Origin of the sequence: Flavobacterium sp. LHD-80 (genome assembly GCF_030929605.1) — a bacterium.
Taxonomy (GTDB): domain Bacteria; phylum Bacteroidota; class Bacteroidia; order Flavobacteriales; family Flavobacteriaceae; genus Flavobacterium.
In genome coordinates this window covers 115,343-173,013 of sequence record NZ_JAVFVS010000004.1, presented here as the reverse complement: position 1 = coordinate 173,013, position 57,671 = coordinate 115,343, and the positions used below count along the sequence as shown (strand labels likewise).

At 34.6% G+C, this 57,671-nt stretch carries 51 protein-coding genes (2 of these 51 running past the window's edge); 34 read left to right on the top strand and 17 right to left on the bottom strand.

Annotated elements, in window-relative coordinates; translation table 11 throughout:
- The 14 genes from RB619_RS05325 to RB619_RS05260 form a co-directional block, all read right to left on the bottom strand.
- A protein-coding gene (locus tag RB619_RS05325) for a tyrosine-type recombinase/integrase (RefSeq protein ID WP_308095070.1) crosses the window boundary here: on the bottom strand, positions 1–788 show its 5' portion. The gene continues 538 nt to the left of window position 1, outside the view; the window shows 788 of its 1,326 coding nt (coding positions 1–788); the start codon lies at positions 786–788; the stop codon falls past the left edge of the window.
- A 370-nt stretch (positions 789–1,158) separates the two neighbouring features.
- Positions 1,159–1,614 carry an OsmC family protein gene (locus tag RB619_RS05320; protein WP_308095068.1) on the bottom strand — a complete coding sequence of 152 codons (456 nt, stop codon included), beginning with the start codon at positions 1,612–1,614 and terminating at the stop codon, positions 1,159–1,161.
- Between the two features lie 223 nt (positions 1,615–1,837).
- Positions 1,838–3,022, bottom strand: a complete 1,185-nt coding sequence (locus RB619_RS05315; protein WP_308095066.1) for an aldose epimerase family protein — start codon at positions 3,020–3,022, stop codon at positions 1,838–1,840.
- Positions 3,023–3,129: 107 nt separating this feature from the next.
- The gene (gene araA, locus RB619_RS05310; RefSeq protein WP_308095064.1) at positions 3,130–4,638 is read right to left on the bottom strand and encodes an L-arabinose isomerase; all 1,509 of its coding nucleotides are present in this window, start codon (positions 4,636–4,638) and stop codon (positions 3,130–3,132) included.
- Positions 4,639–4,833: 195 nt separating this feature from the next.
- Complete coding sequence (locus RB619_RS05305; protein ID WP_308095063.1) at positions 4,834–5,535, bottom strand: L-ribulose-5-phosphate 4-epimerase; 702 nt, start codon at positions 5,533–5,535, stop codon at positions 4,834–4,836.
- Entirely contained in the window at positions 5,519–7,210 is a 1,692-nt protein-coding gene (locus RB619_RS05300; protein WP_308095061.1) for a ribulokinase, read from the bottom strand. The genes RB619_RS05305 and RB619_RS05300 overlap by 17 nt, the downstream gene beginning before the upstream one ends.
- A 167-nt stretch (positions 7,211–7,377) precedes the next feature.
- Positions 7,378–9,363: an alpha-L-arabinofuranosidase C-terminal domain-containing protein gene (locus RB619_RS05295; protein WP_308095059.1), complete on the bottom strand. Its 1,986-nt coding sequence runs from the start codon at positions 9,361–9,363 to the stop codon at positions 7,378–7,380.
- Positions 9,364–9,525: 162 nt separating this feature from the next.
- A complete protein-coding gene (locus tag RB619_RS05290) occupies positions 9,526–11,511 on the bottom strand; it encodes a glycoside hydrolase family 127 protein (protein ID WP_308095057.1) in 1,986 nt (661 codons plus the stop codon).
- Between the two features lie 14 nt (positions 11,512–11,525).
- Positions 11,526–12,506, bottom strand: a complete 981-nt coding sequence (locus tag RB619_RS05285) for an arabinan endo-1,5-alpha-L-arabinosidase (RefSeq protein WP_308095055.1) — start codon at positions 12,504–12,506, stop codon at positions 11,526–11,528.
- A gap of 130 nt (positions 12,507–12,636) precedes the next feature.
- On the bottom strand, positions 12,637–13,581 hold the full coding sequence (locus tag RB619_RS05280) for a glycoside hydrolase family 43 protein (RefSeq protein ID WP_308095053.1): 945 nt from the start codon (positions 13,579–13,581) through the stop codon (positions 12,637–12,639).
- 175 nt (positions 13,582–13,756) lie between these two features.
- Complete coding sequence (locus RB619_RS05275) at positions 13,757–15,382, bottom strand: arabinan endo-1,5-alpha-L-arabinosidase (protein ID WP_308095051.1); 1,626 nt, start codon at positions 15,380–15,382, stop codon at positions 13,757–13,759.
- Between the two features lie 12 nt (positions 15,383–15,394).
- Entirely contained in the window at positions 15,395–16,942 is a 1,548-nt protein-coding gene (locus RB619_RS05270; RefSeq protein WP_308095049.1) for an alpha-L-arabinofuranosidase C-terminal domain-containing protein, read from the bottom strand.
- A gap of 145 nt (positions 16,943–17,087) precedes the next feature.
- The gene (locus RB619_RS05265) at positions 17,088–18,650 is read right to left on the bottom strand and encodes a RagB/SusD family nutrient uptake outer membrane protein (protein WP_308095048.1); all 1,563 of its coding nucleotides are present in this window, start codon (positions 18,648–18,650) and stop codon (positions 17,088–17,090) included.
- A gap of 30 nt (positions 18,651–18,680) precedes the next feature.
- Entirely contained in the window at positions 18,681–21,725 is a 3,045-nt protein-coding gene (locus RB619_RS05260) for a TonB-dependent receptor (protein ID WP_308095046.1), read from the bottom strand.
- A gap of 546 nt (positions 21,726–22,271) precedes the next feature.
- Between RB619_RS05260 and RB619_RS05255 the strand changes: the two genes are divergently transcribed.
- The gene (locus tag RB619_RS05255) at positions 22,272–22,961 is read left to right on the top strand and encodes an NUDIX domain-containing protein (protein ID WP_133523625.1); all 690 of its coding nucleotides are present in this window, start codon (positions 22,272–22,274) and stop codon (positions 22,959–22,961) included.
- Between the two features lie 271 nt (positions 22,962–23,232).
- Here RB619_RS05255 and fsa read toward each other — a convergent pair whose 3' ends face one another.
- Together fsa and RB619_RS05245 are read right to left on the bottom strand one after the other, a co-directional pair.
- Entirely contained in the window at positions 23,233–23,889 is a 657-nt protein-coding gene (gene fsa, locus RB619_RS05250) for a fructose-6-phosphate aldolase (RefSeq protein WP_308095043.1), read from the bottom strand.
- A 438-nt stretch (positions 23,890–24,327) separates the two neighbouring features.
- Positions 24,328–25,326 (bottom strand): GntR family transcriptional regulator, encoded by a 999-nt coding sequence (locus RB619_RS05245; RefSeq protein ID WP_308095041.1) that lies wholly within the window; start codon positions 25,324–25,326, stop codon positions 24,328–24,330.
- Between the two features lie 101 nt (positions 25,327–25,427).
- Between RB619_RS05245 and RB619_RS05240 the strand changes: the two genes are divergently transcribed.
- The 6 genes from RB619_RS05240 to RB619_RS05215 all read left to right on the top strand — a co-directional run bounded on the left by RB619_RS05240 (position 25,428) and on the right by RB619_RS05215 (position 34,237).
- Positions 25,428–26,480 (top strand): aldose epimerase family protein, encoded by a 1,053-nt coding sequence (locus RB619_RS05240; RefSeq protein WP_308095039.1) that lies wholly within the window; start codon positions 25,428–25,430, stop codon positions 26,478–26,480.
- 5 nt (positions 26,481–26,485) lie between these two features.
- Positions 26,486–27,523 (top strand): glycosyl hydrolase 53 family protein, encoded by a 1,038-nt coding sequence (locus RB619_RS05235; RefSeq protein ID WP_308095037.1) that lies wholly within the window; start codon positions 26,486–26,488, stop codon positions 27,521–27,523.
- A gap of 173 nt (positions 27,524–27,696) precedes the next feature.
- A complete protein-coding gene (locus RB619_RS05230; RefSeq protein ID WP_308095035.1) occupies positions 27,697–30,039 on the top strand; it encodes a glycoside hydrolase family 2 TIM barrel-domain containing protein in 2,343 nt (780 codons plus the stop codon).
- Positions 30,039–31,199, top strand: a complete 1,161-nt coding sequence (gene galK / locus RB619_RS05225; protein ID WP_308095032.1) for a galactokinase — start codon at positions 30,039–30,041, stop codon at positions 31,197–31,199. The genes RB619_RS05230 and galK overlap by 1 nt, the downstream gene beginning before the upstream one ends.
- Before the next feature lie 16 nt (positions 31,200–31,215).
- Positions 31,216–32,265 (top strand): UDP-glucose--hexose-1-phosphate uridylyltransferase, encoded by a 1,050-nt coding sequence (locus tag RB619_RS05220; protein ID WP_308095030.1) that lies wholly within the window; start codon positions 31,216–31,218, stop codon positions 32,263–32,265.
- Positions 32,266–32,551: 286 nt separating this feature from the next.
- On the top strand, positions 32,552–34,237 hold the full coding sequence (locus RB619_RS05215; RefSeq protein WP_308095027.1) for a sodium/sugar symporter: 1,686 nt from the start codon (positions 32,552–32,554) through the stop codon (positions 34,235–34,237).
- Between the two features lie 115 nt (positions 34,238–34,352).
- Here the strand turns inward: RB619_RS05215 and RB619_RS05210 are convergent, their stop codons facing one another.
- Positions 34,353–35,606: a tryptophan 7-halogenase gene (locus tag RB619_RS05210; RefSeq protein ID WP_308095024.1), complete on the bottom strand. Its 1,254-nt coding sequence runs from the start codon at positions 35,604–35,606 to the stop codon at positions 34,353–34,355.
- 101 nt (positions 35,607–35,707) lie between these two features.
- On the opposite strand from RB619_RS05210, the gene RB619_RS05205 reads away from it, so the two are divergent.
- From RB619_RS05205 to RB619_RS05075, 27 genes are all read left to right on the top strand, one after another.
- Positions 35,708–37,228: an aromatic amino acid ammonia-lyase gene (locus tag RB619_RS05205; protein ID WP_308095017.1), complete on the top strand. Its 1,521-nt coding sequence runs from the start codon at positions 35,708–35,710 to the stop codon at positions 37,226–37,228.
- 39 nt (positions 37,229–37,267) lie between these two features.
- Entirely contained in the window at positions 37,268–38,491 is a 1,224-nt protein-coding gene (locus RB619_RS05200) for a WG repeat-containing protein (protein WP_308095016.1), read from the top strand.
- Positions 38,492–38,525: 34 nt separating this feature from the next.
- A complete protein-coding gene (gene fabG, locus RB619_RS05195) occupies positions 38,526–39,257 on the top strand; it encodes a 3-oxoacyl-ACP reductase FabG (protein WP_308095013.1) in 732 nt (243 codons plus the stop codon).
- Positions 39,258–39,406: 149 nt separating this feature from the next.
- Positions 39,407–40,642: a beta-ketoacyl-[acyl-carrier-protein] synthase family protein gene (locus tag RB619_RS05190; RefSeq protein WP_308095010.1), complete on the top strand. Its 1,236-nt coding sequence runs from the start codon at positions 39,407–39,409 to the stop codon at positions 40,640–40,642.
- Positions 40,635–40,889 carry a phosphopantetheine-binding protein gene (locus tag RB619_RS05185; RefSeq protein ID WP_308095008.1) on the top strand — a complete coding sequence of 85 codons (255 nt, stop codon included), beginning with the start codon at positions 40,635–40,637 and terminating at the stop codon, positions 40,887–40,889. Before RB619_RS05190 ends, RB619_RS05185 begins: the two co-directional genes overlap by 8 nt.
- Positions 40,889–41,767: a lipid A biosynthesis acyltransferase gene (locus tag RB619_RS05180; RefSeq protein WP_308095006.1), complete on the top strand. Its 879-nt coding sequence runs from the start codon at positions 40,889–40,891 to the stop codon at positions 41,765–41,767. Before RB619_RS05185 ends, RB619_RS05180 begins: the two co-directional genes overlap by 1 nt.
- A gap of 320 nt (positions 41,768–42,087) precedes the next feature.
- Positions 42,088–42,990, top strand: coding sequence for a dialkylrecorsinol condensing enzyme DarA (locus RB619_RS05175; RefSeq protein ID WP_308095003.1), 903 nt, complete (start codon positions 42,088–42,090; stop codon positions 42,988–42,990).
- A 19-nt stretch (positions 42,991–43,009) separates the two neighbouring features.
- Positions 43,010–44,143, top strand: a complete 1,134-nt coding sequence (locus tag RB619_RS05170) for a beta-ketoacyl-ACP synthase III (RefSeq protein WP_308095002.1) — start codon at positions 43,010–43,012, stop codon at positions 44,141–44,143.
- The gene (locus tag RB619_RS05165) at positions 44,144–44,575 is read left to right on the top strand and encodes a hypothetical protein (protein ID WP_308094999.1); all 432 of its coding nucleotides are present in this window, start codon (positions 44,144–44,146) and stop codon (positions 44,573–44,575) included.
- 7 nt (positions 44,576–44,582) lie between these two features.
- Positions 44,583–45,047, top strand: a complete 465-nt coding sequence (locus tag RB619_RS05160; protein WP_308096166.1) for an ABC transporter permease — start codon at positions 44,583–44,585, stop codon at positions 45,045–45,047.
- Positions 45,048–45,070: 23 nt separating this feature from the next.
- Positions 45,071–45,475 (top strand): hypothetical protein, encoded by a 405-nt coding sequence (locus RB619_RS05155; RefSeq protein WP_308094996.1) that lies wholly within the window; start codon positions 45,071–45,073, stop codon positions 45,473–45,475.
- Positions 45,475–46,473, top strand: coding sequence for a BtrH N-terminal domain-containing protein (locus RB619_RS05150; RefSeq protein WP_308094993.1), 999 nt, complete (start codon positions 45,475–45,477; stop codon positions 46,471–46,473). Before RB619_RS05155 ends, RB619_RS05150 begins: the two co-directional genes overlap by 1 nt.
- Before the next feature lie 7 nt (positions 46,474–46,480).
- Complete coding sequence (locus tag RB619_RS05145) at positions 46,481–47,233, top strand: ABC transporter ATP-binding protein (protein ID WP_308094990.1); 753 nt, start codon at positions 46,481–46,483, stop codon at positions 47,231–47,233.
- Positions 47,223–48,506, top strand: a complete 1,284-nt coding sequence (locus RB619_RS05140) for an ABC transporter permease (protein WP_308094984.1) — start codon at positions 47,223–47,225, stop codon at positions 48,504–48,506. The genes RB619_RS05145 and RB619_RS05140 overlap by 11 nt, the downstream gene beginning before the upstream one ends.
- Positions 48,481–48,930, top strand: coding sequence for an acyl-CoA thioesterase (locus RB619_RS05135; protein WP_308094981.1), 450 nt, complete (start codon positions 48,481–48,483; stop codon positions 48,928–48,930). The genes RB619_RS05140 and RB619_RS05135 overlap by 26 nt, the downstream gene beginning before the upstream one ends.
- A 106-nt stretch (positions 48,931–49,036) precedes the next feature.
- A complete protein-coding gene (locus RB619_RS05130) occupies positions 49,037–50,176 on the top strand; it encodes a beta-ketoacyl synthase N-terminal-like domain-containing protein (protein ID WP_308094979.1) in 1,140 nt (379 codons plus the stop codon).
- Between the two features lie 97 nt (positions 50,177–50,273).
- A complete protein-coding gene (locus tag RB619_RS05125; RefSeq protein ID WP_308094977.1) occupies positions 50,274–50,891 on the top strand; it encodes a 3-oxoacyl-ACP synthase in 618 nt (205 codons plus the stop codon).
- Positions 50,892–50,893: 2 nt separating this feature from the next.
- Positions 50,894–51,151, top strand: coding sequence for a phosphopantetheine-binding protein (locus tag RB619_RS05120; RefSeq protein WP_308094975.1), 258 nt, complete (start codon positions 50,894–50,896; stop codon positions 51,149–51,151).
- A gap of 168 nt (positions 51,152–51,319) precedes the next feature.
- On the top strand, positions 51,320–52,519 hold the full coding sequence (locus RB619_RS05115) for a beta-ketoacyl-[acyl-carrier-protein] synthase family protein (RefSeq protein WP_308094973.1): 1,200 nt from the start codon (positions 51,320–51,322) through the stop codon (positions 52,517–52,519).
- Positions 52,519–53,580: a beta-ketoacyl synthase N-terminal-like domain-containing protein gene (locus RB619_RS05110; protein ID WP_308094970.1), complete on the top strand. Its 1,062-nt coding sequence runs from the start codon at positions 52,519–52,521 to the stop codon at positions 53,578–53,580. The genes RB619_RS05115 and RB619_RS05110 overlap by 1 nt, the downstream gene beginning before the upstream one ends.
- Before the next feature lie 38 nt (positions 53,581–53,618).
- Positions 53,619–54,362 carry a polysaccharide deacetylase family protein gene (locus tag RB619_RS05105; protein WP_308094968.1) on the top strand — a complete coding sequence of 248 codons (744 nt, stop codon included), beginning with the start codon at positions 53,619–53,621 and terminating at the stop codon, positions 54,360–54,362.
- A 122-nt stretch (positions 54,363–54,484) separates the two neighbouring features.
- Entirely contained in the window at positions 54,485–55,111 is a 627-nt protein-coding gene (locus RB619_RS05100) for an outer membrane lipoprotein carrier protein LolA (protein ID WP_308094966.1), read from the top strand.
- On the top strand, positions 55,077–55,712 hold the full coding sequence (locus RB619_RS05095) for a hypothetical protein (protein ID WP_308094964.1): 636 nt from the start codon (positions 55,077–55,079) through the stop codon (positions 55,710–55,712). The genes RB619_RS05100 and RB619_RS05095 overlap by 35 nt, the downstream gene beginning before the upstream one ends.
- Before the next feature lie 19 nt (positions 55,713–55,731).
- Positions 55,732–56,334: a porin family protein gene (locus RB619_RS05090; RefSeq protein WP_308094962.1), complete on the top strand. Its 603-nt coding sequence runs from the start codon at positions 55,732–55,734 to the stop codon at positions 56,332–56,334.
- Between the two features lie 2 nt (positions 56,335–56,336).
- The gene (locus RB619_RS05085) at positions 56,337–56,708 is read left to right on the top strand and encodes a 3-hydroxyacyl-ACP dehydratase (RefSeq protein WP_308094960.1); all 372 of its coding nucleotides are present in this window, start codon (positions 56,337–56,339) and stop codon (positions 56,706–56,708) included.
- A 2-nt stretch (positions 56,709–56,710) separates the two neighbouring features.
- The gene (locus RB619_RS05080) at positions 56,711–57,196 is read left to right on the top strand and encodes a hypothetical protein (RefSeq protein WP_308094958.1); all 486 of its coding nucleotides are present in this window, start codon (positions 56,711–56,713) and stop codon (positions 57,194–57,196) included.
- Positions 57,197–57,214: 18 nt separating this feature from the next.
- On the top strand, positions 57,215–57,671 hold the beginning of the coding sequence (locus RB619_RS05075) for a DUF2062 domain-containing protein (protein ID WP_308094956.1). The gene runs 722 nt beyond the window's last position; 457 of the gene's 1,179 nt are visible here — the first part of the coding sequence; it begins with the start codon at positions 57,215–57,217; the stop codon falls past the right edge of the window.

Sequence of the window (57,671 nt, the reverse complement as noted above, 5' to 3'; positions counted from 1 at the left end):
TCTGTTCCTATCAACAAAAATTTTCTTGCGTTTTGAAGTGCCTCACTAATGATATGAGCATTACGTATTTGTTCCAGTTCTTCAAAAGATAATGTCTGAATATATCGATCATCTTCTCTTTCTGATGCAATTGTAATTTGTTTTGCATACGAATTAACCTTTAAACCTTTATTTTCTGCTTCGATACATACCGTTTTAATATTTGCAATATGCTTTGAAGCCGTATTTACAGCATACTTTTTGGTTTTAAGCAACCAATGCTCAAACTTTTCAATTAAGCCCTGATTTATGTCCGTAAAGTGAATTTGCTTTTTAATCTTAGTTTGATATTCCAAAAGCATATTTTTTGTTGCTATAAAACTGTTTTTTCTACTTAATGAAATTCCATGCTTGTAGCCTCCTTTAACTTTCACTTTTCGAAAGTCAGAAGTATCAATTATATTTTGAATGTAGTTTGTAATTAATCCCTCATCTGTTTTTTCTATTCGGTTGAAACAATCACTAATTTTTGACTGTAGCCAAAACGAATCAATAACAACGCTTTCGCCCATATCACCATTAAGGCTTTTAAATAGGAAAGACTCTAACTTCTTAAGATTGCTGAAAATGATTTTATTTTCAGTATTGTTTTGTTTGGGAAAACCTGTTGTCTCACTCCAATCCTTCGGATTTATAGAGAAACCTGTGTTTAATTCTAGATCGCTTTTTTTAAATCCTAAAATTAGCCTGACTTTAATTGAGACATTTTTATTTGCGTTACTACGCAATCTAAATTTAATCGATGCCATATTTATACGTTAAACGGTTGAACAACGCAAATATAATTAATTATAGGCTAGGTTTAAAAACTTGCCCGATAATTGCCCGATATTTTTACATGCATATTAATTTTCATTAGTTTTTATTAATCAACATACACAATACTGATAAACAAGTAATTAGTTTAAAAATAGCGATTTAATCGTTTTTATACGACATTTAAAGATGTTTTAAAAAACACCGTATCAACTAGTTTCGACTCCGGCTCCGGGTACGTAAAACCTCTTCTTAACAGAAGAGGTTTTTTTATGGCTTTTTTTAAACCATATAAGTCATATAAGAAAACATAACGATGCGATTAGTCCCGCTTTATTAAATGTACTTATATAATTTATATGTTCAAACTTCACAACTCGCCTCATGCAAAACAGGAAAATTGCACGAGTTGGCAATAAAACACAATTGATTTGCTTTAAAATGTAAATCCAAAGCCAATTCAATTTGGTTTTGATTTGAGATTTTTACTTTCGGAAATAATTTTACCTCAACAAAACGCCCGCTTCCATCTGGAGAAACTTCGAGTGTTGCCTCAGCGTTGTCTGAATATTCTAGAACTTCTATTCCGTTTTGAGAACAGACATATAAATAAGACATCATATGGCACGAAACTAAACTACTCAACAATAAATCTTCTGGATTATATAATGTTGGATCGCCTTTGAAAGCTTTTGCGGCTGAAACGTCTAAAACTGATTTTCCTTCAATTTTTATTTGATGGGTTTTACTGGAAATTCTTGAAACTAATTCTTCTTTTTTTGAAGTCCAATTTAGCGCTGCTTTGAATAGATGTTTCATTTTGCCTTTTTATTGCTAAGTTAAGTTTTTTATGTTGCAGATCAATTAATCTCGCAAAGTCGCAGAGTCGCAAAAAAAATAAAAACTTTGCGTCTTCGCGACTTTGCGAGATTCAAAAAAACTTGCTTTATTAAACTGCAGATTACAAATAAAAAAAAACTCGAAAGCTTAATACTTTCGAGGTTTTTCAGAGAATTAGAACTAACTAAACAAATTCTAAAGATTATTTTTGAACAGAAAACTTAAAAGTAGTTTTAGTTTTATAATTTTCTCCCGGGTTTAAAACCGTTGTTGGGAAATTTTTCTGGTTTGGAGAATCTGGATAATGTTCAGTTTCTAAACAAAGTCCGGTTCTGTGAGCGTATGTTTTTCCGTCGCGCGTTGGCAAAGTTCCATCAAGGAAATTTCCAGAGTAGAACTGAATTCCAGGTTCGTCTGTTGTCATTTCCATAACTCTTCCGCTCGCTGCGTGATATACTTTTGCAATGATTGTTTTTCCTTTTACAGGATTGTTCAATACCCAGCAGTGATCGTAACCTTTTCCTCTTTCTAATTGCTCGTTTTTAACATTGATGTCTTTTCCAATTAATTTTGGAGTTCTGAAATCAAAAGGCGTTCCAGCAACATCATCTAATTTTCCTGTCGGAATTAAAGTCGCATCTACCGGAACTAATTTATCTGCATTTAAAGTCAATTCATGATCTAAGATTGTTTTTGTAAAATCTCCAGATAAATTGAAATAGGAATGTTGCGTCAAATTAACAACTGTTTTTTTGTCTGTAGTTGCTTCATATAAAACCTCTAACTGATTGTCATTTGTTAAAGTATAAGTCACGAAAACTTTCAAAGTTCCTGGATAACCTTCTTCCATATCTTTACTTACATAAGATAATTTCAGAGAAGCGTTTTCACCAGATTTAACCTCATCTGCTTTCCAAACAACGTTGAAATATCCTTGTGGCCCGCCGTGCAAAGCATTTGGCGCGTTGTTTATTGCCAATTGATAGTCTTTTCCATCTAATGAAAATTTACCTTTTGCAATTCGGTTTCCGTATCTTCCAATCAAAGCTCCGAAGAAAGGATTTTCTTTTTCATATTGTGCCAAAGAATTAAATCCAATAACAACATTTTCAGAAACTCCTTCTTTATTTGGTACTTTCAAATCTGTAATTCTTCCACCAAAAGTAATGATGTCAACTTCCATCCCATTTTGGTTTTTCAGTTTATAACTTTCGACTTTTTCGCCTTTTGCAGTAGTTCCGTATTCTGATTTTTCGATTGTAACTAAAGCTTTTTCATCGGCAGCAACTTTTTCTGTATCTGCTTTTTTATCGCTTTTACATTGAACTGAAACTGCAGCCAAACTCAAAAGGCTTAATCCGAAAACACAACGTTTTAATACATTCATAAATGGTTATTTTTTAGTTAGTAAAGTCTTAAAGTCAAAAGTCATAAAGTCTTTTCTTCAAAGTAACTAAAACTTTCGGACTTTATGACTTTCGACTTTTGACTATTTTAAAGTCCGTGTTGAAACAAATGATAATACGCTTCGTTGGCATTGATTTTATCTTTGAAATCTCTTACTGTCGTTTTCTCGTCGATTACTAATAACTCAATTCCAGCGATATCAGCGAAATCTTCCATATATTCTGTTGTAAGCGACTGGCTGTAAACCGTGTGATGCGCTCCTCCAGCAAGAATCCAAGCTGTTGCTGCGATATCAAGGTTTGGTTTACAATCCCATAAAACTCTTGCAACTGGTAATTTTGGTAATTCTGCCATTGGTTTAACTGCCTCAACTTCGTTTACAATTAAACGGAAACGAGTTCCCATATCAACCAAAGAAACATTGATTGCATCTCCAGCTGGCGAATTAAATACCAAACGAGCTGGATCTTCTTTTCCACCAATTCCTAAGGGATGCACTTCGCAAGAAGGTTTTCCATCTGCAATTGATGGACAAATTTCTAACATGTGAGATCCTAAAACATAAGATTTTTGCGGCGTGAAATGGTACGTATAATCTTCCATGAAAGAAGTTCCACCTTCCAAACCAATGTTCATTACTTTTAAAGCTCTTACCATTGCAGCGGTTTTCCAGTCTCCTTCTCCACCAAAACCATAACCATCAGCCATTAATCTTTGTGTTGCGATTCCTGGTAATTGTTTCCAAACTCCAAGGTTTTCAAATGTATCTGTAAAAGCGCCGAAACCTCCTTCTTCAAGGAAAGCTCTTAAACCTAATTCAATTTTTGCCGCTTCCGCTAAAGAACTTCTTTGCGCGCCACCTTCTTTTAAAGAATCAGTTAAAGTATAAGAAGACTCGTAAACCGCTAATAAATCAGCTAATTGTTTATCGGTTACTTTCTCAATATGTTTTGTAACATCTGAAGAATCGAATCCGTTTACTGAAACTCCAAAACGAATTTGAGCCTCAACTTTATCGCCTTCTGTAACAGCAACTTCACGCATATTGTCTCCAATACGAGCTACTTTTAAATTTTGAAGTTCATCCCATCCAAGAACAACTCTTGACCAGATTCCTAATTTTTTCTGAACTCTTTCGTCTTCCCAATGTCCCACAACAACTTTACGTTTTTTACGCATTCTTGACATAATGAAACCAAATTCACGATCTCCGTGAGCCGATTGATTCAAGTTCATGAAATCCATGTCGATAGATCCCCACGGAATTTCAGCATTGTATTGTGTATGTAAATGACATAATGGTTTTTTCAAAATACTCAAACCGCCAATCCACATTTTTGCTGGTGAAAAAGTGTGCATCCAAGCAATAATTCCGATACAGTTTTTCTCTGAATTCGCAGCCAAACAAACATCTAAAATTTGCGAAGGCGATTTTACCACATCTTTATAAACCACTTTTACGGGTATTGAAGATGAAGCATCTAATCCCTTTGCAATTATCTGAGAATGTTCTGCTACTTTTCTAAGTGTTTCTTCACCGTATAATTCTTGGCTTCCTACTACAAACCATACTTCTTTTTGAGATATATCAATCATGTTTTTTATTTTGTTTCAAGTTTTCTTTGTTTCAAGTTTGCTTCGCCTGTTCGAGCAGAGCTCTCGAGTCAAGTTGTTGAAATGCTGAAAATCTTTGTTATCTATCTTTTTGTTATTTTAGTTTCAGGCTTCAAGTTTCAGGTTTTACGCTCCAACAACTTGAAACAAAAAAACCTGAAACTTGAAACAAAATTTCTATTGTCCGTAATACGAATCTTTTCCGTGTTTACGGTTGTAATGTTTCTTTATTAATGAATCTTTTAATCTTGGAGCATGTGGATTTATTTGTAAAGTCAGGTACGCCATTTCTGCCACAACTTCCAAAACTTTACTGTTGTAAACCGCTTTTGCAGCATTTTTTCCCCAAGCAAATGGACCGTGATTTCCAATTAAAACCATTTCTACTTCTTCATATGAAAGATTTTTTTCCTTGAAACAATCCAAAATCTGGATTCCGGTATTGTGTTCGTAGTTTCCTTCAATTAAATGATCTGCCATCGGGGGTGCACACGGAATATCGGCTGTTAAATGATCTGCATGTGTTGTTCCGAAAATTGGAATATCTCTTTGCGATTGTGCCCATGCAACTGAATATGTTGCGTGAGTGTGCGCAACACCACCAATATTTGGCCAGTTTTTATATAGATAAGCATGCGTTTTTGTGTCAGATGATGGACGCATAGTTCCTTCAATAACATTATTATCAAAATCGACAATAACGATATCTTCCGGTTTTAAATCTTCGTAAGGAACACCGCTTGGTTTAATGGCAAAAACACCATTTTTTCTATCAACGGCACTCACATTTCCGAATGTATAAACAACCAAATTCAATGCATTTAATTGCATATTGGCTTCATAACATTCTTGTTTTAAATCTTTATACTGAGAACTCATTTTGAGATATTTTAATGGTTGGATCTGCAAAAACACTTAATTGTTCGTAAGCGATAAGCAGTTTGTTATACGCCGCAACTTTATCTAATTGAGGGAAATATTCTCCGTCGAAATCACTTCCAATTTTTTGACTTGCTTCGATTACGTTTGGATAAATTCCTGCTGCAACGGCTGCATAAATTGCTGCTCCTAAAGCTGGTGTTTGGTCTGAAGCTGCAATTTTTATTGGCTTGTTTAAAACATTCGCCAATGTCTGCATGATAAAAGGAGATTTACGAGCAACACCGCCAATTCCGATAACGCTGTCAATTTTTACACCTTCTTCTTCAAAACGATCTACAATTTTCTTCGCTCCAAAACAGATTGCGTTTACCAAAGCTTTGAAAATATGAGGTGCTTTTGTTCCTAATGAAAGATTCGAAATAGCACTTTTTACTTCTTGGTTTGCATCTGGAGTTCTACGTCCGTTGATCCAGTCTAAAGCAATTGGAAGACTTTCTGAAACTGGAATTTTCTCTGCTTCTTTTGTCAATTCCACAATTAATTTATCACTGAATTCTTCTCTTAATTGTTCTTTTTGAGCATCATTTAAAACAGATGAAGAACCTAATAAATGTTCCGTCGGCCACATTAATAATTCTTTGTACCAAGCCAATAAATCTCCAAAAGCAGATTGTCCTGCTTCTAAACCAATAAAACCTGGTATTACAGAACCATCAACTTGTCCGCAGATTCCTCGAACGGTTTTTGTTCCCACTTCATCATACGAACCCACTAGAATATCACAAGTTGAAGTTCCCATAACACGAACTAAAGTGTTTTCTCCAATTTTTGCTCCTACAGCACCAGAATGTGCGTCAAAAGTTCCAACAGCTACAACTGTATCTGTAGAAAGTCCTAAACGGTCTGCCCATTCTTTGCTTAAATTTCCTGCTGCTAAATCGGAGGTATAGGTTTCATCATATAAATTACCGCGAAGCTGCGCTAAATACGGATGTAATTTTTCTAAGAATTCAACTGGAGGAAGTCCGTTCCAGTCTGTGTGCCACATCGCTTTATGACCAGCAGCGCAACGGCTTCTTTTAAATGTTTTTAAGTCTTTGTCTTCAATTAACAAATACGTCATTAAATCGCAGTGTTCCATCCACGTATGTGCAGCATTTCGAACCGCTTCGTCTTGTCTTGCAATGTGAAGAATTTTTGCCCAAAACCATTCTGATGAATAAATACCTCCAACATATTTTGTAACGTCTTCTCCGCCCCAGCTTACTGCCAGTTCGTTGATTTGGTTTGCTTCATTAATAGAAGTATGATCTTTCCATAAAACCATCATCGCATTTGGGTTTTCTTCAAAACCTTTTGTCAATGCTAATGGTGTTCCTTCTTTTGTAACCGGAACTGGAGAAGATCCAGTAGTGTCAATACAAATTCCGCGAACTAATTGTGGATCAACTTTGCTTTCTTTTATAACAGTTTGAATCGTAATTTCCAGACCTTCAATATGATCCAAAGGATGCTGACGAAATTGATTTATAGATGCGTCACAATATTGTTTGTTTTTCCATCTTTTGTAATGAGAAACATTCGATGCTAATTCCTGCCCATTTTCAGTATCGATAAGCACCGCTCGAACAGAATCTGTTCCGTAGTCCAATCCTATAACGTAATTTTTCATTCGAAATTCATTTTTAATAATGACAAATATAATTATAATTCATTTATAAGTGTACAATAAACACTTAATAAAAACTGAGCTTTGAATTTTTACAAATAATGCATCAAAACAAGCAATTATGACGAAAACAGAAAATAAATGTTGGTTTAACATTTATTCTGTTGCGATTATTTCATCTTAATTTTCAAAACTGTAACTGAATAAGCAGGGAAATCATATTGAACTTTACTTCCGCTTACTTTAAATTCGCTTTCTTTCGGACTAATTTTAGTTGGAGCTTCAAAAGAATTTTCGTCGTTTATTCCGTCTCCTTTTAAAACTATTGCCGTTCCTTTTGAATCTAATTTTGCACCTTTTAAATCAATTGAAACATTTTGAGAAGCAGCATTTGCGTTAACAATTTTCAAAATCACTTCTTTAGAATTCACATCTTTTACTGCCGATGCAAACAAATCATTTTGGCCTGTAACTGCTTTTCCATCTTTTGTAATGTTGATTAAATCGGTTCCTTTATTATTAGAAAATAATTTCTGAACATAATAATTTGGCGTTCCGTATGACTGTAAATTATTGAACCAAATCATGTCTGGTGTCCATTGCCAGCCTTCAACGTGAGCCAATAATGGCGCATAAGAAGTCAATTGAACAACCTCAGCATTTCTTTCCATTCCGGTCATGAAAGCCGCTTCAGAGAACGCACATTCCCAGTTGTTTTTGTTTTCTGGACTTGCAATGGCAACACTTTGCGCTGCATATTCTCCTGCAAAAATCTTTGGTCCCTTACGGTCATAATTGTCGTAACGCGTTACATTTTTACGAAACCAAGCTGGATCTTTATAATAATGTTCGTCAACAATTTCAGCGTTTAATTTTTTAAGTTCTTTCATGCCGTAATCGTAAAAATCGCCGTCAGGGAAAGGTCCTGTTCCAGATACGATTGTGATGTTTGGATATTTAGCTTTAATGGCTTTTTGAAACACTTTGAAACGCTCAATATAATCTGGTCCCCATTGCTCATTTCCAACTCCGATGAATTTTAAGTTGAATGGTTTTGGATGTCCCATATCGGTTCTAAGTTTTCCCCAAACGGTTTCTGATCCGCCATTTGCGAATTCAATTAAATCTAACGCATCTTGAACATAAGGATCGATTTGGTCCATTGGAACTAATTCTCCTGTGTTGAATTGGCAAGCCATTCCACAGCTTAAAATTGGAAGCGGAGAAGCGCCAATATCTTCTGAAAGCTGAAAATATTCAAAGAAACCTAGACCAAAACTCTGGAAATAATCTGGAGCTGGGCGGTGTGAAAATTCCATGTTCCAACGGTTTACTGCTGTTTCTCTGTCTTCAACATTTCCTACCGATTTTTTCCATTGGTAACGCTCTGCCAAAGTTCTTCCTTCAACAATACACCCCCCAGGAAAACGCAAAAATCCTGGTTTCAAATCGTATAATAATTGTACTAAATCTTTACGAAGTCCGTTTTTTCTTCCTGCCCAAGTATCTTCTGGAAACAATGAAATATTGTCTAAATCAATTACACCATTTCCTTCAAAAGTGATTTTTAATTTTGCTTTGGCTTCTGTTGCTGAAGATGTTAATTGAGCCGAATAATTGGACCAATCATTTGATGTCGGAACAACCGAAGTTTCCCCTAAAACTTTATTATTTTTGTCAATAAATTGGAATTTAATTTTAGAAATATTCCCTGAAATTTTTGAAGCTTTTAAAGTCAGATTGTATTTCAAATCTTTCTTGATTCCCATCCCTCTGAATCCTTCATTAATTAATTGATAACCATTTGCATCATTAATTGTAACACGGCAATAATTATGATTTGTTCCTTTTTGAGAATACTGAATCACATTTGCAATTCCTGATTCAGTGTTTAATTTATGACGGTCGCTTTTTGGCTGATTCCATCCCATTAAAGGAAACTGGAATTCGAAAGATCTGTTTTTGATCATTTCAGCATACAAACCGCCATCTGCAGCAAAATTGATATCTTCAAAAAACACTCCGTACATTGTAGGTTGAATTTTAGTTACTGTTTTTGCAACATCAACTTGAAGATTATTTTTTTGTGCCGATGCATAAACGCCGCTCAGCAATAAACCGCAAAGGGTAATTTTTGTAATTAAATTGGACTTCATTTTTTATTTATTTAAATGTGTTTTATGGCGCGCGGATGACGCGGATAAAACGGGTTTTTATTTTTTCTCCTGCAAGGTTTCCAAAACCTTGTAGGTCTATTTTTTAAACTTTATGAACTTTTAATACCTACAAGGTTTTGGAAACCTTGCAGGAATAGGGTCCTAATTCTTATAATCCAACCAAACTTTCATTTTTCCTACGCCACGATTTGACCATGAATAATATGGAATAGCTTTGAATTTTGAATTCTCAATCACGTTCACGCCATTCAATAAATTCGCTTCTTTTTTTACTTTGAAATTATCTCCAGAAGCAACATTGATTTGATCAAAATTGTTTTTGTTGTCGATTTCTTCAACTGCATAAACTATCGGACCGTATTCTAAAGAAACTTTGTTTTTGTTGGTTTCCACTTTTGAATTGGTTTGAACTTCCTGAACTTCCATTGGAAAATTAAGCGCGATTTTATCTCCTTTTTTCCAAGTTCTTGTCACATTGTAATAACCATTTTCTGGTTGCATTGCTACAGCTTCACCATTTACAGTAATAGTAGTTTTTTGAGTCGAAGCTTTTTTATAAGTGTATAAATCCCCCGGCAGAACCTCATTTCTAGCCCAGCCCGGAACGCGAAGTTTAATAGTAAATTGGCTTTCTTTTTTTGGATTAACTGCGATTGCCACTTTTCCGTTCCAAGGATATCCTGTCTGTTGCGAAATCTGTAAATCTGTTTTTCCTAATTTGAAAGAAGCACTGTTTGAGGCATATAAATTTACAAATAATTCATTATTGGTTTTTGAATAAATCAACCCCGGAATTGACGGAATAAAACGAATCAAATTCGTAGGGCAACAAGAACAGTCAAACCAAGCCTGACGCGTGCAAGAACCTCTGTTTGATTTATAAACGCCATCGGCTTCAAGCGCATTTGGGTAGAAAAATTCTTTTCCTGTCAATGAAATTCCCGAAATTAATCCGTTGTACATCGTTCTTTCGATCACATCAAAATATTCTGATTTTCCGTATAAATTATGTAATCTGTGATTCCAGTAGACGTCGCCAATTGCGGCGCAGGTTTCATTATAAGCTGTTAGATTTGGAAGCTCATAATTTGTTCCAAAAGCTTCACCGTCGTGTCTTGATCCAATGCCACCTGTGATGTACATTTTTTTGTTCACCATATTATTCCATAAATTATTTACGGCATTTTCATATGATTTGTCTTTTGTCATTGCAGCAATATCTGTCATTCCTGCGTACATATATACAGCACGAACAGCGTGACCCACTACTTCATTTTGCTGAATTACTGGCATATGATCCTGAGCATATTCGCCGTATAATTTATGATTGTTTGGATTGCCACGATTGTCTAAAAAGTATTTGGCTAATTTCAAATAATCTTCTTTTCCAGTAATTTGATATAATTTGATCAAACCCGTTTCTATAATCTGATGTCCCGGAACTCCTTTTACCTGTCCCGGACCATCGCCAAACGTTTTCACAAACAAATCGGCATTTTTGATGGCGATATCAAGGAAATTTCTTTTTCCAGTCGCTTCATAATGCACAACTGCGGCTTCAATTAAATGTCCGGCGTTGTAGCATTCGTGGCTAATTTGCAATGATTCCCAACGTTTTCCTTCAATTACTGGAACCCAAGTTGCTGGCGGTTTTGCAGGATTTATTGTTCGCCAAGTTGTTAAATAACCATCTTCTTCCTGACCAATTTTTACAATGGCAATCAAAGAATCTAAAACTTTTTCTAATTTCGGATTTGGAGCAGAAATTAAGGTATTCGATGCGCCTTCAATAATTTTGTAAACATCGGTATCATCAAAAGGCATTTCGCCTCTAACTGTTCCGGTTTTTTGTTTTCCTGCGATTAAGAAATTCTCAAAACGGCCTTCTTCATTACATTTTTGAATGGCATAAGCAATCGTAACTTCTTGCACTCTTTTAATAATTGGCAACCAAAAAGAATCGCTCAGTTTTACATTTTGAATATTAACCGGTTCGATTTGATAACCTGCTTTTAGGACTGAAGTTTTATCACTTGCTTGCACCGCATTATTTTTAGTTTCTTTACAAGAAATAAAAACTAGAAACGAGAGAAAAATGGTAATAATTGGAAAGGTAAATTTTTTCATTTTATTAGTTTATTCTATTTTAAAACGGGCCATAAATTGGCATCCCATTGTATTTCTTTAACGACTAATCTTGGCGTTCCGTTTGACTTTTTTTCGTAGGCGTGGTAAAAAATATAATCCTTACCGTCAAATGTATAAGCGCTGTTATGGCCTACGCCAAAGTAATTTTCATCGCCTTGAACTACGATGCTTCCGCCACCTTCGATTAATAATTTTCCATCTTTATCCACATAAGGACCTGTCACATTTTTAGATCTTCCAACCACCACTTTATACGTGCTTTTTTCTCCGCGACAACACAAATCCCAAGAAAGAAACTGATAATAATAACCGTTTTTCTTAAAGATAAAAGGAGCTTCGAGCGCGCCGTCTCCAGGATCAGAATCAGCTAATTCAAAAGTTCTTTTTCTTTTTGAAATCGTGTGCCATTCCTGTGGCTGAGCAATCGATTTTAAATCGGGATTTAATTTTACCATTTTTAATCCTTCCCAAAAAGAACCGAAAGAAAGCCAAGGCGTATTGTTTTCATCGAAGATTAAATTCGGATCAATGGCATTCCACATATCTCTGTTTGGTTGTGACTGAATTACAATTCCCTGATCGACCCATTTGTAATTTTTATCGTTTGGATCTAAAGTTGTATTGGTCGCAACGCCAATCGCCGAAGTATTTTTGGCGAAAGCCGAAACCGAATAATACAGGTAATAAATGTTGTTATGAAATGAAATATCCGGCGCCCAAATATGATTTTTAAAATCGGTTGCAACGCCATCTGCCCAAACGGGTTTTTCTTTGAAAACCTGAGGCTGTTTGTCCCACTTTTTTAAATCTTTTGAGCTGAAAACACTGATTCCATTTCCGGTGCAATACAAATAATAAGTGTCTTTTTGTTTGATGACAACTGGATCGTGAACTACTATTTCCTGCGCAAATGAAACCAAGCCAATCAAAAAGATCAGAATTGAAATTGCATATTTTATATTTTTGTAAACCATATAAGTGATATAAGTAAATTTAAGTTTAAACCTTAACTGAAAACTTTATCAGAACATATAAGCAGTTCCTAAATCCAAACTGAAAACTGCGACTGTGACTGATCACTAAAAACTGAACACTGATTACTAACTATTGAATTCCCTCAGATGTCATTACAACTCGTTTCATTGTTCCGTCTTTATTGTAAAATAATTTGTCTACACAAACTGATCTTCTAAAACTTCCTCCGTGTGGAATTGAAGCTCCGTTGTGATAGATAAAATAAGACTGTCCTTTAAAATCAATTATCGACTGATGATTTGTGTTGCTGTTTCCTGCCAATTCATTTAAAATTCCTTTGAATTCCCACGGACCATTTATTGATTTGCTCATGGCGTAAGCGATTTTCTCGGGAAATTCATAAGCGTATGATAAATAATACCAATCTTTGTGTTTGTGAATCCATGGTGCTTCTGTAAAATGCGGTAATTCAATATGCTGAATTGGTCCGTCAAGTTCCGTCATATTCTCTTTTAATTTTGCATAATGACAAGAGGTATTTCCCCAAAACAAATAAGCTTGTCCATCAGTATCGATATAAACCGTTGGATCGATATCATCCCAGCTTATATCGGTAAATTTGGTCATATCATTTGTAATTAAGGCTTTTCCTAAAGCATCTTTAAAAGGTCCGATCGGACTATCGGAAACTGCAACTCCAATTGCTTTTCCGTGAACTGAACCATGTTCAACCGTTACAAACCAATAAAATTTTCCGTTTCTTTCAATTACCTGCGAAGCCCACGCATCACTTTTTGCCCATTTAAAATCCGTCACTTTTAAAGGCACTGGATGCGATTCCCATTTTTTCATATCTGAAGAAGAATACACAACCCATTCATTCATCTTATAAAAATTAAAATCATTTGGCGCTTCATCGTGGCCGGCATATAAATACACTTTGTCTTTGTAAACTAATGCTGCAGGATCACCAGTATATTGATCCTTGATAATTGGATTATTGAATTTTACCGATTGTGCCGTTCCTGCTAGCGATAAAAGCAAAATGGAAAGGCTTGTAAATAGATTCTTCATTATCGTTTTGTTTTTTTGCCACTCCCGATAGCTATCGGGATGCACAAATTTTCTCGAATTATAATTTGTGGAAATTTGTGCAATTCCTGGCTTATTTTTTCTCTCGCAGATTGAGCAGATTTTTATTTTAGAATTTTCAAAATTGTAATTTTCTATTTTTCTATTTTTCTATTTTCTAATTAATCTTTTTACCCCAAACAGGCAATCCGGCAGCGGTGTATCCAGAATAACTCAAGGTTACTTTTCTGGTTGTTAATTCCCAATCCCACGAATCAGAAACGTTGCATTTTACTCCGTTTACCGTTAAGATTTTTTTAGTGCTGTCGTATGACCATGTTCCCGTTGCATCACCGCTTACTTTTTTATCGGCAGTTAGGTAAATTGTTCCTGATTTCTGCATCGTTTTGTATTGGTAATTCATCGTAATTTGTTCCCAAGTTCCTACGAAATTTGCATCAGTAATTGTAGTTGCGGGAACTCCTGCGTAACGTTCTGCTTCAACAACCGGCCAGCCATCTTCTGTCCATTGAATGGCGCGAACATGTCCCATCATTACTGCGTTTGAAACTGCAATTCCTGCAACACCTTCAGGCAAACGCGCCTGAGAAGCATAATACCATTGTTTTGTATCTGGATTTTGAAAAACAGCGCAATGCGCAAATCCAACCCAGCCTGTGTGATTTTTAAATTGATACGGATGTGTTACCATTGGATAACATTCAGCGCCAGTTGTAATACTGCTTCCGCTGATCGTTAAATACGGGCCTAAAATGCTTTTTGAACGTGCTACACGAGTATTGTACGCAACTGACAATTCATCATAAGCCAAAAACAAATAATAATATTGTGTGTCTGGATTGTAGATAATTTCTGGACCTTCGAGAGCTTGCCAACGATTTGTACTTACGTTTCCACGGCCTGCAATTCGTACTCCGTAATCATCAATTGTTTTTAATTTAGCTGGTTTTCCTGTTGCTGGATCCAGTTTTAAAGCTGCGATTCCAGAATGCCAAGAACCGTAAATTAAATACTGATCGCCTTCGGGAGTCTGGATAAAACTCGGGTCGATGGCGTTGAATTTAAAATAAGCATCCCAATCGTTTCCACCATTTCGAACGTAACTTTTTACGCCGTCTGGTTCAGAGCAAACAACCATTCCTTTGTCAATCCAATTATTTGAAGCCAAATCATCGGTTTCGGCCAAGCCAATAAAAGCGCGTTCTGACCAAGAAGTATTCGTATCAGTTCCTGTAATTGGATTTGTAACGACAATGCTGTAATACATTCTGAATTTGTTTCCAACTTTTCGAACGCAAGGCGCCCAATATCCATAACTCGGATTTGTGATTGGAGGAAGTGCCGGATTCATTCTTGCTCTTTTGTTGTTCAAAGAATCTTTTACCCAAGCCGGAGCTGTAGTCATCGAAGATCCGATGAATTCCCAATTGATTAAATCTTTTGATCTTCTGTAGAAAAAATGTCCGTTGCCTTCATGCGCATTTCCATAAGAAGCATCCGTTTGGTACATATAATAATATTCCCCAGATTTTTCCACAGATGGATCGTGCACGTTGGCCAAATTCCATTGCGATCTGCTTCCCCAACTTGAAATTGAAGTATAATTATCTGCATAAGTTGGCCCCGGAAAAGCTGGCGTAACCACTGGCGGATCAACCACTACCGGCGGATCTGGAGTTACAGGTGTATCAGGACTGTCGCTCGAACAGCCAAACACCAATAACGCACCTAAAAACAATCCGATATACGGCACTATTTTTAGAATGGAATTTGATTTTTTCATCTTTATATTTTTTTATTTTCCTTCTAAAACAACAACTGAGAAAGGAGGAATTGTGATTTCAAGTTTTCCTTTTTTGTTTTCGAAACCTTTAAAAACTGTTGGAACAATTTTGTTTGGTGTATCGAATGAATTGTAATCTTGTAATTTAGCCGATGTTAAAACTATTCCTGTGAAATTTTTAACACCAAGTTCATTTACATAAATTTCTATTTTGTTTTTGTTTTTAGCATCAACGTTTACTAAAGAAATATGAACTGCTCCATTTTTATCTTTTGAAGCCGCTGCTGAAACTGCAGGAAGTGTTTCTCCGTTAAAAGTATAATTTGGAGAAGTAAAACTTACCGGCAATAATTTAGCATCTTGATGAACGCTGTACATTTTCATTACGTGATACGTTGGCGTAGTAATCATTTTTGCTTTATCTGTTAAGATTACAGCTTGCAAAACATTTACACATTGAGCCAAGTTTGCCATTTTAACTCTGTCTGCATGGTTATTGAAAATATTAAGTGTTGCTCCAGCTAAAACTGCATCACGCATTGTATTTTGCTGATATAAAAATCCAGGATTTGTTCCTTTTTCCACTTCGTACCAGCCGCCCCATTCATCAACCATCATGGCCACTTTTTTCTGAGGATCGTATTTGTCCATTATAGCAGAATGCTTTGTTACAAGCTCTTCCATTTTTAAAGCCGATTTCATTGTTTTGAAATAACCTTCTTCTGTAAAATCTCGGTCATCACCTTTTTTAGCCCATTCGATTACAGCATAATGATGCACTCCAACACCGCCTAACATATTCAGTGGAATATTTTTCATTAAAACTTCTGTCCAATTATAATCGGCACTGTTTGAACCTGACGCGATGCGTGTCAATCCGCCAGTATTTTCCCAATCCGACATGAATGTTGCAAATTTTCTGTATTCGCCAGCGTAATATTCTGCTGTCATATTTCCTCCGCATCCCCAAGCTTCATTACCAACTCCCCAGAATTTAACTTTCCAAGGTTCTTTTCTTCCATTTTTTTGACGCAAATCACTCATCGGACTTTTGCCTCCAAAATTCGTGTACTGAACCCAGTCTGCTAATTCCTGAACAGTTCCGCTTCCAACATTTCCTGACAAATACGGTTCAGCTCCTAGAAGTTCGCACATGTTAAGGAAATCATGAGTTCCAAAACTGTTGTCTTCTGTTACACCGCCCCACCATTTGTTTACAATTGTTGGTCGTTGTTCTTTTGGTCCAATTCCGTCTTTCCAATGATATGTGTCGGCAAAACAACCGCCCGGCCATCTTAAATTCGGAATTTTCAAATCTTTTAAAGCAGCAATAATGTCATTTCTTACTCCATTTGTGTTTGGTATTTTTGAAGTATCTCCAACAAAAAATCCGCCGTAAATACAGCGTCCTAAGTGTTCTGCAAAATGTCCGTAAATGTTTTTGTTGATTACTGGCGCATCAGCATTATTTTTTATGGTAACAACTGTGGTTTGATTTTGGGCAAAACTAACCTGATTACAAAGGGTAATAAGAAAGGTAATTAAAAGTGCTTTTTTCATAATGTTTTTATGTTATAATATCATGTGAAGATTTTGAAGCCTCCACATGATATTAAGTATAACTAATTCAAATAATATTTAGTCGCAGTTTTCAGTCTCGGTCTCAGTGGAGACTGTGACTGGAAACTGAAAACTGAAAACTTTTTTAATAACTGTCATTTTGTTTCGTTCCTGGATTGTTATCCATTTCTAATTGCGGAATTGGGAAAAATTCTCTTCCTGCTGCATATGAATTGAATTCTACATCTCTTGTTTTTAACCAAGCTAGTTTTGTAGCATCCTGAAGCCATCCCCAACGACGAATATCATCAAAACGGTGACCTTCAAGAGGGAATTCTAAGAATCTTTCGTGACCAATTTGATCTCTCATCTGCGCTTGATTCATTCCTGGTTTTGCTGTTGCTAAATCTGGCAAGTTAACTCTGTTTCTTACCATTTGAATGTAAGTGTAAGCTCCAGGAGTATCTCCAGTTTCGTTTAAAGTTTCAGCATACATTAATAAAATATCAGCATATCTCAACAAACGCTCATTGATTCCTGAACGCCAATCATACTCATCAGCAAATTGACCATCTGAGTTTTGGTATTTTCTGCAGAAGATATCATTTAAATCGGCTGGACTTGTTGCGTAAAAAGTCGCAAAATCTTTACCGTATAATTGCATACCGCCTGGTTTATTGTAAAAAATAGTAGCATCTAAACGCGGATCAACAGCATTTGTTTTTGTTTTTTCCTGCTGATATTCATTAAACAGTGTCCATGTTGGCTGTACGTCTGTCCATCCAAAAGCTCTTGGCGCATAAGTAATAGCGCGGGCAGAAGTTTTCCCCCAACCAGAAGCTGGTGCACCGCCCCATCCTAAATCAACTCCACCTGCATCTCTGCTGAATTGTACTTCAAAAAGAGATTCAGAATTGTTTTCATTAGCAGTAGTAAAGTTGTCACGATAGTTTGAAACTAATGAATAAACTCCTAAATCAATTACTTGTTTAAAAGTCGTTTTTGCGTTTGCAAAATCTTTAGTAAACAAATACGCTTTTCCTAAATATCCTAAAGCAGCTCCTTTTGTAGCACGTCCTTTCTGACCTTTATCGATTCCAGTAACGGCATCATATGATGTTGGCAATAATTCGGCTGCAGCTTTAAAATCAGCAATAACCTGTGCCCAACCTTCCGCTTCTGTTTTTTGTGGTGTGTATAATTTTATTTCTGTTGGAAGAGGTACATTTTTAAACATGTTTACCGCATGAAATAAATACAATCCTCTTAAAAAATATGCTTGTCCTAAAATTCTGTTTTTAAGAGCTGCATCTGTAAATTGTATTTCTGGAACATTTGTCAAAACTTGATTGGCACGATAAATTCCTTGATAATACGTTTCAAAAGCCCAGCCATAAATTGCAGGATCTGTAGGATTTGAATTGAAACGTCCAACGTTATACATTGCTCCCCAAGGGCTGTTGCTTCGTGTATCATCTCCTTTTAAATCTAAAAGCAAAGGTGTACTTCTCATATACGTACCATCAGTAAGCAAACTTCCGTAAGCAGCGTTTACTCCTTCAATAGCATCTTGATCTGTTTTCCAAAATGAACCTGCGGTTTCAACGTTAGGGTCCACTTGAAGCAAGTCTTCATTATCAACACAGCTTGTAGTTACAAGAGCCAGTGAAAAGAAAACTGTTATATAGTTAAATACTTTATATTTCATTTTAATACGTTTTTAATTGGTTAAGCTAGTTTAAAAAGTTACTTCAACACCCAAAGAAATTGTTCTTGGATTTGGGAATGATCCAGCATCATATCCTCTAGAAAATAATCCGTCATTGTAATTAAAATCAGGATCGTAACCTCTGTATTTGCTGATGATCCATAAATTTTGACCATTCACATACAGTTTCGCTTTTTGAATAAACAAATCTTTTGGCAATGGAAGCTCATAACCGATTTCCAATGTCTGTAATTTGATGTAATCACCGCTTTCAATAAACCTGTCAGAATCTCTTGCATTTCCGTTTGGATCTCCAATAATAGGACGAGGCACATTTGTATTTGTATTCGTTGGCGTCCAGTAATTCAAGGCATCAACATGGCTATTTCCATATTGCTCCGTCATTAAATTACGATACAATCCGTTGAATACTTTGTTTCCTCCTGAACCTTGCCAGAACATTGAGAAATCCCAATTTTTGTAGTTTGCACCAAAATTGATTCCGTAGCTATATTTAGGAATTGCAACTCCCATAAACTTTCTATCGGCATCAGTAATTTGGCCGTCACCATTCAAATCCGCGAATTTAAGATCTCCCACACCTGCATTAGTTTGAGTTGGTGATGAAGCTAAATCAGCCGCGTTTTGGAAAATTCCAGCAACTTGATACGTATAAAGTTCTCCAATTGATCTTCCAACTTCTGTTTTTGAAGCTGCACCATAAATTGGATTTCCGTCAAGACCAATTTGCAATACCTCATTTTTCAAAGTTCCTAAGTTTGCCGAAATATTGTATTTAAACTCGTGGTGATTGTTGTTGTAAGTAGCCGTAAACTCAAAACCGCTATTTTTAACCGCTCCAGCATTTGTTGTAATACTTGCTGGGAATGCTCCAGTTGAATAAGGCAACGGAACTCCAATCAATAAATCAGTTGATTTTTTCTGATAGTATTCAGCTGTTATTTGTAAATCATTATCTAAGAATCCAAGCTCAACAGCAACGTTTGAAGTGGCTGTTTTTTCCCAGTGTACATTTGGGTCGATAGCACTTACAACTGTTGTTCCAGGTGCCAGTGCATTGTTGAAATCATATCCAGCAAAAGCATTGATTGTTGGCGAATAAGCATAAACTCCAAGTGTGTTGTTACCTAATTCTCCATATCCTCCTCTAATTTTAATAGTATTAAACCATTCTGGCAAGTGGATGAATTTCTCGTTGCTTAATTTCCATGCTCCAGAAAAAGAGTAGAAATTTGCTGTATTATTGTCTTCACTGAAAAGAGACGTTTTATCTTGTCTGAAGTTTCCAGTAACAAAATAACGGTCATCATAAGAATAATTCAAACGGCTTAAGAAAGAGATGTTTGTAAGTGTGTTTTTGTATTCACCAGCACTTGTTGCATCAGCATATTGAATTTGGCTGATTTCGCCAGGAGTATACCCAACACCTCTTGACCAATGTCTGTAGTAATCATTTCTTTCTTGAATCCAACCTCCTAAAGCATCAATTTTGTGCTTGTCTAAAGTAATTTCGTAAGTCAATAAGTTGTTTACGAACGTTCTTTGCTGATTTCCATTGTCAACATCTAAAGAAGCTTCGTCATTTGTTGTGATATAATACCATCCTAAATCACTTGGCGGAATGAATTTTCTGTTTTGAAAATCCAATCTGTCATAACTTAAGTCTAGTTTATATTTTAAACCTTTAATGATTTCCAATTCTCCCCAAAGATCTCCAATAAAACGGCTTCTTTGTCCATTGTTTGTAATCAAGTTATTATAACCAATAACGTTCATCGAGATGGCTCTCTGCGTTAAATTGTCAGTTCCACCGTATCCACCAAGTCTGTTTGGATCGTAAACTTTCATTGTTGGAATGGCTCCTAATAAATCAACAATTGCCGATTCTCCAGCGTTGTATTCATTAAAGTTTTCTTTATCCGATTTAGTGTAGCCAATTTTTGAACCGTATTTGAATTTCCCTTTTTTACCGTATAAATTCAAATTAGCTGAAAATCTTTCATAATCCTGAGGCGAATTCAAATAACTAGTGTTTTTGAAATAATCGGTATTTAAGTTATAACCTAAAGTTTCAGCACCACCACTAAAAGTAAGCGAATGGTTTTCTACAAGACCTGTTTGGAAAGCCTCATTTTGCCAGTTTGTATCAACATTATTAATGTATGATGGACTAGCCGGATTGTTTCCTGGAGCAATTCCAAGTCCAGCATTTAACTCCGCAGCAGTAGTAATTTTTTGATATCCAACTCTGTCTGTCAAGTCCCATTTTCTAGCCACATTTTGGAAACCTACAAGCGATTTATATTTAATGTCTAATTTACCGCTTTTACCTTTTTTAGTCGTAATAATTACAACTCCGTTTGCTCCTTGAACACCATAAATAGCGGCAGCAGATGCATCTTTTAAAACCTGCATCGATTCGATATCTCCAGGCGCGAAGTCATTTGGGTTTGATACGATCATTCCGTCAATAACAAAAAGAGGGTTGTTATTTGTGAACGAATTGATACCTCTAATTTTAACGTTGACAAATCCTCCAGGTTCTCCAGATGATTGTACTGTTACACCCGCAACCTGTCCCTGAAGCATTTTTGCAGGATCATACGTTACAGTTTTCTTAGCTGCTTCCATGTCAACTACACCAATTGAACCGGTAAGATCGGCTTTCTTTTGTGTACCGTAACCTACAACTACTACTTCATTAAGTTTATTTGTGTCTTCTCCTAATGCAAGGTCAATTTTTGATTGATTTCCTACTGTGATTTCTTGGTTTTGAAATCCTATAAATGAAAAAACTAAAACATCTCCAGCAGATGCTTTAATCGAATACTCTCCATCAAAACCAGTTGTTGTAACGGTTTTGGTTCCTTTAATCATAATATTAACACCCGGCAAAGGCAATTTATCCTGAGCCGAGGTAACAACTCCGTTAATCGTTTTGCCTTGAGCCGACATTTGATTAACAGAAAAAAGCAGCATTACTAATGCTAAAATCCATTCTTTTTTTGGCAACAAAAAGTTGCAATAAAAAAATAATCGTTGGTTTGTTATCATAAGGTTTAATTAAGTTGGTTAGTGTATAATTATAAGTGTTAATTTTACATTTGTAAATTTAACTAAAAAAAAAACTCAAAAACAAATTAATATCCCAAAAAAACAGCTGAAAAAAAATACATATCATAAATTAAGTGTGAAATTCACATTAATAAATTGATATTTTTTTCAAAAAAAAGATCTTTTTAAAGCGTTATTTGTGTAAAATTTACACTTTTTATAAAAAAGCCACTTTTTAAGCAAAAAATTGACCTCAGAAAAAATTTTGTAAATAGGCTGTTTTAGAATTATTTGCAGTCGAAAAAATATTTTATTTGTAAAAAAAATCTTGTTTATCGAGATTCTTTTTCATTCTAAATTGCCTCAAATTGTAAAAATTCGACTTATTTTTGTTTCGAAAACGTTTGAAAATGATAAAATAAGCTTCCAAATGCAGTTTTATTTTAACTTCTCTTTTTGATATTTTTTTGTTTTAAGTGTAAAATCTACATTAATAAATTATGAAACGTATTAGGAAGTTTATATATTTACCACAAAATATTAATTATGCTAAACAGTTATAGCTCTGCTGATAAAGCGTTATTAGCAGTAGATTGTATCATTTTTGGTTTCGACAATCAGGGTTTAAAAATACTTTTAATTAAAAGGGACTTTGAGCCAGAAAAGGGCAAATGGTCTTTAATTGGAGGTTTTTTAAAGCGTGATGAAGTACTAGATAATGCCGCGATACGAATTTTAAATACATACACAGGTTTAAACGATATTTATATGGAGCAGCTTTATGCGTACTCTGAAATTGATCGTGATCCTGTCGAAAGAACCATTTCGGTTTCTTATTATGCTTTGATTAATATCGAAAATCATAATGCCGAACTGATCAAAAATTATCATGCACAATGGTTTAGTATTACCGATGCGCCAAATTTGATTTTTGACCATAATGAAATGGTTGAACACGCTATAAGAAGACTTCGTTACAGAACTTCTATAAAACCAATTGGATTCGAATTGCTTCCAGAGAAATTCACTATGAGGCAGTTATTAGAATTGTATGAGGCAATTTTGAGCAAAGAATTAGACAAACGAAACTTCATCAGTAAAATTAATTCATTAGAAATTCTGAATAAATTGGATGAAAAAGACATGCAATCTTCTCGTAAAGGTTCGTACTTGTACACTTTCAACAAAGAAAAATATGAGGAAAAATTACTTAATGATTTTGTCTTGAACTTATAAAATTGTTTCCCGCAGATTTAGCAGATTCGACAGATTTTCTCTCAACGTTGAAATCTCTTAAATCTGCTAAATCTGCGAGAAACATTAAATTAAAAAACAAAACCCTGAAAGCCACAATCTTTCAGGGTTTTTACTTCAATAAAACTACTTATTAAAAAACTAACTAATTAATCTTTTTTTAGAAAATAATCTCTCGCAGATCTTGCAGATTTAGGGGATTTTTTAACCTTGGAATCAGCTAAATCTGCAGAATCTGCGAGAAAAAAAACTTTTAGCTATTTCCCTTTTGATAATCAGCAAGGAAAGTTGCTAAACCAATATCTGTCAACGGATGTTTCAGTAAACCTTCAATTGCGCTCAATGGTCCCGTAATAACATCAGATCCAATTTTTGCGCAATTAATAATGTGCATTACATTTCGAACTGAAGCGGCAAGAATTTGAGTTTCATATCCGTAATTGTCATAAATCAATCTGATTTCTTCAATTAAATTCATTCCGTCTGTCGAAATATCATCTAAACGTCCAATAAATGGCGAAACATAAGTTGCTCCCGCTTTTGCTGCCAATAACGCCTGTCCAGAAGAAAAAACTAAAGTACAGTTGGTTCTGATTCCTTTGTTGGCAAAATATCTAATCGCTTTTACTCCTTCTTTTATCATCGGAATTTTAACTACAATCTGCGGATGCAATGCTGCTAATTTTTCGCCTTCGGCAATCATTCCTTCAAAATCAGTTGAAATTACCTCAGCACTAACGTCGCCTTCTACCAGTTCACAAATTTTTATGTAATGCTCTAAAATATTCTTTGCTCCCGTAATTCCTTCTTTTGCCATTAATGACGGATTTGTGGTTACACCATCTAAAACCCCTAAATCATTGGCTTCTTTAATATCTTTTAAATTTGCTGTATCTATAAAAAATTTCATTTGTCTTTTTTTTTGAATGAATTAAAAACTAGTTTGCTTTATCTTTTTGACGAGTTTCTTCCTAGGTATTCTCTTCAATAAAACAAATTAAATAATAAGTGTAAAATTTACATTTACAAATGTATGTAAAATATTTCCACAAAAACAAAAAATTGTTTCCTTATTTTTTTAATTAAAAAGATGTTGATTTCTCAAGCGAAAAGAAAATTGTTTGAGTTAAAAACACAGAAAAGACAGAATTGTCTTTTATTTAAAATTAATTTAAACACATAGAAACATAGATTTTTTTTCTTTTAGCTTAAAGAATAAAAAAAAGAAACTAGTTTCTTAACACATAGCCAAGAAATATTTCTATGTTTATTAATGCAAGTGAAACGCCTTTTTTAAGCAAACAAAAGCTATGTTTATATGCGTTTAAATAATTGTAGACAAAGTCTTTTACAACGAATTACGCATTATCAAAGACGATTTGTTTTCGATTTGTTCTTTTTTTCCTTTCAAAACCATTTCAGCTAGAATTTTTCCCATGGTTTCAAAATGAGTTGAAATTGTAGTAATTCCGTTTGCGACAATCTTTTTTAAGCGCGTTTCATTATAAGAGATAATTCCAAAATCAATTCCTAATTTCAAATTTTGTTTTCTTGCATTTTCAATTACATGAACGAGCTCACGATCGGTTGGAATAATATAAACATCGCCAACAGCAATTTTCCGATCTGTAAATTCGCTTATAATTTCATATTCAAACTTATACTCAGAACAAAAAGATTCAAAACCTATTTTCATACCAAGCGGTTCTCGAAATCCTGGGAAAATCAAAATCAGTTTTTTGTAATTTTTCAATCTTCCTTTGGCATTATATAAACCATCAAAAATATCTTTTTCGTGATTTTGGTAAATCGCCGGATACGCTCTTAAGTCAGGATTCGTCTGATCCAGTATGATAACTTCGTTTACTGGTAGGGTTTTTATCGAAGAGGCCGTATCAAGCAAATTTGTTGGCATAATAATATATTTCGTGTAATTGCCATTGCTGTCGTTTATGAGCTTTTGGAAAACCTGAATATTAAAATGATGAAAGAAAATATCAACTTGAACATTTTTTCCAATGTGCTGTAAAAACGAATTATAAATATCTTCTTTAAAAATATTCAATTCATCAAAAAGTAAAAAAACCTTTTGTTTTATAGTGGTTTCAACGCTTTTAACGTAATAGCCTTTGCCCGGAATGGCATAAATAATTCCTCTTTTTTTCAATTCTTCATAGGCCAGCAAAACCGTATCGCGTGATAAAGAAAAAGCCAAGCAAACTTTATTTACCGACGGAAGACGGTCGCCTTTGACTAATTTTTCTTCATCAATCGCTTTTTCAATTGAAAGAATTATCTGCTTATATTTTGGCAGACCAATATTGTTTTGAATTGAGATAATATTCATAAAAATTGAAATTTGGCGCAATATACAAAAAACTGGTAGGTACTGGTATGTAAAAGTGTAAAATGTTTTTACTTTTGAATTTCACTTTTGTTAAAAATAGCATGGAAATAAAACATATATCGCATTTTCAAGATGCTTCTTCATATAAATCATTTGGTTTAACGCTTGATAACCAAGAAATTCTTTCTTTTGAATTATCAAACAAAAACGGAATGAAAGTGCAGTTAATCAATTACGGAGCAACTGTAACTTCAATTAAAATTCCGGTTGATGGAAAACTGGTTGATGTGGTTTTGGGTTTTGATACTTTAGAATCGTATATAGGATCGTACAATTTACCAAGCGCACCTTATTTTGGAACTACTGTTGGCCGTTATGCGGGAAGAATCAATAAAGGAATCTTTTCTTTAAATGGAAAAGAATTTCAATTGGCCGGAAATAACAACGGAAATGCATTGCACGGAGGAAATGAAGGTTTCGGAAAAAAAGCATGGACTGTTTCTGATGCAACTTCAGGAGAAAATCCATCTATTACTTTTAGCCTTTTAAGTGAAGATTTAGACCAAAATTATCCGGGAGCTTTGCAGGTTTATTTAAAATATACTTTAACAGAAGCAAACGAATTAAAACTGGAATACAAAGGAACAACAACTGAAGATACGGTTATAAACTTAACGCATCACAGTTATTTCAATTTAAATGGTCACGAATCGACTGTTTTAGATCAGGAAATGACTATTGTTTCAGATAAATTTTTAGAAACGCATTCAGATAATATTCCAACCGGAAAATTTACTTCTGTTTCTGGTCATGATTTCGATTTCAGAACTTCGAAAAACTGTCCGCGATCAATTGACAATTCTTTTGTAATTGAACCTTCAAAAGATGTTGTAGCAACTTTATATAGTCCGAAAACAAAATTAAAAATGAGTGTTTATACAGATCAGCCAAGTGTACATATATATGTAGGCGGAAACTGTTTTGATACTTTAAAAGGAAAAGAAAACGTAAATTACAGTGCCGTAAGCGGTATTTGTTTTGAAACGCAAAATTTTCCTGATGCGCCAAATCAAAAACATTTCCCGAATTCAATTTTGAAAAAAGGAGACGAATATCAGCAAACAACGGTTTATAAATTTGAAAATATAAATTAAGATTTATGAAAAAGATCAAAGTACTATTAAGCCTTTTTGCTGTTGCTGTTTTTGCTTCGTGCACCACAACAAAAGACAGCAAGGAAACAAAATCTGAAGATAAAAGTTTTGCAAAAGGAGCCGATGTTGGCTGGTTACCACAGATGGAAGCAACGGGCTATAAATTTTATGATACTGACGGAAAAGAAAAAGACTGTCTGCAATTATTAAAAGATCGAGGCATCAACACGATTCGCCTTCGCGTTTGGGTAAACCCGAATAACGATAAAGCAAGCGGGCATTGCAGTCCCGAAGAAACAGTTGTGATGGCGGTTCGTGCTCAAAAAATGGGAATGCGTATCATGATCGATTTTCATTACAGCGATTCATGGGCTGATCCTGGAAAACAAAACAAACCTGCCGCTTGGGCAAAACATTCATTTGCTGAACTTTTAAACGATGTTTACAATCACACTTTTGATGTTTTGACTTTATTGAAAAAGGCTGGCGTTACTCCAGAATGGGTTCAGGTTGGAAATGAAATTCCGGGTGGAATGCTTTGGCCAGAAGGAAGTTCAGACAATTTTGGACAATTGGCACAATTACTAAATAAGGGTTATGATGCGACAAAAGCAATCGATTCAAAAATAAAAGTGGTCGTACATCTTGACGAAGGAAACAAGAGCGAAAAATTCAGATGGTTTTTTGACAAAGCGACTGCAGACAATGTAAAATATGATGTAATTGGAATGTCCTATTATCCATATTGGATTAAAACTGATTACAAAAGCACCATTTTAGATTTAGAAAATAATCTAAAAGATATGGCTTCGCGTTACAATAAGGAAGTGATGGTAGTCGAAGTTGGCGGTGATTATACTTTGGTACAAAACACTAAAGAAATGCTTGAAGCTACTATAAAAGCAGTTAAAAGTGTTCCAAATAACAAAGGTTTAGGTGTAATTTACTGGGAACCGGAAGGCGAAAAAAGCTGGAGTGGTTATCAATTAAGCGCTTGGCTTTCTGACGGAAAACCTTCGCCGGCTTTAGATGCGTTCAAATAATAAACAATTAAAAATTTACCATTAAGGCATTAAGTTCCATTAAGCTTTGTGTTGAATTTAAGATTATTAAGTTTTTCGTTCATTCATTTAAAATGTAATTATAGCTTGGCTTAATTCTCTTAACAAAGCTTGGACTTAATTTTCTTAATATCTTAATGGTTAAAAAAAACAAAATGAAATTAATTTTTAAATCCATATTCTTCTTATTTCTGCTGACTTTTTCTTTCGGAAAAGTTCAAGCGCAGTCACGCACAAAAGTAAATTTTGGTGCCGATTGGGAATTTAAAAGAGAGGAAACTCCAGCTCAAGATTGGGAAAAAATAACGATTCCGCATACTGCTAGATTAGAGAAATTAGTTGTAATTAAACAATTTCAAGGGACATCTTGGTATGAGAAAAAATTCAAAACAACTGTTTCAAAAGATCAAAAAGCTTTTATCTATTTTGAAGGCGTGATGCAGGAAGCAGATGTTTGGATCAACGATAAAAAAATAACCAATCACAAAGGCGGTTATTTGCCATTTACTGTTGATGTTACGCCATATTTGAATGCAAATAATGAAAACACAATTAAAGTAAAAGTCAACAACGAAGACAATCCTGATTTCTTGCCTGGAAAACCTTTAAAGGATTTAGACTTTAATTATTATGGTGGCATTTATAGAAATGTATATTTCGTCACCACTTCAAAATTACATATTACTGATGCTGTAAATGCTAATAAAGTAGCAAGCGGCGGTCTTTATCTAAATTTCAAAAACATCAATAAAAATGAAGCTTCAGGAACGGTCCAAGTGCATTTGCAAAATGATTTTGAGGCCGAACAAAAAGCATTTTTAAAATTTATTCTAACGGATAATTCGGGTAAAAAATTAGAATTTAAATCGGGAAATTTCACTGTAAAATCAAATTCAGATTACACAGCTACGCAGCAATTTTTAGTTAAAAATCCAAAACTTTGGTCAGTTCATAATCCGAATTTGTACAAATTAGAAGTTCAGATTCTTTCGAATAATAAAGTTGTTGATTCTCATTCAGAAAAAATCGGAATCAGAAAATCAGAAATAAAAGCCGATGGTTATTATTTGAATGACGAAAAAATCTACATCACGGGAACAAACGAACATCAAGAATATCCTTATTTAGGATATGCTATTTCTGATGAAGCACAATATCGTGATGCTGTAAAAATTAAAAATGCAGGTTTCGATTTTGTGCGTATGTCGCATTACCCGCACGCCGAAGCTTTCTTGAATGCTTGCGACGAATTGGGAATTTTAGTGATGAACAGCTTAACAGGCTGGCAATTTTTTGGCGGAGAACAATTCCAAAAAAGTGCGTATCAAGATATTCGCGACATGGCAAGAAGAGATAGAAATCATCCGAGTATTATTTTTTGGGAAGCTTCATTAAACGAAACGGAAATGTCTCCAGCTTTTATGAAAGAAGCGACAAAAACACTTAAAGAAGAATTGCCTTTTGATCATAATTACAGTGCAAGCTGGATCGATAACGACAATTACGACATCTTTATTCCGGCGCGTCAACACGCAAAAGCGCCAGATTATTGGACAAAATACAACAAAGGAAATCGTAAAATTTTCATTGCTGAATATGGCGATTGGGAATATTATGCACAAAATGCAGGTTTCAACCAAACTGAATTTGCTAATTTAAAAGAAGAAGAAAGAACGTCACGTCAATTAAGAGGCGCCGGTGAAAAAAGACTTTTACAACAAGCCTATAATTTTCAAGAAGCTTCAAACTCTAACCGAAAAGGAGGATCAACAATTGGAGAAGCAAACTGGCTGATGTTTGATTACAATCGCGGTTACAGTCCGGATATTGAAAGTTCTGGAATCAGCGATATTTTCAGAATTCCGAAATTTGCTTACTATTTCTACCAAAGTCAGCGCGATGCCAATGTGGTTTTAGATAAAAAATTATTCTCTGGACCAATGGTCAATATTGCGAATTTCTGGACTCCAGAATCTCCATTAAATGTTACCGTTTACAGCAATTGCGATGAAGTAGCGCTGTACGTAAATGACATTTTAATTTCTAAAGAAAAACCAACTTTAAACAACAACAGCGACAAACTGGAACACGCTCCGTTTATTTTTAAAGTAAGCGCGTTTCAAGCAGGAACTTTGCGCGCTGAAGGATTTATCAAAGGAAAAAAAGTCGCTTCAAATAGTGTGAAAACTCCAGGAAAAGCATCGAAAATTGAGTTGAGTTATGATCTTTCTTCGGTAAAAATCAATCCGGAATTTCCTGATATGGTTTTTGTTTATGCCAAAATTACAGATGAAAATGGAACTGTTATTCCAACGGCAACAAACGAAGTTACTTTTGCTTTAAGCGAAGGAAATGCGGAAATCATTGGTCAAAATCCTGTTCCAGCCGAAGCCGGAATTGCAACCATTATTTTGAAAACCAAAGACCTGAAAAAGAAAATTGTTCTAAAAGCAACATCAAATAAATTACAAGAAACTACTATTACAATTACTAAATAATGAATGAGATTTTAATTCAAAACACCACAGCATTTTTTGAGAAATCCTTCGGGTCTGCTCCTCAAAAAATTGTACTTTCTCCAGGACGAATCAACATCATTGGGGAACATATTGATTATAACGACGGTTACGTTTTGCCAGCTGCAATTGACAAAGTAATTTGCTTTGCTTTTGAGAAAAACAACACTCAAAAATCTAAAATAATCGCCATCGATTTAAATGAAGAATTTGAAATCGATTTGACTGAAAAAGTGGAACTGAATGATGCCGTTTGGACCAATTACATTCGTGGCGTTATTAAACAGCTTCAGGATAACGGATTTGCTTTTGAAGGTTTCAACTGTGTTTTCAGCAGTAATATTCCGGTTGGATCTGGATTATCTTCTTCGGCTGCTTTAGAGTGCGGGATGATTTACGGTATAGCAGCACTTTTCAACTTAAAAATTGAAAAGAAAGACATAGCACTATTAGGACAAAAAGCAGAGCACTGGGTTGGAATCAACTGTGGAATTATGGATCAGTTTTCAAGTGTTCACGGTCTTGACAACAAAGTAATCAAATTAGACTGCAACACATTAGAATTTGAATATCACAATGCCGATTTCAAAGATTATTCTTTGATTTTAATGGACAGCAATGTAAAACATTCTCTTTTCACTTCAGAATATAATACACGAAGAATTGAGTGCGAACAAGGTTTAGCGATTATCAAAAATCATTTTCCAGAAATAAACACTTTTAGAGACTGTAAAGAAGAGCAACTTTTGAGCATTCAGGAGAAATTTGATCCAACTGTTTTTAAAAGAGTGCATTTTGTTGTAAAAGAAATCAACCGAGTAATCAAAGCTTGTGAAGCCCTTGACAAAGGAAATATAGAACTTTTAGGACAATTGCTTTTTGAAACACATTACGGTTTATCACAGGAATATGCAGTAAGCTGCGAAGAACTTGATATGCTTGTAGATACTGCAAAAGCTGATGATTCCGTAATTGGTTCTCGTTTAATGGGTGGCGGTTTTGGCGGATGCACCATAAATTTAATTAAAAAAGGTCATGAAAATGAGGTAAAAAGTAAGTTTTCAAATCTTTATTTAGATACATTTGGAATTGAATTAAAATTCTATGATGTAAAAATCTCAAACGGAACACAACTACTTTAATACCACAACACATTACATGAAAAATTTTGACATTAACGAAGATCCGCACAGACGTTTCAATCCTTTATTAAACGAATGGGTCTTAGTTTCACCTCATCGTGCAAAACGTCCTTGGCAAGGACAAAATGAAACCATCGCTACAGAAGCTTTGCCAAAATACGATCCAACTTGTTATTTATGTCCCGGAAATGTTCGTGCCAACGGAATGAACAATCCGAAATATGAAAGCAGTTTTGTTTTTGAAAATGATTTTGCTGCCATGAAACAGGATGAAATTATTTTTGAAGAAGATATCAAACATACTTTCTTTAAAGCAAAACCAGAACAGGGAATTTCAAGAGTAGTTTGTTTTTCGCCAAGACATGATTTGACTTTGCCAGAAATGGAAATTGACGGAATTGAGAACATCATTAAAACTTGGCAAAAAGAATACACCGATTTAGGAAACATCAAATACATCAATCACGTTCAGATTTTTGAAAATAAAGGAAGCGTGATGGGTTGCAGCAACCCGCATCCGCACGGGCAAATTTGGGCACAGTCATCATTGCCAACGCAGGTTGAAAAAACACAAAACAGCCTAAAATCATACTACGATAAAAACAACAGAACGCTTCTTGAAGATTATCTTCAGGCGGAATTAAAAACTGGAGAGCGCGTTGTAATCGAAAATGATCATTTTGTGGCTTTAGTTCCGTTTTGGGCAATCTGGCCTTATGAAACCATGATTTTAAGCAAAAGAGCTTTTGGCAAAATCACTGATTTCACTGCCGAAGAAGCTACTTCATTTGCTAAAATTTTAAAACAGCTTACAACGAAGTATGATAATTTATTCAGCACTTCTTTCCCATATTCATCAGGAATTCACCAAGCTCCAACAGATGGTTTAGAGCATCCGGAGTGGCACTTTCATATGCATTTTTATCCGCCTTTATTAAGATCGGCAACGGTTAAAAAATTTATGGTGGGTTATGAAATGTTAGGCGAATCGCAACGTGATATTACACCTGAAAAAAGCGCTGAGATTTTAAGACAGCAATCAGAAGTACATTATAAAAGTCTTTAAAACAGAGTCTGAAAACGACAAAAATCAAAAGTGTTTTAAAATTTAACATAATAAATTCATTATAAATGTAAAAAACACATTTGTAAATGGTGTAGATATAGAATTTTATTATACTTTTGGCTTTCGTTCTTATTTTCATAAAAAAATAACAAAATAAAAACAGATATCTTAGTTTTAACAAGATAAAACAACAAAATAATAGGTTTCGAAATTATATTAAAAAATGAATTCATAAAACCACTTTACAAACAATCACCTATACTAATTTTTTAAAATACTATTAACAATGAACCAGAACCTCGCTTTCGCCGATTATGCGGTTTTTATTATTTATTTCATCGTAGTTTCTGCCTACGGTTACAGTGTTTACCGCAAGCGTAAACAAGACGAACATGATGCTAAAGCTTACTTCTTGGCTGAAGGAAACTTAACTTGGTGGGCTATTGGAGCATCATTAATTGCTTCAAATATCTCTGCTGAACAATTCATCGGAATGAGCGGTGAAGGTTTCTTTTTAGGAATCGCTGTTGCTGCTTACGAATGGCTTGCTGCTATTGCCTTAATTATAGTAGCGGTTTGGTTTATTCCTGTATATCTTAAAAACAAGATTTACACAATGCCTCAATTCTTAAAAACACGTTACAACGAATCTACTGCTTTGATTATGGCGGTTTTCTGGTTGTTTTTATATGTTTTTGTAAACTTGACTTCAATTCTTTATTTAGGAGCTGTTGCTATTAACGGACTTGCAGGAGGAGAATATCTTCACGTAATCATGATTGGATTGGCTGTATTTGCTTTGTTCATCTCTTTAGGAGGAATGAAAGTTGTTGCTTATACAGACGTTATTCAAGTTGCAGTTTTAATTATTGGAGGTTTAGTAACTTCTTACATTGCTTTGACAACGGTTGGTCAATATTTTGGAGTTGGAGAAAATGCCATTGCAGGTTTTAAAGTTTTAATGAAAGAAGCTCCTGAGCATTTCAAAATGATTATCCCAAGACCAACTGCAAATTCATCTCAACTTGAGATTGATAAATATTTAACTTTCCCAGGTTTGATGTCTTACCTTGCTGGTATCTGGATCATCAACTTAAACTATTGGGGATGTAACCAATACATTACACAAAGAGCCTTAGGTGCTGATTTACAAACGGCTCGTACAGGTATTTTATTTGCTGGTATGTTGAAATTATTAATGCCGTTAATCGTAATGTTGCCTGGTATTGCTGCTTACGTTTTATACCAAAACGGACATTTACCTCAATTAGTTGGAGGAAAAGACGGAGCTTACTCTGCTGTATTAACGTTCTTGCCAACTGGTTTAAAAGGACTTTCTGTTGCCGCTTTGACTGCTGCAATTGTGGCTTCTTTAGCTGGAAAAGTAAACAGTATCTCGACTATTTATACGTTAGACGTTCATAAAAAATACATCCAAAAAGATGCTGGTGAAAAACAACAAGTAAACATTGGTAGAATTGCCGTTTTTGCGGCAATGCTTTTAGCTGTGTTATTTACTTGGAATGACCTTTTAGGAATTGGAGGAGTTGGTGGTTTCACTTACATCCAAAAATATACTGGATTTATTAGCCCTGGAGTTTTCGCTATGTTCTTCTTGGGTATGTTCTGGAAAAGAACTACAGGAACTGCAGCTATCGTGGGTGTAATTTTAGGATTTGTTTTATCTGTTTTATTCAACGAATATGCGCCTGCTTTATTCGGAAACGAAACTTTGCTTTACACTGCTTATCCTAACGGAAAAGGAGCTTTCGAAATTCCGTTCCACATTTGTATGGGATTGTCATTCTTCTTTACAATGTTAGCGATGATCGGAATCAGTTTTGCTGGACCAAAAGTAAATCCAAAAGCGTTTGAAATTGACTCTGAAATGTTTAAAGTAAAACCACAAACTACAGTTTTAATTGTAATTACATTATTGATTATTGTTGCACTGTACGTTAAATTCTGGTAGTATAATTTTTTACTATATTATTTTTTGAAGATTAAAAGGCTGCTCGATGATTGGGCAGCCTTTTTTTTGTTATAAAACTATACGGTTACATTATAAACAAAAAAAAGCCCTGAAATCATTCAGGGCTTTTTTGTTCTTTTTGCATATTCAATAAATACGCCATATTGGCTATTACGTGATCGTGTTTTTTTACAAAAGGATTTTCTTCATTCCAAACATAACCTGCCAAAACAGAACATATTTTTTCCTTAACATCTGGATTCTCCGGCTGATGAAAAAACAAAGTCTGTAAATTTCCGGTATACCATTCCTGAACATAAGTCGTGAAAACTGCGATACCGCGTTTCATATATTGCGTAAATTCAACTTCCCAATCTACTTCTATTCCTTGTGATTCTTTCAAGTATAATTTTGCTGCCAACATTCCTGATTCTGTAGCAAAAGCAACTCCGGAAGAAAACACCGGGTCCAAAAATTCAGAACTATTTCCAGTCAAAGCAAAACCGTCGCCATACATTCTTTTTACAGCTCTCGAATAATTTTCTAATTTAACTGGTTCGAACAAAAATTCTGTTCCTTTAAATCTTTTGATATAATAATCTGATTTCTGAATGGCATTTCGCAAAGCCTCAGCATTATCTTTATTTTCTGAAAGCGAATTAATAAAATCCGTCGGACCAACAACGCCTAAACTTGTATTTCCATTTGAAAACGGAATTACCCAAAGCCAAACCTGAGTTTCCAAAATATCAAATGAAATTTGAGTTCCCTCCTCGCCTTCTTCTCTATTAATATCTTTTACATGCGTAAAAATAGAAGAATGCGGATCTAATTTTGATGGCGTATCCAAATCTAAAAGTCTTGGTAAAACGCGCCCGTATCCGCTGGAATCAACTATAAATTTGGCGTGGATTTCTTTTAAATTTCCGTCCTTATCTTTTACAATTGTCTTCGAATTTTTTCCTTCAAAAGAAACTTCCAAAACCTCTGTTTCAAATTCTAAATCAATTCCTTTTCGAACTACTTCCTGCGCCATTGTGTTGTCAAAATCGGCACGCGGAACTTGCCAGGTCCAATCCCAGCCTTCTCCAAATTTTTGGCTAAAATCAAAAACACAAATTTCTTCACCTCTAATAAAACGGGCTCCGAGTTTTTTTTCGAAGTTCATTGCATTAAGCGCATCATAAAGCTCCGCCTCTGCAAAATGATCCATCACTCGTGGAATAAGGCTTTCGCCAACCACAAGTCTCGGGAATTTTGTTTTTTCAACAACTTTCACCTTGACATTATTTTTATGAAGATACGATGCAGAAACGCATCCTGAAGGTCCTGCACCAATCACTAAAACATCAACAAACTCCTTTGTCATAATAAAAATGTTATGAATTATTAACTTACATTTGCGTTCATCAAAATAACTACAATTATTTTGATAATTAAAATTAAATTAGCACAATCAAAACCGGTTTAATGAATACAATTAATGAATATTTAAGTTTAGCAGAATTCGAGTCAATCATTTTTGGAAATAATAAAGTTGCAATCAGTGATGTCGTTTTAAATCGAGTAAATGAAAGCTTTAATTTCTTGAAAGAATTTTCGGGGAACAAAATAATATACGGTGTAAATACTGGTTTTGGACCAATGGCTCAATATCGAATTAAAGAGTCAGACCAAATTCAGTTGCAATATAATTTAATCCGAAGCCACTCTTCTGGAACCGGAAAACCTTTGAGTCCAGTTTGTGCAAAAGCGGCAATTCTGGCACGTTTGAACACTCTTTCATTAGGAAATTCTGGCGTTCATCCGTCGGTTGTTCATTTAATGGCAGAGTTAATTAATAGAGATATTACGCCTCTAATTTTTGAACATGGCGGTGTTGGTGCGAGTGGTGATTTAGTGCAATTATCACATTTAGCTTTAGTCTTAATTGGCGAAGGCGAAGTTTTTTATAAAGGAGAAAGAAGACCAACTCCAGAGGTTTTTGAAATTGAAGGTTTAAAACCAATTCAGGTTGAAATTAGAGAAGGTTTGGCGTTGATCAACGGAACTTCTGTAATGACAGGAATTGGCGTTGTGAATATTCATCATGCTAAAAAATTATTAGACTGGTCATTAAAATCTTCTTGCGCGATCAACGAATTGGTTCAGGCGTATGACGATCATTTTTCGGCAGAATTGAACCAAACCAAACGTCACAAAGGACAACAGGAAGTGGCGGAAAGAATGAGACAAAATCTTTCTGACAGTACTTTAATCCGTAAAAGAGAAGATCATTTATATTCTGGAGAAAATACGGAAGAAATTTTCAAAGAAAAAGTTCAGGAATATTATTCTTTACGATGTGTGCCTCAAATTTTAGGGCCGGTTTTAGAAACTATCAATAATGTCGCTTCAATTTTAGAAGACGAATTCAACTCGGCAAACGACAACCCAATTATCGATGTGAAAAACAAACACGTTTATCACGGAGGAAATTTCCACGGCGATTATATTTCGCTTGAAATGGATAAATTGAAAATTGTTATTACAAAATTAACGATGCTCGCAGAACGTCAATTGAATTATTTATTGAATTCAAAAATCAACGAAATTCTTCCTCCATTTGTAAACTTAGGAACTTTAGGATTTAATTTCGGAATGCAAGGTGTTCAATTTACAGCAACCTCAACAACGGCTGAAAGTCAAATGTTATCAAATCCAATGTATGTGCATTCAATTCCAAACAACAATGACAATCAAGACATTGTAAGTATGGGAACAAATGCAGCAGTTATTACGTCAAAAGTAATCGAAAATGCTTTTGAAGTTTTAGCAATCGAAATGATCACAATCGTTCAGGCAATTGATTATTTAGGTCAAAAAGATAAAATTTCATCGGTTACCCGAAAATGGTACGACGATGTTCGAAATATAATTCCGGAATTTAAGGAAGATCAAGTAATGTATCCTTTTGTTCAAAAAGTAAAAGATTATCTGATCAACAGCTAAATCTTTTTTTCCGCTTATTAATTATTGAATCTTAAAATCATGAAAAAACCGCTTATTTTTTTGTTGCTAGTATTCATTCAATTTGTTAATAGTCAAGAACTGGCTTTAGTTAAAAAGAATTCAAAAATTGGATACATTTCCAAAGACGGATCTTTTAAAATTGAACCACAGTATAAATCGGCCAGAAGCTTTTCTGAAGGTTTGGCTGCTGTAGAAAACAACGGGAAATGGGGTTTTATTGATGCAAAAGGCACTTGGGTAATTCCTGCCGATTTTAAAGATGCAAAAGATTTTAACAGCGGCATCGCAATTGTACAAAAAGACAAAGATTGGGTTTACATTAATACAAAAGGTGAAATCCAGAAAGCGCCAGCTTCTGAAAAATTATTTGATTTTAATGATGGAGTAGCATTTATCAGACAAAATAATAAAGTGGGTTTAATCAACAACAAAATGACTGTTGTTTTAGAGCCAAAATACGATCAGATCAAATCTTTTGAAAATGGTTTCGCCAGAGTTGAAAACAATAAAAAATGGGGAATTATTAATACCGCTGGCAAGGAATTAGTAGAACCTGTTTACGACGAAATAGGAGGCTATTTCAAAAACACAACTTGGGCTAGAAAAGATAAAACTTTCGGATTGGTCAGCTCAGGAAAATTTATTCCGGTTGACGGAGCCGAAAAAATCTGGGATTTCGAAACTCAGGATTTGACATTTGCCAAAAAGAACGGCAAAATTGGCTACATTGATTTAAAAGGAAATTGGGCAATTCTTCCTATATATGATAAAGGAAAAGCATTCTCAAAAAATCTAGCTCCGGTTTTAGTTGGAAAAAAATGGGGATTTATCAATCCAGAAGGAAAATTTGTAATTGAACCAACTTATAATGACGCCGAAGTTTTTAGTTCAAACGGATTGGCTCCTGTAAAAGAAAGCAATTGGGGATTCATTAATGAATCTGGAAAAATAATAATCCCAACGCAATACGGTATTACTGCAAACGCTATTATTGCTATGTTTACGCAACAAGATAAAGGATTTATTGATGGCGTTGCAAGAGTAAAAAATGAAGGGAAGTGGGGTTTTCTAAAACCTGACGGAACAGTTTTAAGCAATCAATGGTTTGAAAATGCTGAATTATTTTCGAAATCAGAAAAAACTCAAGCTGCTGAAGCTGTGGCAGAAAAACCTAAAGAAGAAACCAAACCAGCAAAAACTGCAGCAAAACCGGTAAAAAAACCAGTTGCCAAGAAAAAATAACACTATTTAGCCCCAAATAAAAAAATCTTAAGTAATGAAATGTGTATTAGTAACAGGCGGTTCAAGAGGAATTGGAAGTGCTGTTTGTAAAAAATTAGCCGTTGAATCTGATTATCATATTCTGATTAATTATCATTCCAACCAAACTGCTGCCGAAGAAACACTTCAGGAAATACAAAAATTAGGTGCAACAGGAGAGATTCTGGGCTTTGACGTTTCTAATTTTGAGCAAGTTCAAACGGTTTTAACAAAATGGCAAGAAGCAAATCCTGAAGCAATTGTTGAAGCAATTGTAAACAATGCCGGAATTACAAAAGATGGTCTTTTTATGTGGATGACTCCCGAAGACTGGGATGGTGTTGTGAATACAAGTTTGAACGGATTTTTTAATGTAACGCAGTTTTTCATTCAAAAAATGCTGCGCAATAAATATGGTCGAATAGTTAACATGGTTTCTGTTTCTGGAGTTAAAGGAACGGCCGGACAAACGAATTATTCGGCTGCGAAAGGTGCGATTGTTGCGGCTACAAAAGCTTTGGCTCAGGAAGTTGCAAAACGAAATATTACTGTAAATGCTGTTGCACCAGGTTTTATCAGAACTGATATGACAAGCCAGCTTGACGAAAAAGAATTATTAAAACTAATTCCGGTAAATCGTTTTGGCGAAGCCGAAGAAGTTGCCGATTTGGTAAGCTTTTTGATTTCTAAAAAAGCAAGTTATATTACAGGAGAAATTATCAATATAAACGGAGGAATATATTCTTAAGAATACTATGTTTGCATAATATTTTAAGTTTTAACCACAAATTACGCAAATTTTCACAAATTGATTTTGCGGAAATTTGTGGAATTTGCGGTTAAAAAAAACTTTAGTAAAAATTACACTTTAAGGATAAAAAATTACTTTGAAAGACCATGAATAAGAGAGTTGTAATTACTGGAATGGGAATTTATTCTTGTATCGGAACTTCTTTAGACGAAGTAAAGGAATCATTATACAACGGAAAATCAGGTATTAAATTTGATTCTGACCGAAAAGAATTTGGTTTCCAATCAGCTTTGACCGGAATGGTTCCAAAAGCCGATTTAAAAAATTTATTGACACGCAGACAGCGTATGAGCATTGGTGAAGAAACCGAATATGCTTATATGGCTACTATCGAAGCATTGAAAAATGCGAATATTGATGACGCTTTTTTTGAAGAAAGAGAAGTTGGAATCATGTACGGAAACGACAGTGTTTCTAAAGCCATTATTGACGCTACAGATATTGTCCGCGAAAAAAAAGATACTGCATTAATTGGTTCTGGAGCAATTTTCAAATCGATGAATTCAACGGTTACCATGAATCTTTCTACGATTTTTAAACTTCGCGGAATAAATTTGACTGTTAGTGCGGCTTGTGCGAGCGGTTCTCATTCTATAGGATTGGCTTACTTTTTAATAAAAGGTGGTTTTCAGGATATCATTATTACGGGTGGCGCTCAGGAAATCAACAAATATGCGATGAGCAGTTTTGACGGTTTAGGTGTTTTTTCTAATAGAGAAAGCGATCCTGAAAAAGCGTCAAGACCTTTTGATGCTGACCGCGACGGATTAATTCCGAGTGGTGGCGGTGCGACTTTAATTTTAGAAAGTTACGAATCGGCAATTGCAAGAGGTGCCAATATTATTGCTGAAGTTTCTGGTTACGGATTTTCATCAAATGGCGGACATATTTCGACTCCAAATGTCGAAGGACCGGCTACAGCCATGTTACGCGCACTTGAAGATGCAAAATTAAGTGCATCGGATATTGAATATATAAATGCTCACGCAACCTCAACGCCAGTTGGTGATGCAAATGAAGCCAAAGCAATCTTTGAAGTTTTTGGCGAAAAAAATCCTCCAGTAAGTTCTACAAAATCAATGACAGGCCACGAATGCTGGATGGCCGGAGCAAGCGAAATCATTTATTCGATCCTAATGATGCAAAATGATTTCATTGCACCAAACATCAATTTGGAAAATCCAGATGAAGATGCTTCTAAATTAAATTTGATCAAAACTACTTTAAACAAAAAATTTGACATATTTTTGTCCAATTCTTTCGGTTTCGGAGGAACCAACTCGGCGTTGGTGGTTAAAAAGTTTAAATTGAACAATGAATAAAGAAGAGATTATAACGAAAATTAATGGTTTTTTGGTTGATGAGTTTGAAGTTGATAATGATGAAATTGAACCAGATGCTAATTTAAAAGATACACTTGGGTTAGACAGCTTAGATTATGTTGATTTAGTAGTTTCTATTGAGGCTAACTTTGGTGTAAAATTGGTTGAAGCTGATTTCGTTGGAATTGCGACTTTTCAAAACTTCTACGACCTTATTGAAACCAAATTAAAAGCTAAAACTGCTTAATGAGTCAATGGGATGGCAAATCAAAAGGTACTGTTTTAGGCTATAGAATATTCGTTTTTTTGATACAAAAAGCGGGTGTCAAGTCTGCTTATGTCTTACTTTATTTTGTCGCTTCTTATTATTTTCTATTTCTAAAGAAAAGCAATAAGTCCATTTTCTACTATTTCAAAGAAAGACTTCAGTATTCCTATTTTCAGTCAAAAAAAATGGTTTTCAAAAGTTACTATACTTTTGGACAAACTATTATTGACAAAATTTCTATTTCTGCCGGACTTCGAAATAAATTCACTTACGAATTTGACGGAATCGAAATTCTGAAAAAACTTTTGGCCGAGAAAAAAGGTGGTGTTTTAATTAGCGCTCACGTCGGGAATTTTGAAATCGCCGAACATTTTTTTGGCGACATCGATCTTGATTTCCAAATCAATTTGGTTACGACTGATTTAGAACATTCGGCAATTAAAAATTATCTGGAAAGTGTTACGCAAAAATCTGCCGTAAAATTTATCATCATTAAAGACGATTTGTCTCATATTTTCGAAATCAATTCGGCTTTAGCCAATAACGAATTGGTTTGTTTTACCGGCGACCGCTATTTTGAAGGAACCAAATCCCTTTCTGAAGAAATTCTTGGCAAGGAAGCCAATTTTCCTGCGGGTCCTTTCTTAATCGCTTCAAGATTAAAAGTTCCTGTTGTTTTTGTATATGTTATGAAAGAACCGAATCTTCATTATCATTTATACGCGCGCGAAGCAACCGTAAAGCATCGCGACGAAAAAGGTTTATTAAAAGAATACGTAAAAAGCGTTGAAAGCATTCTGCAAAAATATCCTTTGCAGTGGTTCAATTATTTTGATTTTTGGAATGATTTGACATAATGGGTAAAGAATCTCGCAAAGTCGCAAAGTTTTTTTCAATAGCCCCTAGCTTTAGCTAGGGGAACAAGATTTGATAAGTAAGGGCTTTAGCCAAACCTAGAAGTTTGGCTAAAGCCCTTTCGATTGCGTTTATAATTTCATCCAGCTAAAGCTGGACGCTATTGAATCTTATTTTTAAAAATAAACTTTGCGTCTTTGCGAGATTAAAAACTCAACACAAATCCAAGCTTAAAAAAACTTATAAAACGAAACATTAAACAAGAAAATTCGTTTAAAATAATTTACTTATTTTTGTTTGCAACCAAAGACAGCAAACCTAAATGAAAAATGTTCTCGTTATTTATTATTCCCAATCTGGACAACTAGAATCAATTGCACGCAACATTGCAAAACCATTTCTAAATTCAGAAGAAATCAATGTCGTTTTTCATGAAATTCAATTAGAAAAACCCTTTCCTTTTCCTTGGAATAAAACCACTTTTTTTGATGCTTTTCCAGAATCTTTTCTGCAAATCCCAACAGTTTTAAAGCCTGTTCCTGAAGAAATTCTAAATACAAAATTTGATCTTGTTCTTTTGCATTATCAGGTTTGGTATTTAACGCCTTCAATTCCGATGAACTCTTTTCTGAAAAGTGCTGACGGTAAAAATATTCTCAACAATACTCCCGTTATTACTATAAATGGTTCCCGAAATATGTGGATAATGGCGCAGGAAAAAGTAAAAGTTCTACTGAAAGAAGCCAATGCAAAACTGGTTGGAAATGTAGCCTTGGTTGATCGCGTTGGAAATTTAATTAGTGTGATCACTATTGTAAACTGGATGTTTTCGGGAGTTAAGAAACGTTATTTAGGATTTTTTCCGTTGCCTGGCGTTTCTGACAAAGACATTAAGGAATCGGATCAATTTGGCGAAGTGATGCTTTTGCAATTCAAGCAAAATAAATTAGAAGATTTACAGCCAAAATTAGCCGAAATTGGAGCCGTAAAAATCAGCCCTTATTTAGTGACTGTTGACAAAACGGCTAACAAAATCTTTAATAAATGGTCTAATTTCATTCATAAAAACCAAAAAAAGAGAAAATTGCTTCTTAAATTATTTTATGTTTATTTATTCCTTGCTATATGGTTAATCTCGCCAATAGTATATATATTGCATGTTATTAGCTACCCATTTAAGATTAAAACTATAAAAAAAGAAACTCAATATTATCAGGGAGTTTAGAAGAGGAGAAAATTATATTATGTTTGACGTATATATTACCAAAGCCGCAAAATATTTGCCAAATGAAGCTGTTTCAAACGATGAAATGGAAAATTATTTAGGGCTCATAAATGATACTGCCTCTAAAGCACGACGTATTATTTTGCGCAATAATAAGATTACAAGCCGATATTATGCCGTTGACAAAAATGGCGTAAGCACTCATACAAATGCCGAACTGACAAAAAATGCCGTTTCGCAATTGTTTGATGATAAATTTTCAGCTCAGGATATGGAGGTTCTTTCCTGCGGGACATCATCTCCCGATGTTTTTGCGCCTTCACATGCCGCTATGGTTCATGGATTGCTGAAAAACAAATCGGTTGAGTTGAACTCTTCTTCTGGAATTTGCTGTTCTGGAATGAACGCGCTGAAATATGGTTTTCTTTCTGTAAAATCTGGAAATTCACAAAATGCTGTCTGCACAGGTTCTGAAAAAGTTTCAACTTGGCTTTCGGCACAACAATACAATCGAGAAATCATCAACTTAAAAAATCTGGAAGAACAGCCGATTATTGCTTTCAAAAAAGATTTTTTACGTTGGATGTTATCAGACGGTGCCGGAGCTTTTTTATTAGAAAATAAACCTTCTGGCGCTATTTCTCTAAAAATCGAATGGATGGAAGCCTATTCATATGCATTCGAATTAGAAACTTGCATGTACGCCGGCGGAGATAAACTCGAAAACGGAGAAATAAAACCGTGGAGCGATTACAAGCCTGAACAATTGCTAAACGAATCTATTCTGGCAGTAAAACAGGATGTAAAAATATTAGACGAGTTTATTTTGCCAAAAGGTGTTGAAAGTATGACCGATGCAATGGCAAAACACAATGTTACGGCAGACGATATTGACTATTTTTTACCACACGTTTCTTCTCACTTTTTTGTTGACGGACTTAAAAAAGGACTGCTTGAAAAAGGAGTTGACATTGCTGATGAAAAGTGGTTTATGAATCTTTTGAGAGTTGGAAATGTGGGTTCAGCTTCAATTTATATTGCTGTTGAGGAATTAATAAATTCTGGAAAATTGAAAAAAGGAGACAAAATTTTCCTTTCAGTTCCAGAAAGCGGAAGATTCTCATTTGCTTACGCATATTTAACTGTCTGCTAAATGAATGCTCCAGTACTTTTAGAAAAAGAAGCTGTAGAAAATCTGCTTCCGCAAAAGTTTCCTTTTGTAATGGTAGACCGCCTATTTTCTTATTCTGAAACGGAATTGAGCTCGGGCTTAAATATTCAAAAAGATAATATTTTTTTAGAAGAAAACACTTTTCTAGAAGCCGGATTAATCGAACACATGGCGCAGTCTGTTGCCTTGCACACAGGTTATCAGTTTTTTTTGAAAAAGGAAATTGCTCCAACCGGATATATTGGTTCTATTAAAGATATTCAAATTAAAAAACTCCCAAAAATCAATGATACTATTCAATCGAATGTTACCATTTTACAAGAATTTACCGGAGTTACTTTAGTCGATATTGTGACTTTTTTAAATGATGAAGAAATTGCAAGCGGGCAAATGAAAACCGTTTTATCAAAATAATAAGATGATGAAAGTTGGAATCGACATACAAAATTATTTACCGCACCGTGCACCAATGCTGATGGTAGACTTGATTTTGGAAATTGATGCGACTTCTGTTGAAACCGAATTTTTAATCAAAGAAGACAATATCTTTGTCGATAATGGCATTTTAATAGAAGCTGGACTAATTGAAAATACAGCACAAACCTGTTCGTCAATTGTTGGGAAAAAATATTTTTTTGAAGAGGACGGAACTGAAAATGAAAACGTAAATGTTATTGGTTTTATCAGCGCTTTAAAAAATCTAAAAATACATACACTGCCAAAAGTTGGCGACGTTATTACGACCAAAGCAATTTTGGTTTCCAAATTTGTTGGCGACGATTATACTTTATGCACCATGAGTTGCGAGAGTTTATTGGAAGACAAAATACTATTAGAATGCGAAATTAATCTGTTTATTCAAAAGACGATTTCGGCGACAACATAATCCTACTCGAAAATAAAACCGTCATGGAAAAAGAAAATGTACCTCAGCACGATGGAAATTTAAGCAAAAAAAATCTCAAGGAATTGGTTTATGCTACTGACGAAAACGGGAATTATACAACCGCTTTGAGTACGGGCTGGGAACCAAAAGCAATTGCACTTTCTAACGCCATCGACGATATAAAAGAACGTGCCGAAGAAGCCCGAATCAAAGTTCAAAACGGAGAATTAAGTCCGATTTGTTATTTTATGGAACTCAATAAAATGGATTTAACGATTCTTGCCGGTTATGTAGAAATGTGGAAATGGCGCGTAAAAAGACATTTTAAACCTGCTGTTTTTGCCAAACTAAACGACAAAACTTTACAAAAATATGCCGACGCTTTTGACATTTCATTAGCCGAATTAAAAAACTTTAAAACAGATTAATGCAAGTTACTTTTACACATCATCAATCTGCTCATTGTGAAAATGGAGTAGCTTCAAACCTCTTAAAAAACAGCGGACTCAATATCAGCGAACCGATGGTTTTCGGAATTGGTTCGGGACTTTTTTTCGTGTATTTGCCTTTTCTAAAAGTAAATCATGCGCCGGCAATCAGCTATAGAACTTTGCCTGGACATATTTTTAATAAAGTTGCCAATCGTTTAAATCTTAAAATAAAAAGACAAAAATTTTCTTCTGTTGTCAATGCAAATAAAGCTTTAGAAGAAAATTTAAAAAATAATATTCCGACTGGATTGCAAGTTGGTGTTTATCATTTAAGTTATTTTCCTGATGAATACCGCTTTCATTTCAACGCGCACAATTTAGTCGTTTACGGCAAAACCGAAACTGATTATTTGATTAGCGATCCGGTGATGGAAACGGTTACGACTTTGACACACGAGGAAATGGATAAAGTGCGTTTTGCCAAAGGTGCTTTTGCGCCTCGCGGACAAATGTATTATCCAATCCAGATTCCGAGTGAAGTTGATTTAAAAAGTGCGATTATCAAAGGAATTAAAAATACCTGTCGCGATATGTTAGCGCCAATGCCAATTGTAGGCGTTCGCGGAATTAAAATGGTTTCTCGCCAAATTAGAAAATGGCCGCAAAAACACGGTGTTCGAAAAGCAAATCATTATTTGGCTCAAATGGTCAGAATGCAAGAAGAAATTGGAACCGGAGGCGGTGGTTTTCGTTTTATTTACGCCGCGTTTTTACAAGAAGCTTCCGTTGTTTTAGGGAATGAAGAATTGAAAACGCTTTCTAAAGAAATGACACAAATTGGAGATTCATGGCGTGATTTTGCCGTTGAAGCTTCCAGAATTTATAAAAATAGAAGTGCCAAAGAAGACGCTTACAACGCCATTGCCGATGAACTTTTGGACATTGCCAATCGTGAAGAAATCTTTTTCAAAAAACTAAAAAAAGCAATCAGCTAATTATATTTTGCAACCCATTATAAAAATAGAATCCCTTTCGAAAAAATACAAAGATGCCGATCAGTTTTCTTTGAACGATGTTTCGCTGGAGATAAACGAAGGACAGATTTTCGGATTATTAGGTCCGAATGGCGCTGGAAAAACAACTCTAATTTCAATGCTTTGCGGATTGATCAAACCTACTTCCGGACATTTTTCAATTGATGATTTAGACTATCACCATCATGCTGCGAAAATCAAAAAAATCATTGGCGTTGTTCCTCAGGAATATGCCTTGTACCCGACTTTGACCGCTAGAGAAAATCTGCATTATTTTGGAAGTATGTACGGTTTGAAAGGTTCTGATTTGAAAGATAAAGTAATTGAAACTTTAGATCTTTTGGGATTGCTGAAATTTGCTGATAAACAAATTCATACTTTTTCTGGCGGAATGAAACGCCGTGTGAATTTGATTGCTGGAATTCTGCACAATCCGAAAGTTTTGTTTTTGGATGAACCAACAGTTGGTGTTGATGTTCAGTCGAAAAATGCCATTTTAGATTATCTGAAAATCTTAAATCAAAACGGAACGACGATTATTTATACTTCTCATCATTTGGCGGAAGCCGAAGATTTCTGCACGAATATTGCCATTTTAGACCGAGGCAAAATTTATGCAAAGGGAACGCCTGAAACCTTAATTGAAACTACAGAAAATGCCAGAAATCTTGAAGATGTTTTTATTTCATTAACCGGTAAAGACTTGCGAGATGATATATAAAATTTGGATGTCGATAGTAAAAGAATTTCTTTTATTAAAAAGAGATTTAGGCGGTTTGATTATTTTATTTATCATGCCGTTGGTTTTGGTTATTACAGTTACAATTATTCAGGACAGTACTTTTAAAACCGTCAGCGATAATAAAATTCAGATTTTATTGGTTGATAATGATAAAGGTGCAGTTTCAAAAACGGTTTTTGATAATCTTCAAAAGAATAATTTATTCAGCGTTGTAACACAGCTCGACAACAAACCCATTACTGAAGAAGTTGCCCGAGAAAATGTGTACAAAGGAAAATTTCAATTGGCAATTGTAATTCCGAAAAACCTAAGCGCCGATTTACAAGCCAAAGTCGATCAGAATGTCGAAAACATTGTGAGCAAAATGGGTTTTACAGACAGCGTTGCCAAACCTGAAAAACCAAAAGTTATCACACAAAAAGAAGTGAAATTATATTTTGATCCGGCGGTACAATTGAGTTTCAAAAACTCCGTAATGAGTTCGATTGACAAAATGATTTCGCAAATCGAAACCAAATCCATTTATACTGCTTTTCAGAATCAATTTGGTGAAGAAAACACTGAATTCGATCAAAAGAATTTTATTACATTCAAAGAAATTGTTCCGAGAATAAACAACAAAGAAGTATTGCCAAATTCGGTGCAACACAACGTTCCGGCCTGGACACTTTTTGCGATATTTTTTATCGTGATTCCGCTTTCAATCAATATTGTAAAAGAAAAATCACAAGGAACTTTTGTTCGTTTATTGACCAATCCAGTTTCGAATTTAGTTGTGATTATTGGTAAAACCATTACCTATTCTGTCATTTGTATGATTCAGTTTTATATGATGGTTGCTGTTGCTATTTTCCTGTTTCCGCATATTGGTCTGCCTCCGTTAAATGTTGAAGGGCATCTGTTTTTAATGAGTGTTGTCGCTTTATTTTCAGGTTTTGGCGCCATCGGATTCGGAATTTTATTAGGAACTGTAGCGAGCACTCAGGAACAATCAGCGCCGTTTGGTGCGACGAGTGTTATCATTCTGGCCGCAATTGGCGGAATTTGGGTTCCGGTTTTTGCCATGCCAAAAATTATGCAGATTATTGCCAAATCATCGCCGATGAATTGGGGATTAGAAGCCTTTTATGATGTTTTATTACGCAACGTTTCTTTTGTCGAAATCATTCCAAAAATAAGTTTGTTATTTTTGTTCTTTATAATTACAACTTCCATTGCCTTATTTTATGACAAAAAGAAAAGAACAGTATAACGAAGCCTCAGACTTAACCGTTTCACACGAAATCAGAATTCGTTTTAACGAAACTGATCCGCTTGGAATTGTTTGGCACGGCCATTATATTACCTATTTTGAAGACGGTCGCGAAGCCTTTGGACGCCAGCACGGACTTACGTATTTGGACATTGCAAAAACGGGTTACACGACTCCAATTGTAAAATCAAAATGCGAACATAAATTGTCTCTGCGTTACGGCGATGTTGTAACAATTGAAACCACAGTTGTCGATACTCCGGCCGCGAAAATTATTTACCGTTTTAAAATTATTGACGCTCAAGGCGAAGTTGCCTGCACCGGCGAAACAACTCAGGTTTTTTTAGATAAAGAAGGGAATTTAATGCTGACAAATCCTCCTTTTTATGAGGAATGGAAAAAGAAAGTTGGGTTGTTGAAATAAAACACGAATTTCACGGATTAACACGAATTAAAATAAAATAATCAGTGTAAATCCGCTTAATCTGCAAAATCTGCGTGCCATAAAACCGTACTGAAATAAACATAAAATGTCAAAAGAAATATACATCACACAAACGAATTGTATCACGCCATTAGGTTTTGATGTTGAATCGAACATCGAAGCGATTTTGCGTGGCGATTCTGGAATTCAACTTCACAGTGATATTTCCTTGATGCCAAATTCATTTTATGCTTCGATTATTTCTGATGAAAAAATAAACAGTGCTTTTGCAAAAATCAGCGCTGAAACAAAATATTCCCGTTTAGAGAAAATGATGATTTTGGCTTTAGAGCCGATTATCAAAAATTCTGATGTTGAATTGAATTCGAAAACTGCTTTTATACTTTCGACTACAAAAGGAAATGTGACGGCTTTAAAAGAAAATTCAGAAGAAAATTTCAACAACGCACATTTAGATGTTTTAGCCAAAAATGTTGCCAATTTCTTCGGATTTCAAACACAGCCAATCGTTGTTTCAAATGCCTGCGTTTCCGGAATTTTAGCCGTTTCTGTTGCCAAAAGAATGATTCAATCGAAACTTTATGACAATGTTTTTGTTGTCGCCGGCGACGAAGTTTCCGAATTTGTTTTGTCTGGATTTAATGCTTTTCAGGCGATGAGCGAATTGCCTTGTAAACCCTATTCTAAAAACAGAACCGGAGTAAGTTTGGGCGAAGCAACTTCTGCAGTTTTAGTTACGGCGGAAGCCAAAAACGCCAAAATAAAAATAATCGGCGACAGTTCAATTAACGACGCGAATCATATTTCCGGACCTTCAAGAACAGGCGAAGGTTTGTTCAGAAGTATTCAGAATGCTTTAAAAGAAGCAAAAATTGAAGCCAATAAATTAGATTATATTTCAGCACACGGAACTGCAACTCCTTTCAACGATGAAATGGAAGCGATTGCTTTAAACCGATTGGATTTACAAAATGTTCCAATCAATAGTTTGAAAGGATTTTACGGTCATACTTTAGGTGCTTCGGGATTATTGGAAACCGTAATTGCGATTGAATCTGCGAATCGAAACATGCTTTTTGAATCGAAAGGTTTTGATGAAATTGGAGTTAGTGAAACTGTAAATGTTATTGAGAAAAATAAAGAAGCAACTATTGAGTATTTCCTGAAAACGGCTTCAGGATTTGGCGGTTGTAATATGGCTGTTGTTTTTGAGAAAATGAAATAGAACACCAATTACACTAATTTTCACGAACTAATTAGTGTAATTTTTATGCCGAAAATAATCCGTGTTAATTAGTGAAATTCGTGTTTAAACTAAAATAATGACTCAAAATAAAACCTACATACAATCCTACATTACCATTCAAAACAACGAAATTGTTTTGAACGGAACTTCCGTATTCAAAATTGAACCAACCGATTTTGCTGATTTCTCGAAACAAGCATTACGCAATTTTGAAATACAATATCCAAAGTTCTTCAAAATGGATGCTTTGAGCAAATTGGCTTTTTTAGGATCGGAGTTGCTTTTGAGTCCGATTGTTTCTGCTGAAGAAGAAAATAATATTGCTTTAGTTTTGGCGAATAAATCGTCAAGTTTAGATACCGATGTAAAATATCAGGAATCAATTTCAGACAAAGAAAACTATTATCCAAGTCCGGCAGTTTTTGTTTATACATTGCCAAATATTTGTTTGGGCGAAATAAGTATTCGCCATCAGCTAAAAAGTGAGAATTCTTTCTTTATATTTGATGCTTTCAACACTGAATTCATGTCGAATTATTCGAATATTTTATTAAATTCAGATAAAGCAGATAAAGTTCTTTGTGGCTGGGTGGAATATTTTAACGAAGATTACAAAGCTTTTCTCTGCGTCATTGGCAAGGAAGAAAACGAGAAATATAGAGACGAAAATATCAATACATTATACAATAAATAATCATGGAAGCATTAAAAGAAGAATTAAAAAATAAAATCATTACGACTTTAAACTTAGAAGATATCGCTGTTGAAGACATTGCAGATAACGATCCTTTGTTTGGAGACGGTTTAGGTTTAGACTCGATTGATGCACTTGAATTAATCGTGATTCTTGATAAAGATTACGGAATTAAACTGGTTGATCCGAAAGAAGGAAAATCAATTTTCCAGTCGATTGAAACGATGGCAACTTACATCAACTCGAATAGAACAAAATAGTTACAAACTTTTGCAAAGAGTTACTAAGTTAAAGTAATGCTTATAAAACTTGGCGACTCTGCGACTTTGCGAGATTAAATCATAAAGTTTTTTTCTTAACAGCGAGAAATTTGCTCGCAAAGACGCAAAGGCGCAAAGTTTAATTTGATCTAAAATCATAAATCTAAAATGACAAAAGGTGTCGCAATAACGGGAATGGGAATTATCTCTTCGATTGGAAATTCAGTTGAAGAAAATTATATTTCCCTAATCGAAAATAAAATCGGTATTTCCAGAATTGAAAATATTCCGACGGTTCATGCCGATGTCATCAAAGTTGGTGAAATCAAAAAAACCAATGAAAAATTGATTGCCGAATTACAGCTTTCTGAAAATAATAATTTCTCTAGAACAGCAATGATTGGCGCTTTGGCAGCCAAACAAGCCGTTGAAAATGCTGGAATTACTTCTATCAACGAATTCAGAACCGGACTTATTTCGGCGACAAGTGTTGGTGGCATGGACATGACCGAAAAACATTATTACGATTATTTCGAAAAACCTGAATTGGTAAAATATATTACTTGTCATGACGGCGGCGATGTGGCTGAAAAAATTGCTTCGGAACTTGGTTTAAAAGGAATGGTTACGACAATCAGTACCGCTTGTTCATCGGCTGCAAACTCAATTATGCTGGGTGCTCGACTGATTAAAACCGGAAAATTAGATCGCGTTATTGTTGGTGGAACAGATGCTTTGGCAAAATTTACCATCAACGGATTCAAAACTTTGATGATTTTATCTGACGATTATAATAAACCTTTTGACAATAACCGAAAAGGATTAAATCTTGGTGAAGCGGCGGCTTTCTTAGTTTTAGAATCGGATGAAGTTGTTGCCAAACAAAACAAAAAAGTCTTGGCAAGAGTTTCGGGTTACGGAAATGCAAATGATGCTTTTCACCAAACTGCTTCTTCAGAAAATGGTGACGGCGCTTATTTGGCAATGAAAAAAGCTTTTGAAGTTTCGGGAATAAAACCTTCTGAAATTGATTATATCAACGTTCACGGAACCGCAACGCCAAATAACGATTTATCTGAAGGAAGAGCTTTACTCCGAATTTATGAAAATGAAAAAGTTCCAGATTTCAGTTCGACAAAACCATTTACAGGCCATACTTTAGCGGCGGCGGCTGCAATTGAAGCTGTTTATTCGGTTTTAGCGATTCAAAATAATGTGGTTTATCCAAATTTGAATTTTGAAAATCAAATGGAAGAGTTTGAGTTGAAACCACAGACAACTTTAAAAATGAAAAACATCGAACACGTTTTGTCCAACTCATTCGGTTTTGGAGGAAATTGTTCGACACTTATATTTTCTAAAAGCTAATGAAAAAAACATATATAAATGGAGTAGGCTGTATTTCGACTCAAAAAACATTTGATACTGTTTTTTTAGAAGACGCTGTAATCAACAATTCTGAAAATGTTTTGTCGATCGTTTCTCCGGTTTACAAAGATTATATTTCTCCTACGATGAGCAGAAGAATGGCTAAAGGAGTAAAAAACGGAATTGTAGCTTCGGCTTTGGCAATGAAAGATGCCAATGTTGAAAATGTTGACGCGATCATTACCGGAACCGGTTTGGGCTGTATCGAAGATTCTGAAAAATTCCTGAAAAATATTCTTGATAATAATGAAGAATTTTTAACGCCAACTTCATTTATTCAATCGACTCATAATACGGTTGGCGCACAAATCGCACTTTCTTTACAATGCAAAGGTTATAATTTTACCTATGTAAATGGCGCAGTTTCTTTTGAATCGGCACTTTTGGATGCTAAAATGCAGATTGAAGAAGACGAAGCCAATTCAATTTTAGTTGGTGGCGTTGATGAAAATGGCGAATATACTTTATCGCTTTTTAAATTGGCAGGAAGAATTAAAAAAGAAAATGATCTTCCTGCTGAAGTTTTAAATGCCAATTCCAGCGGTGTTGTTTACGGCGAAGGCGCAAGTTTTTTTGTTTTGGAAAATGAACGAAAAGCCAATACTTATGCAGAAATTCTGGATATTGAAATCGTAAATACTTTGGAAGAAAATGAAATTGAAAACGCAATTATCAATTTTTTAAAACAAAATAATTTACAAATTTCAGATCTTGATGCTGTCGTTTTAGGTTTTGACGGAAACTCAGATTCTGATTTTTATTATAAAAACCTTTCTGAAAATGCTTTCGCAAAAACGCCTCAATTGTTCTACAAACATTTGAGCGGAGAATACGATACAGCTTCGGCATTTGCTTTGTGGATGGCTTCAAAGGTTATAAAAACGCAAGAAATTCCAGAAATTGTAAAAGTAAATTCGGTTTCAAAACCAGCTTACAATACCATTTTATTGTACAATCAAGTAAATGGAAAAAATCATAGTTTTACGTTGCTTTCAAAATGATAACGCATAAAAACATATCTGTTTTTTTTATCTTTTTATTGCTCGTATTATTTTTTCTGAGCCTTTATACTGCAATAAATTTTTGGTGGTTTGTTCTGATTGTTCTGATTTGGATTGGAATAAATGCTTTTGGTTCTGCGCGAATTTCTTCTAATTATCATGTAAAAGCGTTCTGCAATAATCCATCGGAAACAGAAAAAAAAATTGCACTAACTTTTGATGATGGTCCGACTGAATTTACTTTAGAAGTTTTAGAACTTCTGAAAAAATATAATGCCAAAGCGACTTTCTTTTGCATTGGAAAAAATATTGAAAAGCATCCTGAAATTTTAAAACAAGTTATCGCTGAAGGTCATTTGGTTGGAAATCATTCTTATTCTCATTCTAAGTTTTTTGATTTTTATCATGAAGACAAAATAACGGATGAACTTCGCAAAACCGATAAATTATTAGAAAAATTCACATCCAAAAAAATCAACTTTTTTCGTCCACCTTACGGAGTTACGACTCCTTCGATTCGAAGAGCTTTAAAAGTTACCGGACACAAAGTTATTGGCTGGAATATTCGTTCGCTAGACGGAGGAACAAAAAATCAGGATTTGATTTTAAGCCGAATTAAAAAACGAGTTTCTCCCGGCGGAATTGTACTTTTGCACGATACTGCTCCGCATTCTGTTTTGGTATTGGAACAGTTTTTGCAATTTTTACAGCAAAATAATTACGAAGTAGTTTCTGTTGAGGAGTTACTGAATCTTAATGCTTATGAAATTGAACGCCGATGAAACGGATTCGCTAACGCGAAGATGCGGATTTAAACTGATTTTCTTAAATTAAAAATTCGTGAAAATTGGTGTATCCCGATAGCTATCGGGAGTGGCAAAATTTAAGCACAATTTAAAAAAACATGAAAACTAAAATAGCATTGTTGATTCTATTTATTTCAGGCAATTTGTTCGCCCAAGAACAAAAAATGACTGATGCCGAAATTGCGTCTTTCAAACAAGATGTAAATGTGGTTTCGAAAAAAATCAAAACTTTGAGTACTGATTTTGTGCAATACAAACATTTGGATTTTTTATCAAAAGACATTGAAACTTCTGGAAAAATGGTTTTTAAAGAACCTGCGTTATTGTCTTGGCAATATAAAAAACCATACAATTACAGCATTGTTTTCAAGAACGGAAAAATCCTGATTAACGACGAAGGAAAGAAAAGCGCGGTTGATATTGGCAACAGCAAAATCTTTGCAAGAATCAACAAATTGATTATTGGAAGCGTAAGCGGAAACATGTTTGACGACAAAGAATTTACGATTTCGTATTTCAAATTAAAAGGTCAGAACTTGGCGAAATTTGTTCCGAAAGATGCGACGTTGAAGAAATACATCAAACAAATTGAACTGACTTTCGATAAAGAAGAAGCAACAGTTGTTCAGGTAAAACTTTTGGAATCATCTGAAGATTACACCCGAATTGTACTTAAAAACAAAGTGATCAATGCAAAAATCGACGATTCAGTTTTTACTAATTAATTGTTTTCTGGCAATTGTTTTAGTTTCCTGTGGCTCGGTCACAAAAAATTATACGCCTAAAAAATTAGACAAAACCGCTATTGAAGTTCCGTATTTCGCCAACTCAAAAACCGATTATGTTTACAAAACCAACATCACGGTTTACGGTCATGAAATGTCTGGGATTTTCATCGCCAAAAAAATTAATGACACCACACATCGAGTAGTTTTTACAACCGAATTTGGAAACAAATTACTGGATTTTGAAATTGCTGAAAAGACTTTTAAAGTCAATTCGATTGTATCAGAATTGGATCGAAAAATACTGATTAATACTTTGACAGATGATTTTAGATTGCTTCTCAAAAAAGATTATTTAGTTCAGGAACAATTCGAAAACGAAACTGATAACATTTATAAATCGGCAGATGGTGATTACGATAATTATCTTTTTATACCCAAAAATGATCAAAAAGTAACGAAAGTTGTTAATGCTTCAAAAACAAAAGAAAAAATAACAATTACTTTTACTTTAGAAAACGATAAATTTGCTGAAAAAGTCGTCATTTTGCATCAAAATATCAAGTTGAAAATTGAACTGAATTATTTTAAATCAGAATAAAAATATAACCAAACCAACCATGAAAAAATTAACCTTATTTGCATTTGTTTTATTTATTGGCCTTGTTTCAACGCAAGCGCAAGTATCTGTAAGTCCAGGTATTAGAGGTGGTTTAAACCTAACAAGTTTAACCAATATTGACAACAATAGTATGAAAGCCGATTATTATGTTGGAGGTTTAGTTGCCATAAAATTCAATAAATATTTTACGCTTCAGCCTGAAATAACCTATTCAAGACAAGGTGCCGAAGGAAGAGAATATTATAATGGAGCACCATATCAAGACGCAAAATATGAATTAAATTATGTAACACTTGGCGCCGTTGCAAAGTTTAACTTTGGTGGTCAAGGTTTTCACGTTCTAGCTGGACCATCACTTGATTTGAAAACAAGTGATAATTTTGGACGATATGGATATGATCCAATTGGTACAGATTTTTCATTTGTTGGCGGTATTGGCTATACTCTACCAAACGGTTTAACTTTTGAAGCAAGATTTAAACAAGGTTTAATTGATATTTACGGTTATGATGGTATTGATTATGATGACTATTATTATGATCAAATCATTTTAAATCAGGTATTGCAGTTTGGTATTAGTTATACTTTTAAAGTAAAATAAAAATGGTTTTAAAAGATTTTTATAAAATACTTTCAGAAGAAAAAATATCAGATTCTAAATATAATATTACGATTTTGGTCAATGAAAAACATGAAGTTTTTAAAGGCCATTTTCCGGGAAATCCAATTATGCCGGGTGTGTGCATGATTCAAATTATTAAAGAACTGACAGAGAAAATTACGCAACAAACTTTAATAATTCAAACGCTTGCCAATGTTAAATTCATGGCGCTAATTAATCCAGAAGTCAATCCGGAATTGCGCTTGGAACTTGACATTACAATAACCGAAGAGAATTTGGTTAAAGTAAAAAACACTACTTATTTTAATGACACTGTTGCTTTGAAATTAAGCAATGTGTACAAAAAAATGTAATTATGAAACTGCTATTGACATTACTTTTATGGATCAATTTTGTGGGTAATCCAGATTTGGCGTCCATCAGAAAAATGTATACAACGGTTACAAAATCTGAAAGTAATGCAAAAGAATTTTCAGAAAAACTAGCTGGCATTTCTGATGATGCAAATAAAACTTTAGTCGCTTATAAAGCTGCTTCAATTTTGTTGGATTCCAATTTCAAAAAGAAATTAAAAGATAAAATTGACCGCTTTAAAGAAGGTGCAAAATTGCTTGAATCGACTATAAAAAGTGAACCAGACAATATCGAAATCAGAATGATTAGATTGAGCATTCAGGAAAATGTTCCTGGAATTACGGGTTATAAAAAAAATATCAAAGAAGACAAAAAATATCTTACAGAGCATTATGCTGATCAAAGCGGTGCATTAAAAGAATATCTAAAAGACTTTATTTTACAATCAAAAAGTTTTTCTGAAAAAGAGAAACAATTTGTGAAGTAAGCGAAAGCACAACTCCTCATGAAACCAATTTTACTTCAGCACGATTTACTTAATTCCACTTCGTTTTGTGTTATTGTACCAACGTACAACAATCAGAAAACATTAAAAAAAGTGCTGGATTCTATTTTAGAATATACTGCCAATGTTATTATTGTCAACGACGGTTCGACAGATGAGACTTTCGAAATTCTGAAACAATATTCACAACTAACTCAAATTCATCATCCAAAAAATTTAGGAAAAGGAAGAGCGCTAAGAAATGGTTTCAGAAAAGCATTGGAACAAAATTTTGAGTACGCCATAACAATCGATTCTGACGGACAGCATTTTGCTTCTGACATTCCGAATTTTATTGCAGCAATTCAAGAAGAACCAAATTCTTTGCTGATTGGAAGTCGAAATATGACGCAGGAAAATGTGCCGAAGAAAAGCAGTTTTGGGAATAAGTTTTCGAATTTTTGGTTTAAGTTCGAAA

Coding starts and splice junctions, on each gene's coding strand:
- RB619_RS05260 (WP_308095046.1), bottom strand. CDS start 21,725: ATGATAACAAACCAACGATTATTTTTTTATTGCAACTTTTTGTTGCCA.
- RB619_RS05165 (WP_308094999.1), top strand. CDS start 44,144: ATGAATGCTCCAGTACTTTTAGAAAAAGAAGCTGTAGAAAATCTGCTT.
- fsa (WP_308095043.1), bottom strand. CDS start 23,889: ATGAAATTTTTTATAGATACAGCAAATTTAAAAGATATTAAAGAAGCC.
- galK (WP_308095032.1), top strand. CDS start 30,039: ATGAATGAGATTTTAATTCAAAACACCACAGCATTTTTTGAGAAATCC.
- RB619_RS05215 (WP_308095027.1), top strand. CDS start 32,552: ATGAACCAGAACCTCGCTTTCGCCGATTATGCGGTTTTTATTATTTAT.
- RB619_RS05080 (WP_308094958.1), top strand. CDS start 56,711: ATGAAACTGCTATTGACATTACTTTTATGGATCAATTTTGTGGGTAAT.
- RB619_RS05095 (WP_308094964.1), top strand. CDS start 55,077: ATGCAAAAATCGACGATTCAGTTTTTACTAATTAATTGTTTTCTGGCA.
- RB619_RS05085 (WP_308094960.1), top strand. CDS start 56,337: ATGGTTTTAAAAGATTTTTATAAAATACTTTCAGAAGAAAAAATATCA.
- RB619_RS05200 (WP_308095016.1), top strand. CDS start 37,268: ATGAAAAAACCGCTTATTTTTTTGTTGCTAGTATTCATTCAATTTGTT.
- RB619_RS05295 (WP_308095059.1), bottom strand. CDS start 9,363: ATGAAGTCCAATTTAATTACAAAAATTACCCTTTGCGGTTTATTGCTG.
- RB619_RS05170 (WP_308095002.1), top strand. CDS start 43,010: ATGTTTGACGTATATATTACCAAAGCCGCAAAATATTTGCCAAATGAA.
- RB619_RS05175 (WP_308095003.1), top strand. CDS start 42,088: ATGAAAAATGTTCTCGTTATTTATTATTCCCAATCTGGACAACTAGAA.
- RB619_RS05280 (WP_308095053.1), bottom strand. CDS start 13,581: ATGAAGAATCTATTTACAAGCCTTTCCATTTTGCTTTTATCGCTAGCA.
- RB619_RS05205 (WP_308095017.1), top strand. CDS start 35,708: ATGAATACAATTAATGAATATTTAAGTTTAGCAGAATTCGAGTCAATC.
- RB619_RS05150 (WP_308094993.1), top strand. CDS start 45,475: ATGCAAGTTACTTTTACACATCATCAATCTGCTCATTGTGAAAATGGA.
- RB619_RS05090 (WP_308094962.1), top strand. CDS start 55,732: ATGAAAAAATTAACCTTATTTGCATTTGTTTTATTTATTGGCCTTGTT.
- RB619_RS05190 (WP_308095010.1), top strand. CDS start 39,407: ATGAATAAGAGAGTTGTAATTACTGGAATGGGAATTTATTCTTGTATC.
- RB619_RS05270 (WP_308095049.1), bottom strand. CDS start 16,942: ATGAAAAAAGCACTTTTAATTACCTTTCTTATTACCCTTTGTAATCAG.
- RB619_RS05125 (WP_308094977.1), top strand. CDS start 50,274: ATGACTCAAAATAAAACCTACATACAATCCTACATTACCATTCAAAAC.
- RB619_RS05100 (WP_308094966.1), top strand. CDS start 54,485: ATGAAAACTAAAATAGCATTGTTGATTCTATTTATTTCAGGCAATTTG.
- RB619_RS05290 (WP_308095057.1), bottom strand. CDS start 11,511: ATGAAAAAATTTACCTTTCCAATTATTACCATTTTTCTCTCGTTTCTA.
- RB619_RS05115 (WP_308094973.1), top strand. CDS start 51,320: ATGACAAAAGGTGTCGCAATAACGGGAATGGGAATTATCTCTTCGATT.
- fabG (WP_308095013.1), top strand. CDS start 38,526: ATGAAATGTGTATTAGTAACAGGCGGTTCAAGAGGAATTGGAAGTGCT.
- RB619_RS05120 (WP_308094975.1), top strand. CDS start 50,894: ATGGAAGCATTAAAAGAAGAATTAAAAAATAAAATCATTACGACTTTA.
- RB619_RS05130 (WP_308094979.1), top strand. CDS start 49,037: ATGTCAAAAGAAATATACATCACACAAACGAATTGTATCACGCCATTA.
- araA (WP_308095064.1), bottom strand. CDS start 4,638: ATGATTGATATATCTCAAAAAGAAGTATGGTTTGTAGTAGGAAGCCAA.
- RB619_RS05300 (WP_308095061.1), bottom strand. CDS start 7,210: ATGAAAAATTACGTTATAGGATTGGACTACGGAACAGATTCTGTTCGA.
- RB619_RS05230 (WP_308095035.1), top strand. CDS start 27,697: ATGAAATTAATTTTTAAATCCATATTCTTCTTATTTCTGCTGACTTTT.
- RB619_RS05315 (WP_308095066.1), bottom strand. CDS start 3,022: ATGAATGTATTAAAACGTTGTGTTTTCGGATTAAGCCTTTTGAGTTTG.
- RB619_RS05235 (WP_308095037.1), top strand. CDS start 26,486: ATGAAAAAGATCAAAGTACTATTAAGCCTTTTTGCTGTTGCTGTTTTT.
- RB619_RS05240 (WP_308095039.1), top strand. CDS start 25,428: ATGGAAATAAAACATATATCGCATTTTCAAGATGCTTCTTCATATAAA.
- RB619_RS05275 (WP_308095051.1), bottom strand. CDS start 15,382: ATGAAAAAATCAAATTCCATTCTAAAAATAGTGCCGTATATCGGATTG.
- RB619_RS05220 (WP_308095030.1), top strand. CDS start 31,216: ATGAAAAATTTTGACATTAACGAAGATCCGCACAGACGTTTCAATCCT.
- RB619_RS05255 (WP_133523625.1), top strand. CDS start 22,272: ATGCTAAACAGTTATAGCTCTGCTGATAAAGCGTTATTAGCAGTAGAT.
- RB619_RS05320 (WP_308095068.1), bottom strand. CDS start 1,614: ATGAAACATCTATTCAAAGCAGCGCTAAATTGGACTTCAAAAAAAGAA.
- RB619_RS05110 (WP_308094970.1), top strand. CDS start 52,519: ATGAAAAAAACATATATAAATGGAGTAGGCTGTATTTCGACTCAAAAA.
- RB619_RS05210 (WP_308095024.1), bottom strand. CDS start 35,606: ATGACAAAGGAGTTTGTTGATGTTTTAGTGATTGGTGCAGGACCTTCA.
- RB619_RS05140 (WP_308094984.1), top strand. CDS start 47,223: ATGATATATAAAATTTGGATGTCGATAGTAAAAGAATTTCTTTTATTA.
- RB619_RS05305 (WP_308095063.1), bottom strand. CDS start 5,535: ATGAGTTCTCAGTATAAAGATTTAAAACAAGAATGTTATGAAGCCAAT.
- RB619_RS05180 (WP_308095006.1), top strand. CDS start 40,889: ATGAGTCAATGGGATGGCAAATCAAAAGGTACTGTTTTAGGCTATAGA.
- RB619_RS05245 (WP_308095041.1), bottom strand. CDS start 25,326: ATGAATATTATCTCAATTCAAAACAATATTGGTCTGCCAAAATATAAG.
- RB619_RS05135 (WP_308094981.1), top strand. CDS start 48,481: ATGACAAAAAGAAAAGAACAGTATAACGAAGCCTCAGACTTAACCGTT.
- RB619_RS05265 (WP_308095048.1), bottom strand. CDS start 18,650: ATGAAATATAAAGTATTTAACTATATAACAGTTTTCTTTTCACTGGCT.
- RB619_RS05160 (WP_308096166.1), top strand. CDS start 44,583: ATGAAAGTTGGAATCGACATACAAAATTATTTACCGCACCGTGCACCA.
- RB619_RS05185 (WP_308095008.1), top strand. CDS start 40,635: ATGAATAAAGAAGAGATTATAACGAAAATTAATGGTTTTTTGGTTGAT.
- RB619_RS05285 (WP_308095055.1), bottom strand. CDS start 12,506: ATGGTTTACAAAAATATAAAATATGCAATTTCAATTCTGATCTTTTTG.
- RB619_RS05155 (WP_308094996.1), top strand. CDS start 45,071: ATGGAAAAAGAAAATGTACCTCAGCACGATGGAAATTTAAGCAAAAAA.